The 57,671-nt window shown below is 55.3% G+C and carries 47 protein-coding genes and 1 tRNA gene (1 of these 48 running past the window's edge); 13 read left to right on the top strand and 35 right to left on the bottom strand.

What is annotated here, in order from left to right; genetic code table 11:
* Nucleotides 1–1,317, bottom strand: partial view of a radical SAM protein gene (locus tag VK738_07570; protein HTD22496.1) — the 5' portion only. The gene continues 459 nt to the left of window position 1, outside the view; only the first 1,317 of its 1,776 coding nucleotides appear in the window; the start codon lies at nt 1,315–1,317; its stop codon lies beyond the left edge, outside the window.
* 496 nt (nt 1,318–1,813) lie between these two features.
* Between VK738_07570 and VK738_07565 the strand changes: the two genes are divergently transcribed.
* Nucleotides 1,814–2,083: a hypothetical protein gene (locus VK738_07565; GenBank protein HTD22495.1), complete on the top strand. Its 270-nt coding sequence runs from the start codon at nt 1,814–1,816 to the stop codon at nt 2,081–2,083.
* Between the two features lie 45 nt (nt 2,084–2,128).
* Here VK738_07565 and VK738_07560 read toward each other — a convergent pair.
* The 16 genes from VK738_07560 to VK738_07485 all read right to left on the bottom strand — a co-directional run bounded on the left by VK738_07560 (nt 2,129) and on the right by VK738_07485 (nt 18,340).
* A tRNA-Val gene (locus VK738_07560) sits at nt 2,129–2,205 on the bottom strand.
* A 136-nt stretch (nt 2,206–2,341) separates the two neighbouring features.
* The gene (locus VK738_07555) at nt 2,342–2,683 is read right to left on the bottom strand and encodes an STAS domain-containing protein (GenBank protein ID HTD22494.1); all 342 of its coding nucleotides are present in this window, start codon (nt 2,681–2,683) and stop codon (nt 2,342–2,344) included.
* Nucleotides 2,684–3,154: 471 nt separating this feature from the next.
* The gene (locus VK738_07550) at nt 3,155–3,976 is read right to left on the bottom strand and encodes an adenylate/guanylate cyclase domain-containing protein (protein HTD22493.1); all 822 of its coding nucleotides are present in this window, start codon (nt 3,974–3,976) and stop codon (nt 3,155–3,157) included.
* Between the two features lie 108 nt (nt 3,977–4,084).
* The gene (gene glyS / locus VK738_07545; protein HTD22492.1) at nt 4,085–6,211 is read right to left on the bottom strand and encodes a glycine--tRNA ligase subunit beta; all 2,127 of its coding nucleotides are present in this window, start codon (nt 6,209–6,211) and stop codon (nt 4,085–4,087) included.
* Nucleotides 6,204–6,695: a hypothetical protein gene (locus VK738_07540; protein ID HTD22491.1), complete on the bottom strand. Its 492-nt coding sequence runs from the start codon at nt 6,693–6,695 to the stop codon at nt 6,204–6,206. The genes glyS and VK738_07540 overlap by 8 nt, the downstream gene beginning before the upstream one ends.
* On the bottom strand, nt 6,692–7,699 hold the full coding sequence (locus VK738_07535; protein ID HTD22490.1) for a glycine--tRNA ligase subunit alpha: 1,008 nt from the start codon (nt 7,697–7,699) through the stop codon (nt 6,692–6,694). Before VK738_07535 ends, VK738_07540 begins: the two co-directional genes overlap by 4 nt.
* Nucleotides 7,700–7,785: 86 nt before the next feature.
* Nucleotides 7,786–8,523 (bottom strand): DNA repair protein RecO, encoded by a 738-nt coding sequence (recO, locus tag VK738_07530; protein HTD22489.1) that lies wholly within the window; start codon nt 8,521–8,523, stop codon nt 7,786–7,788.
* A 48-nt stretch (nt 8,524–8,571) separates the two neighbouring features.
* Nucleotides 8,572–9,351, bottom strand: a complete 780-nt coding sequence (locus tag VK738_07525; protein ID HTD22488.1) for a HEAT repeat domain-containing protein — start codon at nt 9,349–9,351, stop codon at nt 8,572–8,574.
* Between the two features lie 139 nt (nt 9,352–9,490).
* Entirely contained in the window at nt 9,491–9,751 is a 261-nt protein-coding gene (locus VK738_07520; protein HTD22487.1) for a ferredoxin family protein, read from the bottom strand.
* 186 nt (nt 9,752–9,937) lie between these two features.
* Entirely contained in the window at nt 9,938–11,965 is a 2,028-nt protein-coding gene (locus VK738_07515; protein ID HTD22486.1) for an aconitase family protein, read from the bottom strand.
* Nucleotides 11,966–12,012: 47 nt separating this feature from the next.
* Nucleotides 12,013–13,332 (bottom strand): GGDEF domain-containing protein, encoded by a 1,320-nt coding sequence (locus tag VK738_07510; GenBank protein HTD22485.1) that lies wholly within the window; start codon nt 13,330–13,332, stop codon nt 12,013–12,015.
* A gap of 225 nt (nt 13,333–13,557) precedes the next feature.
* On the bottom strand, nt 13,558–14,352 hold the full coding sequence (locus VK738_07505) for an ABC transporter permease subunit (GenBank protein ID HTD22484.1): 795 nt from the start codon (nt 14,350–14,352) through the stop codon (nt 13,558–13,560).
* 5 nt (nt 14,353–14,357) lie between these two features.
* A complete protein-coding gene (locus tag VK738_07500) occupies nt 14,358–15,287 on the bottom strand; it encodes an ABC transporter ATP-binding protein (protein ID HTD22483.1) in 930 nt (309 codons plus the stop codon).
* Entirely contained in the window at nt 15,280–17,097 is a 1,818-nt protein-coding gene (locus VK738_07495; GenBank protein HTD22482.1) for a hypothetical protein, read from the bottom strand. The genes VK738_07500 and VK738_07495 overlap by 8 nt, the downstream gene beginning before the upstream one ends.
* 55 nt (nt 17,098–17,152) lie before the next feature.
* Nucleotides 17,153–17,995, bottom strand: a complete 843-nt coding sequence (locus VK738_07490) for an inositol monophosphatase family protein (protein ID HTD22481.1) — start codon at nt 17,993–17,995, stop codon at nt 17,153–17,155.
* Nucleotides 17,996–18,163: 168 nt separating this feature from the next.
* Nucleotides 18,164–18,340 (bottom strand): hypothetical protein, encoded by a 177-nt coding sequence (locus tag VK738_07485; GenBank protein HTD22480.1) that lies wholly within the window; start codon nt 18,338–18,340, stop codon nt 18,164–18,166.
* Here VK738_07485 and VK738_07480 point away from each other — a divergent pair.
* Nucleotides 18,339–18,800, top strand: coding sequence for a YbhB/YbcL family Raf kinase inhibitor-like protein (locus tag VK738_07480; protein ID HTD22479.1), 462 nt, complete (start codon nt 18,339–18,341; stop codon nt 18,798–18,800). The two genes, VK738_07485 and VK738_07480, sit on opposite strands and share 2 nt — an antisense overlap.
* A 3-nt stretch (nt 18,801–18,803) precedes the next feature.
* Here the strand turns inward: VK738_07480 and VK738_07475 are convergent, their stop codons facing one another.
* From VK738_07475 to pheA, 5 genes are all read right to left on the bottom strand, one after another.
* A complete protein-coding gene (locus tag VK738_07475) occupies nt 18,804–19,073 on the bottom strand; it encodes an RNA chaperone Hfq (GenBank protein HTD22478.1) in 270 nt (89 codons plus the stop codon).
* An 84-nt stretch (nt 19,074–19,157) separates the two neighbouring features.
* Nucleotides 19,158–20,114, bottom strand: a complete 957-nt coding sequence (locus VK738_07470) for a VWA domain-containing protein (GenBank protein ID HTD22477.1) — start codon at nt 20,112–20,114, stop codon at nt 19,158–19,160.
* A 65-nt stretch (nt 20,115–20,179) separates the two neighbouring features.
* Nucleotides 20,180–20,905, bottom strand: a complete 726-nt coding sequence (locus VK738_07465; protein ID HTD22476.1) for a molybdenum cofactor biosynthesis protein MoaE — start codon at nt 20,903–20,905, stop codon at nt 20,180–20,182.
* 89 nt (nt 20,906–20,994) lie between these two features.
* Nucleotides 20,995–23,424, bottom strand: coding sequence for an endopeptidase La (gene lon / locus VK738_07460; GenBank protein ID HTD22475.1), 2,430 nt, complete (start codon nt 23,422–23,424; stop codon nt 20,995–20,997).
* Nucleotides 23,425–23,549: 125 nt separating this feature from the next.
* Nucleotides 23,550–24,359 carry a prephenate dehydratase gene (gene pheA, locus VK738_07455; GenBank protein HTD22474.1) on the bottom strand — a complete coding sequence of 270 codons (810 nt, stop codon included), beginning with the start codon at nt 24,357–24,359 and terminating at the stop codon, nt 23,550–23,552.
* A gap of 202 nt (nt 24,360–24,561) precedes the next feature.
* Here pheA and VK738_07450 point away from each other — a divergent pair, with 202 nt between their 5' ends.
* Nucleotides 24,562–25,323: a DUF4190 domain-containing protein gene (locus tag VK738_07450; protein ID HTD22473.1), complete on the top strand. Its 762-nt coding sequence runs from the start codon at nt 24,562–24,564 to the stop codon at nt 25,321–25,323.
* A gap of 77 nt (nt 25,324–25,400) precedes the next feature.
* Here VK738_07450 and VK738_07445 read toward each other — a convergent pair whose 3' ends face one another.
* A complete protein-coding gene (locus VK738_07445) occupies nt 25,401–27,752 on the bottom strand; it encodes a hydantoinase/oxoprolinase family protein (protein ID HTD22472.1) in 2,352 nt (783 codons plus the stop codon).
* An 88-nt stretch (nt 27,753–27,840) separates the two neighbouring features.
* Between VK738_07445 and VK738_07440 the strand changes: the two genes are divergently transcribed.
* Both VK738_07440 and VK738_07435 read left to right on the top strand, forming a co-directional pair.
* Nucleotides 27,841–28,689 carry an alpha/beta fold hydrolase gene (locus VK738_07440; protein HTD22471.1) on the top strand — a complete coding sequence of 283 codons (849 nt, stop codon included), beginning with the start codon at nt 27,841–27,843 and terminating at the stop codon, nt 28,687–28,689.
* A 59-nt stretch (nt 28,690–28,748) separates the two neighbouring features.
* Entirely contained in the window at nt 28,749–29,285 is a 537-nt protein-coding gene (locus tag VK738_07435; protein HTD22470.1) for a Clp protease N-terminal domain-containing protein, read from the top strand.
* Between the two features lie 36 nt (nt 29,286–29,321).
* Here VK738_07435 and VK738_07430 read toward each other — a convergent pair whose 3' ends face one another.
* Nucleotides 29,322–29,678, bottom strand: coding sequence for a phage holin family protein (locus tag VK738_07430; protein HTD22469.1), 357 nt, complete (start codon nt 29,676–29,678; stop codon nt 29,322–29,324).
* A 157-nt stretch (nt 29,679–29,835) separates the two neighbouring features.
* On the opposite strand from VK738_07430, the gene VK738_07425 reads away from it, so the two are divergent.
* Entirely contained in the window at nt 29,836–30,981 is a 1,146-nt protein-coding gene (locus VK738_07425; protein HTD22468.1) for a saccharopine dehydrogenase C-terminal domain-containing protein, read from the top strand.
* An 8-nt stretch (nt 30,982–30,989) separates the two neighbouring features.
* Here VK738_07425 and VK738_07420 read toward each other — a convergent pair whose 3' ends face one another.
* Together VK738_07420 and VK738_07415 are read right to left on the bottom strand one after the other, a co-directional pair.
* Nucleotides 30,990–31,499, bottom strand: coding sequence for a YcxB family protein (locus tag VK738_07420; protein HTD22467.1), 510 nt, complete (start codon nt 31,497–31,499; stop codon nt 30,990–30,992).
* 34 nt (nt 31,500–31,533) lie between these two features.
* On the bottom strand, nt 31,534–33,732 hold the full coding sequence (locus VK738_07415) for a dehydrogenase E1 component subunit alpha/beta (protein ID HTD22466.1): 2,199 nt from the start codon (nt 33,730–33,732) through the stop codon (nt 31,534–31,536).
* 209 nt (nt 33,733–33,941) lie between these two features.
* On the opposite strand from VK738_07415, the gene VK738_07410 reads away from it, so the two are divergent.
* Genes VK738_07410 through VK738_07400 form a run of 3 tightly spaced genes read left to right on the top strand, consistent with a single transcriptional unit; the run spans nt 33,942 to nt 35,876 of the window.
* Nucleotides 33,942–34,697, top strand: coding sequence for an HAD-IA family hydrolase (locus tag VK738_07410; protein HTD22465.1), 756 nt, complete (start codon nt 33,942–33,944; stop codon nt 34,695–34,697).
* A gap of 2 nt (nt 34,698–34,699) precedes the next feature.
* Nucleotides 34,700–35,269 (top strand): cysteine hydrolase family protein, encoded by a 570-nt coding sequence (locus VK738_07405; protein ID HTD22464.1) that lies wholly within the window; start codon nt 34,700–34,702, stop codon nt 35,267–35,269.
* 1 nt (nt 35,270) lies between these two features.
* A complete protein-coding gene (locus VK738_07400) occupies nt 35,271–35,876 on the top strand; it encodes a hypothetical protein (protein ID HTD22463.1) in 606 nt (201 codons plus the stop codon).
* Nucleotides 35,877–36,494: 618 nt separating this feature from the next.
* Here the strand turns inward: VK738_07400 and malQ are convergent.
* The 6 genes from malQ to VK738_07370 all read right to left on the bottom strand — a co-directional run bounded on the left by malQ (nt 36,495) and on the right by VK738_07370 (nt 43,168).
* The gene (gene malQ, locus VK738_07395; protein ID HTD22462.1) at nt 36,495–38,039 is read right to left on the bottom strand and encodes a 4-alpha-glucanotransferase; all 1,545 of its coding nucleotides are present in this window, start codon (nt 38,037–38,039) and stop codon (nt 36,495–36,497) included.
* Between the two features lie 129 nt (nt 38,040–38,168).
* Nucleotides 38,169–38,351 carry a CPXCG motif-containing cysteine-rich protein gene (locus tag VK738_07390; protein ID HTD22461.1) on the bottom strand — a complete coding sequence of 61 codons (183 nt, stop codon included), beginning with the start codon at nt 38,349–38,351 and terminating at the stop codon, nt 38,169–38,171.
* A 29-nt stretch (nt 38,352–38,380) separates the two neighbouring features.
* Entirely contained in the window at nt 38,381–40,351 is a 1,971-nt protein-coding gene (locus tag VK738_07385; GenBank protein ID HTD22460.1) for a peptidyl-prolyl cis-trans isomerase, read from the bottom strand.
* A gap of 116 nt (nt 40,352–40,467) precedes the next feature.
* Nucleotides 40,468–40,830, bottom strand: coding sequence for a VOC family protein (locus VK738_07380; GenBank protein ID HTD22459.1), 363 nt, complete (start codon nt 40,828–40,830; stop codon nt 40,468–40,470).
* Nucleotides 40,831–40,945: 115 nt separating this feature from the next.
* Complete coding sequence (locus tag VK738_07375; GenBank protein HTD22458.1) at nt 40,946–41,671, bottom strand: glycosyltransferase family 2 protein; 726 nt, start codon at nt 41,669–41,671, stop codon at nt 40,946–40,948.
* A gap of 255 nt (nt 41,672–41,926) precedes the next feature.
* Nucleotides 41,927–43,168: a glycosyltransferase family 39 protein gene (locus VK738_07370; GenBank protein ID HTD22457.1), complete on the bottom strand. Its 1,242-nt coding sequence runs from the start codon at nt 43,166–43,168 to the stop codon at nt 41,927–41,929.
* Between the two features lie 153 nt (nt 43,169–43,321).
* On the opposite strand from VK738_07370, the gene VK738_07365 reads away from it, so the two are divergent.
* Nucleotides 43,322–45,565 (top strand): Ig-like domain-containing protein, encoded by a 2,244-nt coding sequence (locus tag VK738_07365; GenBank protein HTD22456.1) that lies wholly within the window; start codon nt 43,322–43,324, stop codon nt 45,563–45,565.
* A 64-nt stretch (nt 45,566–45,629) separates the two neighbouring features.
* Here VK738_07365 and VK738_07360 read toward each other — a convergent pair whose 3' ends face one another.
* The 3 genes from VK738_07360 to VK738_07350 form a co-directional block, all read right to left on the bottom strand.
* Nucleotides 45,630–46,895, bottom strand: coding sequence for an ABC transporter permease (locus VK738_07360; protein ID HTD22455.1), 1,266 nt, complete (start codon nt 46,893–46,895; stop codon nt 45,630–45,632).
* The gene (locus VK738_07355) at nt 46,885–48,120 is read right to left on the bottom strand and encodes an ABC transporter permease (protein ID HTD22454.1); all 1,236 of its coding nucleotides are present in this window, start codon (nt 48,118–48,120) and stop codon (nt 46,885–46,887) included. The genes VK738_07360 and VK738_07355 overlap by 11 nt, the downstream gene beginning before the upstream one ends.
* A 153-nt stretch (nt 48,121–48,273) precedes the next feature.
* The gene (locus tag VK738_07350) at nt 48,274–54,261 is read right to left on the bottom strand and encodes an alpha-2-macroglobulin family protein (protein ID HTD22453.1); all 5,988 of its coding nucleotides are present in this window, start codon (nt 54,259–54,261) and stop codon (nt 48,274–48,276) included.
* 484 nt (nt 54,262–54,745) lie between these two features.
* On the opposite strand from VK738_07350, the gene VK738_07345 reads away from it, so the two are divergent.
* The 3 genes from VK738_07345 to VK738_07335 form a co-directional block, all read left to right on the top strand.
* Entirely contained in the window at nt 54,746–55,837 is a 1,092-nt protein-coding gene (locus VK738_07345) for a carboxypeptidase-like regulatory domain-containing protein (GenBank protein HTD22452.1), read from the top strand.
* Nucleotides 55,838–55,969: 132 nt separating this feature from the next.
* Complete coding sequence (locus VK738_07340) at nt 55,970–56,716, top strand: hypothetical protein (protein ID HTD22451.1); 747 nt, start codon at nt 55,970–55,972, stop codon at nt 56,714–56,716.
* Nucleotides 56,713–57,671: FAD-binding protein (locus VK738_07335; protein ID HTD22450.1), on the top strand; the 959-nt coding region annotated here is incomplete at its 3' end. The genes VK738_07340 and VK738_07335, both read left to right, overlap by 4 nt.

Below are 57,671 nucleotides of genomic sequence, written 5' to 3'. Positions count from 1 at the left end.
CGAATAGAAGGTTGTCCACGAATCGCGATAGACCTTCTCCCACTGCTCCTTCGACATGGTGGCATGGACCGTGGTCACGTGCTCCAGGTCATATTTATTGAGGTCAGGATCGAGGAACGCGCCGGCTTTATGGAGCTTCTGATGGTCTTCCGATCCGGGGAGCGCCGTCAGCGAGTGCGGCTCCAGGAGATCAATCGCCAGTTCGCGCTGGATGATCTCGATATCGTGAAGAACCGATTGCGGCGTGTCCTCGGGAAACCCGACGATGTAGCCGGCAAACACGATGGCCCCAGCGCGCTTCCACGCCAGCAGCATCTTGCGGTATTCGGCGATCTTGTTCTGCTTCTTTCTGGCGCCAAGCAGGCTCGCGGGATTGATGCTTTCCAGGCCGATAAAAACGCGCCGCACTCCGGCGCGGCCGGCCTTTTCGATGAAGTGGGGCAAGCGGTGGCACATGGTATCGACCTGGATCATGAACTTGATGTTCAGCTTCTCCTGCTCGCGCATGGCGATCAGGCGGTCAAAGATCTTTTCCCATTCGGTGTTGCGCGCAAAATTGTCGTCGGTGATGAAGAAGCGGCCCACACCCTGCTCCAGGTTGCGGCGGACGATCTGTTCGATCTCATCCACCGAACGCCGCCGCGATTTCCGTCCCTGCACGTTGATGATGGTGCAGAAGGAGCACTGAAACGGACAGCCGCGGCCGGCATCGAAGCTGGTGTATTTGCCGATTGTCCCGCGAATCGTCTCGGCCGGCAGCAGCGGCAGAGGAGCGCCTTCCACAGAGGGCAGATTGTCCAGGTAGTTGTAGAGCGGCTTGAGAGTGCCTTGCCAGGCGTCGCGCAGCACCTGGTCGAGACGCCCTTCTTCAGCCTCGCCTGCATAGAGCGAGATGCCGAGATCCATGGCCTCCTGCAGTTCGGGGGTCACACCGGGCAACATGGAAAGACAGCCGGAAACATGAAAACCGCCGATGCAGACCTGGACACCGGCTGCGCGCAGGGGGCGCGCGATATCCATGGCGCGGGGAAACTGGTTGGATTGCACGCCCACCAGCATGACCAGGCCACGGTTGCCGGCAAGCTGTTGCACAATCCGTTTTTGCCGGATGCGCGTGTTGTCTTCGTCCATTGAGGTGATGGCGATTTCTACGTCGTCGCCGAGCACGCGGCGCTGCTTGCAGTCGAGCACCAACCCGTTGACCACAGCCAGCGAGTTTGAAGGAACGGCCGAACGTATCCACTGGATCACGTAGCCGTCATTGTCATAATGCGACGGTTTGACGAGTACAAGCGCGAATCGCTGCTGCCCAGCCATGCTCTCTTATCTCCCGTGCCTCTAAGAAGTTGTACGAAAGTCATGTTAGCTTACCACAGCGCGGTGGGCCCCAAAAGCGGAATCCTGAGCGCGGCGAAGGATCTAGTTTGTGAACCTTGCAACTTGGAGCTGATTGGGTGGGCAGTGCAGGACTCGGACTTGATCCGTTTTCGCGGCCCTTCGGCTTCGCTCAGAGCAATTTAAGAACTACGCTGCGAGGCGAAATCCTGAGCGCAGCGAAGAACCTCTTGGAGCTTAGAGCTTGCAACTTGGAGCCGAATTGCCGGCCAACTCCCAGAACGGGAATGTGCCTACAATGGAACTTGGACAATCTAAAAGCAAACAAATATGTTGCACAGCACTCAGTAACAATTAGACTATTAGCACAGAGACATATCCCTTCACTTTGCCTGAGTCTCCGCTGAGGGTTCGTTGGAACACCCGTCCGCTGGGCCCTCATGGGCAATCCGGCCCACAAGGCTTCATGGTGGTAGAAATGGCAATTCATCGGTCCATTAGCGCGTTCACAGACCGGGACAAAGTTGTTACCTGGCTGTGCGGAGACTGCGACCGGCCTGTAAATGAAGAAAATACCTTAGGCAAGGATTCCGGATTAATCCGCTTTCTGTGCCCAACCTACGGCCATCTTATAGCCGAGTGGAAGGACGAAAAACAGAAACAAGCCGACCTCAGTTTGTATTGGGATGTTGTCAACAGAAGTAAGAAAAAGCCGCAAGAGTTGCCAGACAAAACCTCAGACTACTGAGCGAAGCATTCCTTGAAGTTTAGAGCTTGCAACGGACCTGAATTTTGGTGGGCAGTGCAGGACTCGAACCTGCGACCTCCTGCTTGTAAGGCAGGCGCTCTAACCAACTGAGCTAACCGCCCAAATCCTCGATGGGCAAATCAAGAGCAGAAAATTTAAAGACCAGTAACAGCAGTATAAGCGCCGCGTCTGGCCTGGTCAAAGTAACCCATCTCAAAGAGGACTCACCGCGGAGGAGATAGCAACTTTGAAAATGCTCTAGGAAAATGCGTTGATCGCTTTTTGCTCTCCGTCGTAGACTTCGAAGATGGTGGAGAGCTTTGTGATCTGCAGAATATCGCCTACGCGTTGTGTGAGATTGGCGAGTTTGATGTCTCCGCCGCTGGAGCGGGCCGAGGTGTAGAGGGCAACCAGAATGCCCAACCCGCCGCTGTCAATGTAACTGACCCCGCCCAGGTTCAAGACAATTTTCTTCGACTGCCCCAAAAGAGATTTGATCTGTTCACGCAGTTGCGAGGATTCTTCACCAAAAACGATCCTGCCATTGCACATGACAACCGTTACTCCATTCTCACTGCGTGTCGTAATCTTAAGCGCCACTGGATTCTCCTCCTACAATTACCAATCTTTGGAGACTAACGCGTCTATTGTGGAATTGCAAGTAAACGGTATCACCGGAGCGAGGCGGCTTGGGCAGAAAGAGAGACGGTAAAGGAACGCATCTTTAGGTTGTCAAAAGGAGGTTATCAAAAAGTTATCAAACCGAAATCAGCTTTTTCTGGCCACAGTACATGCACCACCAGTGGTTGACAATTTCCCGGTTTAATTGCAGAATTCAGCACACTGAACAAGGGTGAACATAGAGAAGCCCTCCCCTCTCCCCCACAAGAGCTCCCTTTCTGAATTTTGACCGCGTAATTTTTATTTCGTCCGTCCACCTTCGTATCCCCAGCTTTTCCTTTGCTGCAGCCTGCACCGCGGCCAGACGCACCGTGAGCACGCTGAAGGGTGAGCAGGAAACATAATCCAATCGGGAACCTTCATCTATACTCGACGCCCCCTTCGACAGGCTCAGGGCTCGGTTCGGCGCGGTTCGGCGCCGTGGGTGGCGAGAGTGCGCACCGTCAAGGCTGCCTGTTTGCCGCGCACGACCAGCGAGCGCTGTTCCACGCCGGGAAAATCACCAGCCACTTCAGCATAGACAGCCTCGTTGACCAGCACTTCGCCGGCCGCAGCGCTGGAGGCCATGCGGGCAGCGGTGTTGACCGTATCGCCCAGTGCTGTGAAATCAACCACGCCTTCGCCTCCGACATTGCCGACATAGGCCAAGCCCGAGTTGACCGCGGCTCCGATGGGCATCCAGGGTGCAGCGTCACCGGGCATTCCATAGCCAACTGCGTGAAGCAGCGCCAGGGCAGACTCGGCGGCACGGCGCTTATATGCGGGACCGCAAACGCCGGGCAAGAACAGCGCCATCACTGCGTCCCCGATAAGCTTGTCAACGATGGCGTCGCGGCGGATGAGGACTTCGGTTGCGGTGCGATAGAAGCGGTTGAGCAGCGTTGCGAATGCATCGGGCGAAAGACGCTCGCCGAGCTGGGTGGAACCGCGCACGTCGGCGAAAAGCACGGCTACATCGACCTCAGCGCCTCCGGGAGGCAGCGCGTCACAGCAACGTGTGCAGAGATTGGGATTTTTTCGCGATGCCTTGAAGCCGAACAGCCCGGCAAACTTGCCGCCCCAACCACCAAATGGATTATGGCAGACCTTGCATCGCGGCGGGCTGGGCATGTAACGGAAGAGCAGATGCGTGAAGCGAAGCCCACGATGGCCCTGGGTCAGGAGCTTGCGCCAACGCGCCTCACTTTCCGCAGACTGTTGCGGTGAAGACATGCTTCCCCTTCACGATAGTGCGCTCAACCATACCTCGCTTGAGGGAAATGCGTCAACCGAGAAGCAGTTCTCGGTTCTCGGTTCTCAGTTCTCAGTTCTCGGAAATGCCTACACTTTTTTCTCAGTCACAATCTCGGAGAAGTCGGCAATGGTGGAAAAATCTGCCAACAGCTTTTGCAGCAAAGCCAGGCGGTTGGCGCGGAGTTTTTCATCCTCCACCATGACCATGACCTTGTCGAAGAAGATATCCAGCGCCGGACGTATCTTGGAAATTTCAGCCAGCGCCGAACGATAATCGCCCGACCTGCTGTGATTTTCAGCCACGGAAGCGATCTGCGATGCGAGGTTGAGCAGGGTGCGTTCGGCATCATCCTGCAGCAGCGCCGCATTGGGCGCTTCACCAACAACAAACTTCGATTCCCTCGCCTGCCGCAGAATATTTTTCACTCGTTTGAATGAAATGGAGATGGCCTCAAAATCCTTGCTGTCGCGCACTCCAGCCAGCGCCTCGGCCCGGGCGAGTGCGTCCACGACATCATCGTATCCGGCGGCAAGCACGGCATTCACCAGATCGTAAGCAAAGCCGCGTGCTTCGCGCAGATAAAACTCAAGCCGCTCGCGCAGGAAAGCGCTGAGTGCTTCGCCTTGCTCACCGGCGCTAAACTTTTTCTCGGCTTCAGAACCTTTGTAAGTGGCGCGCGAATCTGAGAAGACTTCACGCAGGCTGAGCTTGAGCTTATGCTCAGCAATGGTTTTTACAATGCCATTTGCCTGCCTCCGCAACGCAAACGGATCTTTCGAGCCCGTCGGTTGCAGGCCCAGGGCAAACATTCCTGCAATGGTATCGGCCTTGTCGGCAATCGAGAGCACTGCTCCCTCAAGCGTGCGCGGAGCAGGGTCTTCCATAGACTGCGGTTTGTAGTGATCGTAGATAGCATCCGCGACTGCCTGGCCGTGCCCCTGGTGTTTGGCATACAAGCCGCCCACGATTCCCTGCAACTCGGTAAACTCTTTGACTAAATCCGTGGTCAGGTCGGTCTTGCTCAGCTCCGCCGCTTCTTGAACGGCGTTTTCATTGAGTGAGAGTCCCGCGTTTTTCAAATGGGCCGCCAGCTTGCCGGCAAGCTTTTTGACCCGCTGGCTCTTTTCGTAGTAGCTGCCCAGATCTTTCTGGAAGGTCACGGATTTCAGGCTCTCGACCCGTTGCTTGAGCGGCGATTTCTGGTCGCTATTCCAGAAGAAGCGTGCATCGTTAAAGCGGGCACGCAGAACGCGCTCATTGCCGTGGCGGATCAGCCCATCCGGATCGCCCTCGGTATTCAGCACCGTAAGAAAATGCGGCGCCAACTTACCCGCGGCATCCTCCACCGCAAAATACTTTTGATGATCGCGCATCACGGTGACCAGAACTTCTTCCGGCAATGACAGGAACTCACGGTCAAAGCTGCCCAGAATGACCGAGGGCCATTCGGTGAGGTTGACCACGGTATCCAGCAGCTCTTTGTCTTCGCGCCAGCGCGCGCCTGCGATGGTTCGCGTGGCTGCGTCCAAAGCTTTGCGAATCTGCTGCTCACGCTCGCTGCGGTCGGCGATGACGTGAGCTTTCTTGAGTGCGTCGTTATAAGAGGCTGCCGAGCTTATCTTTGTTATTCCATTGCTGAACAGGCGGTGCCCGCGTGATTCGCTTCCTGCTTTTATCCCGGCAAACTCGACGGGGATAATCTCACCATCCAGCAAAGCCACAATCCAGCGAACAGGGCGCACAAAACGCTCTGGCGCGCCTTCACGCCAGTACATATTTTTGGGCCAGTAAATCGAAGCGATTGTTTTGGAAAGCGCCTCGCCGAGGACCTCTTTCGCCGAGCGGCCTTTTTTGATGACACGCGCGGAGAGATATTCTCCTTTTGGAGTTGTGACTTTTTCCAGTTTGGAAACATCAAGACCGGCCTTCCTGGCGAAGGCTTCCGCAGCAGGGGTGGGCTTGCCATCTTTGTAGGCGATCTTCACAGCCGGGCCGGTGAGGGTTTCTTCAACGTCGGGCTGCCGCTCTGCGACTGCCGAGGCAGCCACAGCCAGCCTGCGCGGCGTTGCCAGTTGCGCGATCTTGCTGGTGGAAGCAGCCAACCGTTCTTCCTGCAGCAACGAATTGACGCGTTCGCCAAGCTCGGCGCTGGCGGCATCAAGCATGCGCGCCGGAATTTCTTCACATCCAATTTCAAGCAGGAAATCAGGCATGTTGTTCCGCCTTTGCTGGAGTTGCGTCCAGTTCTTTCCACCGCAACATCACACCGTAGACGCACATTACACCAAGAAGCAGCGCGACTGCGGAGAACAGCACGAAGCGCAGCGGCACCTGATCTGGATGCTGGATCGCCCACCGGGCTTGCGGTCCTACCAGGATTCCGCGCAATAAATAGAGGACACCAATGCCAAGCACGGCCCATCTCGCCAGCGGCAAGCGGCGGAATTGCCCTGCTGCCGAAAGCACGTAGATTCCGAACAGAAAGAACATAGCGGTCAATCCTGTGGTAATGATGGTCGGCTTGGGATCGCCGGTTTCAGCCGCGAGGGCCATCTTCTCGCCAGCGCCGAAGTAGCGATAGCCGCTTCCCCCGGCAAAGATAATGACGACGTGCAGCACAGCAAAGGCGATATTCCACCAACCCACAATCGTCAGCAACCGCTGGCCGGTCCTCGTCGGAAGAAGAGGCGAGTTCATGCCGGCGTCTCCACGGGAGCCGGCGCGCTTGCCTCTGCCGCCGCCTGCTGAGCCAAGTAAGCTTTCGCCAATCCCACGGCCAAATTCCGAATTCGCGCAATCACACCCACGCGCTCAGTCACAGAAATCGCGCCCCGTGAATCCAGAATATTGAACAGGTGTGAGCACTTCAGGCACAAATCAAAAGCTCCCAATAGCGGAAAGCGCTTGATAATCCGTACCCGCGCATCTTTTTCCATGGGTTCTATAGTTGTGGGCAATGCTGTTCCAGTGTATTCGTCTTGGAATCTGTTGAGCAGTTCCATGCATTCAGATTCGTACAACTTCAGATGCTCCCAGGTCTTTTCCACATCAGCAGCTTCGAAGTTGTAAACCGAAAGCTGCAATTCCTCCGGCAGACGAACATCACCGTAGGTCACAGCTTTTCCTGTCAGCGGATCGCGCGCCCAAACGATGTCGTAGATGCTGTCGACATCCTGCAAAAATGCTGCAATGCGTTCCAGACCGTAGGTCAGCTCGACACAGATCGGGTCCAGGTCCACGCCGCCGCACTGCTGGAAGTAGGTGAACTGCGTGATCTCGAGCCCATCGAGCATCACCTGCCAGCCGATGCCCCAGGCGCCCAGCGTGGGCGCTTCCCAGTTGTCTTCTTCAAACTTGATGTCGTGCTTGCTGAGGTCAATACCGATGGCGGCCAGCGATTCGAGGTAAAGCTCCTGCACATTCTCCGGCGGCGGCTTCAGGATCACCTGCAACTGGCTGTGCTTGTAAAGGCGGTTGGGGTTCTCCCCGTAGCGCCCATCGGCGGGACGGCGCGAGGGCTGCACATAGGCCACCTTGTAGGGCTTGGGGCCAAGCACGCGAAGAAACGTCTCCGGCGCCATGGTGCCAGCCCCGACTTCGACGTCGTAGGGCTGCTGCAGCACGCATCCGCGCTCTGCCCAGAAGCTCTGCAGGCGCAGGATGAGTTCTTGGAATGTCAGGTTGCGATTAGCGCTTGGCATTTGGGGACTAGCTTTTGGCTCTTAGCTTTTAGCTCTTAGCCAGTGTAAATGAGAGGTGTGCAAAGCGGGAAGTGTAACCAGACTCATCACTCAACTTTATCCAGCATTGAAAACGTCACCAGCTTCTTTTCCACGTGGCGCTCGATGCACTGGGCCAGAAACTTGCGCAGGTCGGCGCCGCGGGAGCGCGGCCAGGCGCTGCCGGCGAAGCTTTCTACGGGCGCGCGAAAGATCTCTGCCGCCAGGGCGCGTGATTCCGAGGACATCTCCAATGAAGCCAGGCGCTTATCCTTAGCACAAGCCAGACCATCCGCCAGCGGATGAAAGTATGCCGCATTCCCGTTTAATGTCGTGCCGCACGTGATGCAAGAGCGCAAATCGGGAAGCAGGCCGATGAGCCGGACCATCCACAGATCGAAATAAGTCAGCGGCATCCACACGGCATGGGCATGAAGATTGAGCAACACAGAAACCGCCAGCCGGAAGATAGAATCGTTGGGCTCGCGGTCAGGGAGCAGCTCTTCCAGCAGCTCGGCCACGTGGGCCAGGCCAATCGCGCGGGGATAATCCACCTCCTCGGCGAGGGGTGATTCCAAAACGTCGCAACTATCGAGGCGGGCGAGGTCGTGTCCGGTGCGGTCTTCGTAGTACAAGGTCACGCGGGTCAGCGGCTCCAGCGATCCGCCAAAGCGCTTCTTCGATTTCTTTGCCGCGCGCGCCACCCCGCGCAGCTTGCCCTCCTGGCGGGTGAAGAACGAGACCAATAGGTCAGCCTCGCGCAAGGGATAGCTGCGTAATACGATGGCCTCTGACTGCTTCAACATAGACGGCTGTCCTAGCCCTGATTGTAGATGAGTTTGATGATGTTGCAGTCAGAGAGGAAACCGTTCTCGCAGAGCGGCAACATAGTCGTCTCCACTCCAATCCTTACAATCCTCTTCCATGTCCAGCATCTCGTACGCAGCTTCTATGACCCGACGCGTTACGTTCGGTTGTTGCAGTTCCACAATGAGCGAAGGCAAAACGCGCTCGTCTTTTCGTTTGCCGAGCCCTACCATTGCCTCTTCGCGCACATCTTCATTGGAATCGCTGAGCCGCCGAAAAAGAGAGTCACAAATCTCGTCACAATTCGATTCGCCTAGAACGCCTAATCCGAAAGTTGCCCAATCACGCACATCATCATCGGGGTCTTCCATGAGTAATAGCAATACTGCGATAGCTGGCGGATCGTTCGCAAACGCCCCCAATGCAAATGCGACCGAAAATCTGACCTCCTCACTCGGATGAAAATGGAACTGGTTCTCAATGACCAACGGAACAGCCGAAGGATTTCCCAAGTGTCCTAGAGCGGCAATTGCAGCCCGTAGTGGCTGCTGACGTTTTTCCCGCCGCAGCATGCGCGAAACAACCGAATAGGATTCTTCTGGAAAGCTGTTGTCCGGGTGACCAGCCTTCCTGCCCAGTTGCGCCAGCACGTCGGCTCCACGGGCACGTTGAAGCGGATCTTCTGATTTACACCACTCTGCCGCCCGATCGAAGACTTCCCGGCTGCCAATCCGGCGTAACGCGTGAACCGCATCCCATGCAGCATCGTCGTCGTAATCGCCAGAGAGTGTCCGCGCGAAAAGTCCTTTGATCTCTTCCGTTTCCATTCAATGATTTTACTAGCGGCTTTTGGTCAACACGCCAACGCGTGTATTTGTGCCGCCCAACGCAAAACGCGCAACCCAGGGCTGCGCGTCTTTAAAACAAAAAGTTTCGAACCAACACGTGAAGTAAGAAATGTTTCTTTTACCGGCCGAAATACTTGGCGTTGATCTCGGTGTAATTTTTCCACTTTTCGGGAAGATCGTCGGCCGCGAAGATCGCCGAGACCGGGCACACCGGCACACACGCCCCGCAATCAATGCACTCTACGGGGTCAATATAAAGCATCTTTTCTTCAGCGAACTTGGGCGAATCCTTCTTGGGGTGGATGCAATCCACCGGGCAAGCGTCCACGCAAGCCGCGTCCTTGGTTCCAATGCACGGTTCTGCAATCACATATGCCATAAATTCACTCTTCTCCGATGGCTGTAGGGATAACTTCGCTAAGCTTAACCCGTTATTGTAGCCGTCCGGGCCGGAATGCTGCAAATATTAATAGCAAACGGCCATTTTTGTAAGCCGAATCTGCGGCTTTTTACATTCAACCAGGAGCTTCCGGCTCCCGGCTTCCAACCTGGGAAATTCGCCGCCTTATGCTGCTTGCAGTTGCTGGGCCGGTTGATATTCCACAATATATCCGGCCACGGCACTGGCCGCCACGGTCAGAGGACTGGCCAGATACATCTGCCCCGGACCGCTGCGGCCCGGGAAGTTGCGGTTCTGCGCGCTGATGACCACCTGCTCCGGACGCGTTGAAACCCCGGGCCCGGCATTGATGCAGGCGCCACAACTGGGCTCAATGACGATGGCGCCGGCTTGGTTAAAAATTTCAAGGTAGCCCTTACGCACGCAGTATTCCCGCGTCTCTTGCGAACCGAACTGGATATAAAACTTGCAGGAGTCAGCCACGCGCCTGCCCTGCTGTAGCGCGTCGCGCAAAACCATGGCGTACATATCCATGTCTTCGTTCTTGCCGGCGGTGCAGGTGCCGCCATAGGCAATTTCCACGGGGACCGGCGTATGCAGATCGCGGATAAATTTGCCGTTTCCCGGATCGCCCGGCGTCGCCACCATGGGATAGATTTCATCCGCGTTCAGCTCAATCACGTGGGCATATTCGGCGCCAGGATCGCTGTACAGACCTTCCATCATCGCGTTTACGCGCGAGCGTTCGAGGCCTCGGCGCTCGGCAAGAAAATCCGCGACCTTCGCGTCGGGAGCTACGATGCCGGTGAACCCGCCGATCTCGGCCGCCATGTTGGTCATGGTGGCGCGCTCATCCACGCCCAGAGCCTCGATGGCCTCGCCGGAGTACTCCATGACTTTGGCCAGGGCTTTGCCGCTGCGGATGTAATCCATCGCCAGCAAAGCCAGAATGTAATCCTTGGCCGTCACATTCGGATGCCGCTTTCCGCGGATCACAACTTTCACCGACTCCGGCACTTTCACGCGAACGTCCTTCGTAATCCAGGAATTAAAAACGTCAGTGGTGCCGATGCCGAAGGCCACGCATCCTACAGCACCGACGTGGGGAGTGTGCGAGTCCGAGCCCACGTTCAATTGCCCCGGTAAAGCATAACTTTCGGCGATCACGGAGTGGCAAATGCCTTCAGAACCTTTGCGGTCTTTCAGCTCGCCGTGCAGCTTGATGCCCTGCGATTTGGCAAACTCCATCTGCTTCAATTTGAGCTGGGTTGCGAGGTCGAGCAGTCCCATTTTCTTTTTTTCTTCTGAGATGACCTCATCGAGAAACGTGAGATGGTCGCGGAAGAAGATGACTGATGCAGCATCGTTCACGGGAACATCTTTTCCTACACACTGCTCGTAGAAGATCGCCGCCATTGGAGTCACATACTCATGGCTAAAGCGCAGATCGGTGCGGGCAAATCCAGTATCGCCGGGCTTCACAGAAGGCACACCGGCTTCGCCGTTTTCGGCGATCATGTGGCGGGCAAATATCTTTTCTGCCAGCGTCATCGCTCGCTTGTTGGTCGTAATCGGCGGCAGAAAAACCTTCTTCTGCATGCGGGCCACGTTGAAGGGAAACAGGCCACCATACTCAATGACTTGGCGCGTAATCTCATCTTCGCCACGGGTAAATTCGCTCAACAGGATCTCGGTGCCGGCGCGGATTTTATCAATCAGGAAGAAATTGATCGAAGTCAGCACGCCCAGATTTTGGCAATTCTGCTTGTAGATGCGCTCAATATTTTCCGCAATCACGAGCTGTATGCCCGCGCACATCTCGGCATACGGCGACTGCTCGCGGCTGGAGCCTTTGCCCCGCCGCTTGCCGCTCACCGAGGCCACAAATCCGCCGCGCTTGATATCTCCGCGGCCGATGGGAACCTCTCCGCCACACTTCAATCCCAAATAGGGAATTTCTCCCAGCGTCTGGTCAAAGTAAAAACAGTAGTGCGCAGGCGTGATCTCGTCGGTGGAAATATCGTCGCGCAGCTTGGGATTTTTACCGGGATTTTGTGTGTCCCAGGGCAGGTCCCAGCCGGCGAGTTGCTTTTTGATCAGTTCGGGATCTTCGGTAAGAAAAAGTATGCGACCTTGCAAAGTCACCCGGTCAGGACGCTTTTCAATCCTGCGTTCAGTGAGGAGAGGTACCACAGTCAAATTCTAGCAAAGGTAGGGATTGATTCATCCGATAAAACTGCTTACAGGATGCTTACGATGCGCATCTCTTCGTTGGCAGGTTTGGCGGCAACCGTGCGGTTGCGGCCTTTGGCTTTGGCCTTGTAGAGCGCCTTATCGGCAAAGCGGATCACTTGCTCGGGTGTAGTTCTTTCCTCATCGCGCGCGGCAACGCCGATGCTTACAGTCACGCTGACTTCAACTTCCCGGGGCCCGGTTTGAGTGGTTTTACCGTCCTTCCCCTGCCTGCGCCGGTCCTTTCCACGAACGGTAAAAAGAGATTGCTCAATTATCTTTCTCATCGTGTCCAAATAGGTGAAGGCCTCTCCCAGGGATTTGTCGGGAAAAACCACGGTGAATTCCTCTCCACCGTAACGGAATGCCTTGCCGCCACCGGCAATGCGTGCCAGCTTGGAGGCAACCATGCGTAGTGCCTGGTCGCCCGCCTCGTGGCCGTAACTGTCGTTGAATTTCTTGAAGTGATCTACGTCCAGCATCCCGATGACGTAGGAGTCGCCAAGCTTGAGCAGGGTTTCATTCAGGGACCGGCGGCTGGGCAACTGGGTAAGTTCATCATGGTAGGCCATTGCATACGAGGTCTCAAGCACTGCAATGATGAGGATCAGCCCCCCGGTAGCAAAATAGAGGCCGGCAAGATGGTTCGTTCCCGTTTGCAATGCCACGAAGGCCGCCACCAGGGCCCAGAAGAGACTGCTTTCCACCGGTTGATAGCGGCGAATCAGCGAAATGATCATGCCCACACCCGCCACGATAAACGCCAGCAACGCAGGTTGAGGAATATTACTCCATTCCAGAAAGCGCTTGTCTACAAAGTTAGGATCCAGCAGGGTGGCGGCGTAGGCTTGCGCCGGCTTGCAGAGAATCGCGACGGCAACGATCTGCAACGCGACCACCGCGATTCGTTGTTTTCCCGCGCGCGAAATAATTCCGCGGTCGCGCACGAAGGCCAGCGCCAGCAGATTGATGGGCAGCAACAAGGCGATGGCCTCAATTGCTGTCTTGCTCTCCTTGGCCGACAAAAATCCCGGAGCGAACCAGGTCAGTGTGCGCTCCGCCAGCACCACCACGAGCATGGCAAAAAACAGGCGGCTGCGCTTGAAGAACGCGCTCAGCAGCAGGCCTATCCCGAAGACGAAATAAGTATAAAAACGCACGAAGGGAGTTTCAGCGCCCGCGAGGTATCCCATGTGCACCAGCACTCCCGTGATCAGCAGCAATACCCCACCCGGCATGGCAAGCCGGTACAGGACCAGCGGGAGTTTTCTGAAGGGCGCACGCCGGTCTTCGGTACGGACCCGAGAATTGACGCGCTGGCCTTTCATTGGTTCCTTGTTTCCGACAGTCTGCTTCCTGGATTTGGGCTTCAACATGTGAATATAAAAGGGGGAGGAAGGCCTCAGTAGATGACTTTAGTCGCTGGCCCTTTTTCCAGCTACTTTCGTAATCTTATCAGCCAGCCGCAATGGTTTCACAGGCATTTTCTCGCAGCATAGAGCGGTTGAAAACATCACAACCGAAGCTAGAACCTTGCCGGTACACATCTTGCTTTACACTTTTTCGCCGGCGCGGCGAAGCTGAAGCAGGGTAAGCGCGCCTACCAATACTCCGATCAATACGAAAATCCCGGCGGAAATATACCAATCAGGAAACAATTTTGATTGCGGAGCAAAAGCCAGTGTCAAAAAGAAGAAGGGGTTGGGATACAACCATACTTTGAAATGAGCAAACTCATCTTGTCCCAAACCTCTGTGGCTCGATTGCCACATGGCAGCGGCGACAGCAGTGAGTACCACCAGGGCAATCGTAACGGCATAGCTGACGGTAGTGGCATAAATGCTGCGCTGGAAGAGGGAGGAGCAATACAATCCGACGGCATTCATACTGGCAACAATGATCAGTGTCGTTATCGTAGCCATGGTCATCTCGCGAACGCCAAATCCTCCCATGGCGAGACCGAGGCTCAATACGGGAAGTGAAACAACCAGCAGCAAAACCATCAGCAGGAGCGAGGCGACAAATTTCCCCCACCAGATTTCCAGCAAGGTCAGCAGCGAAGTCAGCAAGCCTGAGAGTGTACGCTGCTCTTTTTCGATGGTAATGCTCCCCGCGCTTAACGCCGGAGCAATCAAAAGCAGCAGGCCGAGTTGCGCGTAGACCGTACCAAAGAAAATCGCGACGCCGATCTCGGCTCCCCGCAATTCGTGCTGAGAATACCTGCTTTCCTCCACAACCGTCGTGTAGTACACAAACGTAACGATTGCGCCTAAGACCAGGAGATAAATCGTCGGCAGCAGCCAAGCCCTGCGCTCACGCATTCGTTGCTGCAGCTCTTTCCAGATCATCGGATTCACGGGTGCGGACCTCCAAAAATATCCTTATATACTTCTTCCAGTCCCGGTCCACGGCTGGTAAAGCGCGTGACGGCGATGCCTGCCGTCACCAGGTGGTGCAGCAAGGCGGCGGCCTGTTCCTCGCCTCCGGAAATTTCCACCTGCAATGCCTTTCCCGAGCTTCTCATGACCTTGGCCCCGGCAAATGTTTCTGCTGCGCGAGAAGCGGAAGAAGCCTCCCCCAAAATTTCCATCTCGCACAATAAGCTGCCGCTCTCCGCGTTCGCCTCTCTTCTCACCCCGTTAGGCAAGGAAATATTTTTCCCTGCGCCGATAAACACCACGTCGGTGCAAATATCCTCAAGATCACTCAGAATGTGGGAAGAAATGAGTATGGTCACACCGCCTTGCTGCAAAGCCCGCAACTGGTCACGCAATTGGATACGCGCCAGCGGGTCGAGGCCTGTGGCCGGTTCGTCGAGCAGCAGTACGCGCGGATTATGGATAAGCGTCTTGGCCAGCAGAAGTCGCTGCTTCATGCCAAAAGAAAGCGCTTCTACCTCGTCATGACGCCGGTCCTCGAAACCGGAATGCTCCAGAGCACGGCGCACAGCGTCTTTTTTCTGCTCCCCGCGCAGATGAAACGCCCCCGCAAAGAATTCCAGGTATTGCTCCACCGACATTTGTTGGTATAAACCGGGAATATCAGGCTGATAGCCTACGATCGTGCGCACGCTACGGGAGTTGCGCCTAACGTCTTTCCCATCAATCAAGGCTGCGCCCGCATCCGGGCGTATCAGTGTGGCCAAAATCTTGAGGAGCGTGCTTTTCCCTGCCCCGTTGGGCCCCACCAGCCCAAACAGGGCACCGCGCGGCACTTGCAGGGAAAAATCGTTGAGCGCCTGGACCCGGCTGTATTTTTTCTTCACACTGCGGACTTCAATCATGCGGTCTACCCAAGGCAACGATAGTAATCACGAACCGGTTACGGTCAGGTGTGATTCCTTCGAGCTCTGGCTCCCATGTGGGTTTTTCTCGCGACAGGCCAACAAAATATTCCTTATCGTCTCTGCCGAGCGCTGATGCCACGACGTCTTCCAGGGAAGGCGCCCCAACTGTATGCTCCTCCTTAACATCTGACTCTTGTTTGCATTTGCAAAAATCGGAATAGGTCCTGGATGGGGCCGATGCGGTATTAACTTCACTGCCTGCAGCTACCGCACCCAGAAGAAAGATCTTGGAATTTTTATCAACATAAATCGCGTCGTCAAAGGAACGGCCAGTTTCGTTTCTTATGTATCCCGGCTTGTCGCTGTGGATGGTGCCCGGTAGTTGAACAAAATCCCGAAAATCCAGGTCCCGGAAATCCCATCGCAACAAAGGAAGGTCAATCCCTTGCTGCGCGCCTATGCGGATATCCCAACCAGGCTCCCAATCTTCGTGGTTTTCCATGTTGATGATGGCCTGAGGCCTCTGCCCACTCGAGGGTGGCATGAGGATGGCCGGGCCCGGCGCAATTAACGTCGTCTCCTGGACCCGGGGAGAAGAAATGCGCAGTTGCGTTTGAGAAGCTGCCAGCGGGCTCTGTTCATCCATCCACTGCAGCACAACTTCGTCAACCGAGAAATTCCGTGGACGCTTGAAATCGCTGCCCGCGTAAAGCCCGGCCGCAAACAGCAGCGCCAGTACTGGAGTTGTCACCCAGGCCCACTCTCTGCGCCGCATCCGCCGCAAAATGGCAAAGTTCACAAAACCAACGATGATCGTGTAAACCCCCAGCCAAATTAAGACCCAGAGAAGCCGGGGAAACGTAAAATGCGTGGCCCAGAGGTGTTGCGCCCAGTAGCTTAGTCCCCAGGTTAAGCCTTCATCTGGTAATTGAGACACCCTCCAATAAACTCTTTCTCCCATAGCGCGCTTCAAACTTGCTCCGGAAAACGTGTCTTCGAGTTCTTTTGAACCCAGGCTGGGCACCAGCAGCAGCTTCCCGGCCCCGACGACGATTGCACCTGCTGAACTGTCTCCCTTTCTGTACGAAGAAAGAAAATTATCGTCGGCGATCTCCTTTTCCAGCACGACAAGCGTACTGCCCTGGCGGAGGTGTTGCTCCAGAGCGCTGCGCTGCAGCTCAGACAAGCTGGTGATGGGCGCAGCCAGAATGACCGTATCCACAGAGCCATAACCCCACCATGCATCAGGGGACTCTCCCCCTTTAAGCAGTACAAATTTGAAGTTCTGGTTTTTTTTATCTCGCTCCTCTTCCGTCCCGCCAAAAAGGACCTGGGCTTGGGTCTCATTACAAATGGCGTTGTCGTTAATGGAGCTGCCGTTACAAAGAATAGCAATCAGGGTGTTGGCGCCATTATGTCCCAACTCCGCGGTATCGGAGGCGATGACCTGTTTTTCATCCTCGTACAATAAATCTGCTTGTACATATTCGTGTTCGTAGTTGTTGGCGGTATAGATAAAAAAGGGCAGCTCCAGCTCCTGCGGCCCTGGTGAATCCAGCTTGGCGGTAAAAATATCCTCCCGCGTCGGGTAGCTCGTTTTCTTCCCTACCTTGATTCTGATCAGGAGCGAGCGGCCTGATGATGCAGCCGGGGGGTCAACGTGAAGCCTGATACGCGTGGGTGTAGAGGTTGAATAGTAGCCACGCAGCCCGATTTCCTCAATGTGGATCCGCTGGGCTTGTGCGCTCGAATACCCTACGAGCGCCAAGAGGGTGCACAGAACGGACTTCCGCACTTGCTGGTTCATGGAATTGACACATCATATTGGACACCACAAACGATAGCAAGGACTTGTAAAACCGTTATTTCTTGCGCTGCTGGGCGTACTCCACCGGGCTGGGAAGTTCAGCCAGACCGCGGCCGGCGAAGATCTCCTGGAAATTTTTCAGCAGCTCTTCGTGGATCAATCCGTTGGAGGCCAGCACCTCCCGGCTCGAGATATCAAACGGCCCGCCTGAAAAATTTTCCACCACACCGCCCGCCTCGCGTACCAGCACGACCCCTGCCGACGTGTCCCACGGGTTGAGGTTGAACTCCCAGAAGCCATCGAAGCGTCCGCAGGCTACGTAGGCAAGATCGAGCGCGGCGGACCCGGCGCGGCGGACTCCGTGCGAGCGCAGGGTGAGCTGATGATAGAAATGAATGTTCGGGTTCTTGTGCCGTTTGTGGCTGGGAAACCCGGTTGCCAGGACGCTCTCCGCCAGCTTGGCGGTCTTTGAAACATGGATGGGTTTGCCGTTCAGCGTGGCGCCCTTGCTCTTTTCGGCCGCAAACAGTTCATCTCGCGTAGGATCGTAAACCACACCGGCGATCAGCTCCCCGCGATATTCCAGGCCGAGAGAAACGCAAAAAACAGGATATCCATGGGCGAAGTTCGTGGTGCCATCCAGAGGATCAACATACCAGCGATAGTCGCTGCCTGACTTGGTCGAAGTCCCCTCTTCGCCGAGAATATCGTGCTGCGGCCAAGTGTCATGAATGCGCTCAACCAGCAACTTCTCTGAGGTGCGGTCGGCAATGGTAACTAGATCGGCGTCGCCCTTGTATTCAATGGCGACATTCTGGACAAAATACTGCATCAGCAGCACGCCGCCCTCACGTGCAATTTCTGCGGCCCGCGGAACAAACTCGAAATCAGAAGACATGAATCTAATGTAAAAGAGTTTCGCTTGATCGGGAACTGAATTCGCATTACAACAATAGGGTTGTGTTTGAAGACGTATGAACAGATGGCAAGACAATTGTGTGGCACAGCCGTCCTCGGCTGTGTAGCGGTGAATCCATAACTCGACAGCAGCGATGCGCAGTCCTTATTAACCCGGAGGCACAAACATGTACGGTGCTCCTATTCCCTCAACAAACATCGCCCACATGGTGCGTGTTCTCTTTTTCATCCTGCTGCTTGCCGGCTGCCAATCTGGCGGCGAAGCAACTAATCCACAGAAATCTTCTTCCTCAATATCAGGTGAAGCATCGGGAGGTTCAAACATGTCATTTTCATTGCAAAGTCCTTCCTTCTCGAGTGGCGGAGCGATTCCCAAAAAGTTCTCATGTGAAGGTTCCGATACCTCTCCTGCTTTGCAATGGGCTGAACCGCCGGCCAACACGCAAAGTTTTGTCTTGATTGCCGACGATCCCGACGCGCCCGCCGGCACATGGACCCACTGGGTGGCCTACGATCTGCCCGCAAGCCTGCGCCAGCTCCCGGAAGGAGTGTCTAAACAGGCGGGCCTCGCTCAAAGCGGGGCGCAAGGCATCAATGATTTTGGAAAGACCGGCTACGGCGGTCCTTGTCCGCCGCCAGGAAAGCCCCATCGCTATTTTTTCAAGCTCTATGCGCTTGATGCGAAGTTGAACCTTAAGTCCGGAGCCGGCAAGCAACAGGTAGAGAGCGCCATGCAGGTCCACGTCTTGGGCAAAGCTGAATTGATGGGAACGTACCAGAGATAAAACTTACGCTTGCTCGCTTTTTTCTGCTTCAACGATGTAGGCAATCTGCTCTTTATAAATAAAAAGATTGGGAGCATCGGTGCGCGTAAGCCGCACCATTTTCTCGTCGTAATACTCGATCCAGCCGTTGACGGTTTCTCCGCTGAGCAGTCTGACAGTCACGGCCGCCTGGTTTTCGCCAAGCGAACGCAAAAATGCCGCTTCCTGTCCGGTCTCAGCCGGGGGAACAGATCTGGGCTTCTTGATGGTGAAGGGATTAGGCCTGCGATTCACAGCCACAATTCTATATTGAGAGCAGCGAGTCAGCCAGTAGCGAGCCAACTAACGGCTAAGAGCCAAGAGCTAACAGTTCCCTTCTCAATGCGACTTCGAGGTGTAGTATCCGCTGCGGTTGCGCACAATAAGCTGCGCGTTCGTAGTGCCCGGAGATAACGATGACACACGCACTTCGATAGTTCGAAAATCCGAGTCTGCAAGTCTCTGGCTGGGATAGTAACCCAGCAGATACTGATTGCGCAGCTCGTCGGAAATCTGACGAAAAGCCTGATCGAGCCGGGTAATGGAATCGGCGTAGTAGTATTTGCCGCCGGTATCACGGGACATCTGAATGAGCGCGTGCTCTCCTCCGGTGTTGCGTCCTGCGCTGGCCTCAATAGGAACAATAATAATGGAGTACAGCAACGCTTCCGCCTGCTGGGCCTCGCGCAGCGCATCGTGGTAATCCACCTGGCTGGCGGTATCGCCGCCATCGGTAATCACCACCATGACCTTGCGTCCTTGTCTTTTTTCCAGGGCCAGGGAACCCAGATAGACTGCGTCATACAGCGACGTGGAGCTGCCCACTCGAACGTGGTTGATGGCGCGGTCAATCCGCTGCACATCAAAGGTAAAAGGGACCATCTCCTGGACATCTTGCGAAAAGCAATACAGCGCAAGCGTGTCTTTTCTTTCTCCATGCACGATGCTGTGCACAAATCGGCGGGCGGACTCCAGCTCAAAAGGAAGGTCCATGCGCGTGCTCAGGCTGGTATCAATGGCCAGGACCACTGAGAGCGGCAGCGCCGGCTCCTGGCTGAAAATCGCAATTTTCTGTGGGATGCCATCCTCGAAGACCTGGAAATTTTCCTGCTTCAAGTTCGCCACCGGAGCGCCATTGGAGTCGGTCACTGTGGTAAAAACGTCCACCAGTTTTACATCAATCTTAATATCCGGAGTAACGGATTGCTCCGCGTTGCCGCCAGGGTTGGCTGGAGCATGGGGATTGGCTGGAGCGTTGGTCTGCGCGTTCGTCTGGCACCAAACGGCGCCCGCCAAAACTATTTCCCCTAAAAGAAGAGCAATAAATCTGGATCGCATAGCCAATATGTAAAGTAGTCTGCTCACTTAGATGCGCCTGGCGGCGTAGCGTTACTTTGTGCGGTGGAAATTTCCGGTGGAAAGGGGTCTCCATCCGCCCAGACCGCTCCATCTTCGAAGTATTCCTTCTTCCAGATTGGGACCGTCTTCTTCAGAGTGTCAATCAGCCAGCGGCAGGCCTCAAAAGCGGCTGCACGGTGCGCCGAAGCGACCACGATGAGAACGCTGGTCTCGCCAATCTGAAGCCGGCCAAGTCGGTGGACCAAAGCAATATCCCGGACGGCAAACTTCTGCAGTGCCTGCTCGCGCAGCTCGCTCATTTGCTTCAACGCCATTTCCTCGTAAGCTTCGTAATCCAGGTAGAGCGTACGCCGCCCACGCGTGTTGTCGCGCACAATCCCTTCGAAGACCGCGCAGGCTCCGTCAGAAGCGTGTTTCAGTGCATTGGCAATAAGCTGAACATCAATCTTTTGACGCACAATCTCAACCCGCGCTACCTCTGTGCGTACGGGACCACTTCCGCCGCTCACCGGAGGCAGCAGCGCGACTTCATCCTGGTCGCGTAACACGGTCGAAGCTGGAGCATATTCACGATTCACCGAGACGGCAACGGAAGGAAGCAATGGACGCAACTGGGGAAATGCGGCGGTGTAATGCCCAATAAGATCTGAGATGCACGCACCCTCTTTTAAATCCACTTCCTCTTCCCGGCGTGAAACCACGTCGGTAAGAAGGCCGAAAAAAAGCACGCGAACCCTCATGGATACAGCATACCTTGTTTTTGTCGAGCGGAAATGGGATTGGTAGAGACGTAGCATGCTACGTCTCTACGCAAGGATTACGACGCGCGCACCAGCACTTCTTCCCGTGCTTTATCGTCTTTCTTTTCTTCCGCCGGGTTGGAAGGCAGCGCGATAGCCAGGACTTCTTCAATCGTCTTGGCGAAGTGGACATTTACGCCTTCAAGTTGCTCCGGCGTCAGGTCTTCGCGCAGGTTGGTCTCATTTTCAGCCGGCAGGATCACATCATGCACGCCAGCGCGCCGGGCAGCAAGCACCTTTTCTTTGATCCCGCCGACGGGCAGCACATTACCGCTCAGGGTGATTTCGCCGGTCATGGCGGTATACGGCCGCAGGCGTCGTCCGGTCAGCAATGAAACCAGCGCGGTCGCCATAGTGACGCCGGCCGACGGGCCATCTTTAGGAATCGCTCCTGCCGGCACATGAATGTGTATATCGTGATCGGCGAAGATGTTTTCCTGAATTCCCAATTGGGTTGCATTCGATCGCACCCAGGTCAGCGCGGCCTGCATGGATTCCTGCATGACATGCCCAATCTGGCCGGTCATGGTGAAGCCGCCCTTGCCCTTCATCATGGTGGCTTCGATAAACAGGACGTCACCGCCCGCCGGAGTCCAGGCCAGCCCCACGGTCACGCCAGGGCGCTGAGTGCGCTGGGCAATCTCGGTATCAATGCGTACTTTGATGCCACCCAGAAACTCCTGGACTACTTGCGGCGTCACGGCCAGCTTTTCGGCCTTGCCTTCGGCAATGCGGCGCGCCTGCTTGCGGCACATGGTCCCGATTTCACGCTCCAGGTTGCGCACGCCCGCTTCACGCGTATAGTGGCGGATCAGGTAACGTATCGTCTCTTTTGAAAATTCAATCTGTTCCGCTGTGATGCCGTTGGCCTCGATCTGGCGTGGAATCAAATAGCGGAAGGCAATGTGCTCTTTTTCGTCTTCGGTGTAGCCCTGTAAATCTATGATCTCCATGCGGTCACGCAACGGTTCCGGAATGGGATCAAGCATATTAGCGGTGCAGATGAACAGCACGCGCGAAAGATCGAAGGGCACATCCAGGTAATTATCGCGGAATGTGCTGTTCTGCTCGGGGTCTAAAACCTCGAGCAGCGCCGAGGCCGGATCGCCGCGGAAGTCGCGCCCGAGCTTATCCACTTCATCGAGCATAAAGACCGGATCGTTGGTCTCTGCCCGGCGCAGGCCTTGCATGATCTGTCCCGGTAATGCTCCGATGTAGGTGCGGCGATGCCCGCGCAACTCCGCCTCATCGTGCAATCCACCCAGTGACATACGCTGGAACTTGCGGCCCAACGCACGTGCAATGGATTTTCCTAAAGAGGTCTTGCCCACTCCCGGCGGGCCTACGAAGCAAAGAATCGGTCCTTTCATGCTGGGTTTCAACCGGCGCACGGAAAGATAGTCAAGGATGCGGTCTTTGACCTTCTGCAGGTCATAGTGGTCTTCGTCGAGAATTTCTTTGGCTTTGAGTATGTCTACTTCCTGGCCACTCGACTTGCTCCACGGCAGCACCGCCAGCCATTCGATATAGTTGCGCGTCACCGAATAATCCGCAGCCATCGGAGAGATGCGCGACAGGCGATTCAGCTCCTTCATCGCCTCTTTCTTGACCTCTTCCGGCATGCCGGAAGCTTCGATCTTCTGGCGCAGATCTTCTACGTCGCGCTGGGTTTCATCCTGCTCACCCAGCTCTTTCTGGATCGCCTTCATCTGCTCGCGCAGATAGAACTCGCGCTGCGACTGCTGCACCCGGTCCTGTACTTCAGATTGAATCTTGTTACGCAACTGCTGCACTTCAAGTTCTTTGGCCAGGTGCTGGTGAATTTTATCCAGCCGGATGCGAACGTCCTGAATTTCGAGCAGGTCCTGTTTTTCCTTGGTGGAAAGCAGCGGCAGAGAGGATGCAATAAAATCCACCAGGCGGCCGGGCTCTTCAATGTTCATCGCCACGGTTTGCAATTCATCGGAGAGCGTAGGCGAAGCGGCCACGATCTGCTGAAACAAAGTCAGCACATTGCGCTGCAATGCCTCAATCTCTGCTGTCGGGGGAGAAGTGGGTTCGGGAATCACTTCCGCCTCGGCCCGCATGAATGGAGTGAGCTGCACAAATTCGCGCAGGCGAACCCGGTCTAATCCTTCTGTGAATACAAATAAGCTCTGGTTGGGCATCTTGACCACTTTATGCACAGTGGCCAGGGTGCCGACGCTGTATAAATCGGTGGGCTGAGGGACATCGACTCGCGCTTCACGCTGGGCGACAACCACGATGGTCTTGTCCTCTCCCAGCGAACTGATGAGTTGCACCGAACTCTCGCGGCCCACGGTGAGCGGAAGCACTGCATGCGGGAATAGAACGGTATCGCGCACGGGCAACACCGGATACGATTGTTCTGTTTGCGGCAACTTGACTTCAGCGCTGCCTTCAATTTTGCGTGTTTGGTCCGCCATTGGCTTTCCTTTCGAGATATGGATGAGGTCAGCCACCCAAAAGATGCAAACGCAGGGTCAACCCATCTCCAAAGAGGAAGTGATTGTACTTGAGTTAAAGCACGCGGAGCAACGCTTAACCGTTACTATTTGGCTGCTGGATAAATGCCCAGGACCTTCACAAACTCCGAAATCTCAGCCAGATGGCCCAACGCCTTTTCCGCCCGCAGCTCCTGCCCGCATAACAGATCGGCATAAAAGACGTATTCCCAGGGGCGTCCCGGCACCGGACGCGATTCGATCTTGCTCAAGCTGATCTCGCGCAGTGCAAACACGCTTAGCGCTTTAAACAGCGCCCCGGATATGTTCTTGACCGCAAAGGCAATCGAGGTCTTGTTGGCGCGTGGCGCAACCCGGCGTCCCTTGCGAATCAGGAAAAAACGCGTGAAGTTTTGTTTATTGTCTTCCAGGCCCGACTGCAGAATTTTCCCACCGTATTGCTGCGCCGCCCTGTGCGCAGCAATGGCGGCCGTATCGCGCAAGTTGTTCTCCAGGACGTGCTTCACACTTCCGGCCGTATCGTAGAAGGGCTCGGGACGAATGTGCCGGTGTTGCTGAAAAAATTTACGGCACTGATCAAGGGCCACCGGATGAGAGAGCACCCGCTTGATCTGGCCGAGCGAGACCCCCGGCGCGGCAATCAGGTTGTGCTCTATGCGCAGGCGCATCTCCGCTTCGATCCAGAAATCGTGTTCGAGCATCAGGTCTAAATGCTCCACCACAGAACCCGCCAGAGAATTTTCAATGGGAATCGCTGCCGCTTGTGCCTTGCCCTTCTTCAAAGCGGCAAACACATCGCGTGAGACCGTGCAGGGTAGCACCTGCATCTTGGGCGCGAGCTGCCGTGCAGCCGTATGGCTGAAGGAACCGAGTTCACCCTGTATGGCGACTTTCATCTGTCACTCTCAATCTGGATATGCCTGCTGGCTTACAGATTATGGAATTTTGCCCGGTTATGCAAAACTGGTGGACTTTCAAGGCTCCTGTTGGATTGCTTTTTCGCGGGACATCCTATAACTTTGGCAGACTTCATTTATTTCAGCGAGGCCAGCGATGTTCTGCCCAAATTGTAGCGCCAATGTCCCCGAGGGATATACCATGTGCCCGCAATGCGGGCGCCGGATCAATGCGCCCCAAGCTCCTTCATCTACAGGAATCCCGGGTGCTCCGCTGCCGGGAGCCCGAACCGACGGCAAGGCGATCGCGAGCATGGTTCTGGGCATTCTGTCTCTTCTGCTCTGCCTCAATATCCTCACGGGTATTCCTGCAATCATTCTCGGGCACATATCACGTTCGAATATCCGTAAGAGCATGGGGCGGCTGAAGGGCGACGGTATAGCGCTGACAGGCCTGATTCTGGGTTATCTCAACATTCTGTTCATTCCCTTCATTCTGATTATCGCCGCCATCGCCATTCACAGCCTGATCCGCGCACGCACTTCTGCCAATGAGGCCAGCGCAGTGAGCATGGTAAGAACGTTGATCTCAGCCGAAGCTCAGTACCAGACAGTCTATGCCAACACAGGGTACGCCCCGGATATTGCAACATTGGGTCCAGGTCCAGGCGGGACCTGCGGCAGCGAAGCCGACAGCACGGCCGAGCATGCCTGCTTGATTACGGGACTAATCTGCACGGGCGACCAATGGTGCACCAAAACTGGCTACCGCTTTGTGATTCAGGCAGACGAACAACGGCCTCATCAGCAATACGTCATCAGCGCGCTACCGATGGTGCCTGACAGGACGGGCAGAAGAGGTTTTTGTTCCACGGTTGACGGTGTAATTCGATTCGAAGCCATCGCCAACCGAAATACACCATATACAGCGGAGGAGTGTGCAGCGCTCACGCCGATTGAATAATCGCTGATGACTGAAAGTCTTTGGCTAAGTCTAAGCGCCAAATGCTTTAACGTTCTTCTCTGTGCCCCTGTAGTGGGTTAACTTCGCCTCTGTGGTGAGTTAACTTCAATCACCAGCGCCCCTACCGAATCCACATGAAACTTCATGCCTGAAGGTACATAAGTTGTGGCGCTGTATTCGGTTACGATCGCAGGCCCGCGATAGACACGGTTTTTCTTCAGAGATGCCCGCTGCAGCACACCTTTCTTCTCTGCGGCCTTACCCGCTTCCCGTTCCTGGATTTTGAAATCGCTGAACTGTGCAGGTTGCACGCCCCGCAGGCGCAGCGTAACGATTTCAACTTCTCTTTCTGGATGAGCATAACCATAGCGTCGCTGATGCTCACCGTGGAAGGCCTTAACTAACGGAGCGATGTTTAAATCATGCACCGGCACGTTTAACTCATACCCCTGGCCTCTGTAGCGAAGGTCGGCGCTGCGCTTGAGCTGAATTGCTTTTTTCCATCCCTCAGTCTGAAAATCCCGCTTGGCCGTCGCTTCCAGTTGATCGAACTCGGCGCGCAACTGCCTCTTCAGTTCAGATGAGCTCTCGGGCCGCACAACATTCCACAACACGGTGCGGGAGTAGTCTTTTACCACGTCGCTGGCCAGAATCCCAAAAGCGGAAAGCGCACCCGGAAGGGGCGGCACCAGCACGCGCGGAATACCCAGAGAAGCCGCGAGTTCGCACGCGTGCAACCCTCCTGCGCCGCCGAATGCAACCAGGATAAATTCGCGGGTATCATAGCCGCGCTCAATCGAGACCAGCCGGATCGCCTTCTCCATGTTTGCATTCACGACTCGAATCACGCCCTGAGCAAAAGCTTGCAGCGTGAGCCGTTGATGCTGCTGACCGAGCCATGCGGCTGTAATTTTCCGCGTGCGCTCGAGGTCGAGTGAGAAATCTCCGCCAAGAAACTGCTCGGGACGCAATCTTCCCAAAAGAAGATTGGCGTCGGTGACCGTAGGCAACTCGCCGCGTCCGTAGCAGATCGGCCCAGGATCGGCCCCAGCCGACTCCGGCCCCACCCGCAGCGCTCCGGCAGAATCAAAGCGCGCCAGCGAACCTCCGCCTGCGCCTACGGTATGAATATCCAGCATGGGAACCCGCACCGGAAGTCCGGCAACCGTGCCTTCCGTTGCCGGTCGCGCCTCGCCGTCTACTAGAGAAACATCGGTCGAAGTGCCGCCCATATCAAACGCGATAATCCGCTCAAAGCCGCTGCGCCGCGCCATGGAGGCCGCTCCCATCACGCCTCCGGCTGGTCCGGAGAGCACCGTACGCACCGGCTCCCGCGCCGCCGACTCCAGCGCCGTGATGCCTCCGCTCGACTGCATCACAAAAATTTTCGTTTTGCTGGCCCCAGCTTCGCTCGCACTTTTGTCACTCGCCAGTCTTTGTCTTATAAGTTGCAGATAGCGCTGCATGACCGGTTGCAAATAAGCGTTCATCACCACCGTGCTGGCGCGTTCATACTCGCGGAATTCGGGCAGAATTTTATGGGAAAGTGACAGCGGCAGGCCCAGGGGTTCAAGTGCCGTGGCGATGGCCTGCTCATTGGCTGGATTGGCAAATGAAAACAACAGCGAGATGGCTATGGCTTCAACTTTGCTCTTCCCGATGTTGCGTGCAAGCTCCTTCAGCGCGCCGGCATCAGGGGCTTGCTGGATTTTCGCCGTGCAATCTGTCCGCTCCGCCACGCCAAAACGCAAGTCCGATGGGACCAGGGGCTGAATCGCATCAAAAAAGAAATCATAAAGCTTAGGACGCGCCTGGCGGCCGATTTCAATGATGTCGGTAAATCCCTTGGTCGTAACCAGGGCCACCCGCGCGCCCTTGCGCTCGAGCAAAGCATTGGTCCCCACGGTGGTGCCATGCAGCAGAACAAAATCTCGCTCACCGGCAATCTTCCACACCGCCTGTGCAATGGCCAGTGAAGGATCTGCCGGCGTGGAGAATACTTTGCGTAAGCGCAGACGGCCCTGCTCCAGCCAGACGCAATCGGTAAAGGTCCCGCCGGTATCTATGGCAATTCGCAGCGATTGCGATGGTGGCCGTCGAGTCACAGATGGTTCCTTGAGCAGAATGCAGGATTCTAAATCAAAGCCACCTTGCTCCGTTGACATCTTCAAATTTCCTCCAATTTCCACCCTGGTTTTCCACTTCAAAAAGCAGGCCAGCGCGAAAAACATTCCCCATAGTTTTATGCTACAGTTTCCCCATCGCATCATGTCATCAGCATCTGAACCGGTTCCGCTGTACTGTCCCACGTGTGCGTGCGAAGTCACCGATCCGCTGATCTGCGGCGACTGTTCCGCTGTAATCTGCCGGGTCTGCGGCACACCGCTGGAAGCGCCTGCCGACCTGGGCATGGGATAACGACAACTCATGCGCCCTTTATCTGAAACTCAGTCTGCGGCGCCCGCCCCTGTTTCCGCAAAACCTCCGCGAATATCTCTCAAGCGAATTTTTCGTGGATTGGCAATCGGTCTTTCGCTTCTCTACATAGGCCTTTGCGGCGTCTTGTGGTTTGATCAGGCACACTTCATATTCTTCCCCAGCGGCGCTACCTACCTCACTCCCGCACCGTTCCGGGTCCCCTTTCAGGATGCCTGGGTCCCAGTTCCCTTCTCGACGCAGGAAAATTTGGCTTCTTCGGGAAATTCGTCACCCGGAAAGCTGCACGGCTGGTGGCTGCCCAATTCTTCTTCCAACCGTGTGCTGCTCTACCTGCATGGTAATGGTGGCAATATCGCCAGCAACCTTGAACATGCGGTGCGTCTGCGCAACTTTGGGGCATCGGTCCTTATTATTGATTACCGCGGTTACGGCCGCAGCACCGGTCCCTTCCCTTCCGAAGCCAGGGTCTACGAGGATGCCGAAGCCGCATGGCAATACCTTGTGAACCAGCAAAAAATCAAGCCCGAGCAGATCATCATCTACGGCCATTCCCTCGGAGGCGCAATTGCCATTGATCTGGCCTCGCACCATCCCGAAGCTGGCGGCCTGATCGCGGAGAGCACGTTCACCTCGATTGAAGACATGTCTCGGCGCCAGCATGTGTATGCCTTCTTTCCCATCCATTTACTCCTGACACAGAAATTCGATTCACTCTCGAAAGTGCCTTCTATTAAAATTCCCATCCTGTTCATTCATGGCACCAGCGATGAGCTCGCCCCTTTCCACATGAGCGAACAGCTCTACCAGGTGGCAACAGGTCCGAAACAACTGGTGTTGATCGAGGGCGCAGGTCACGAGGATTGCGCCATCGTCGGCGGGGACAAATATAAGAATGCGGTCGAGGCTTTTCTCAAGTTGAGAAAATGATCGGTCTGCTTCATGGAGGATTTTTCAGGCTGTTATAAGGTTACAAGAGACTCAAGTTTATGTACCCCATTTTGATAGTCGTCGTGATGGTAGCCTCGCTCTGGATATTTACGCATTTGACACGCAAAAAGATTCCGCCTTTAAAAACTCCGGTTTTTCCGAGATATACCCCGAGCGCCCGTCGCGTGATTTTCTTCGCCCGTTGGCATGCTCAGCAACTCGGAGCATCGGCGATATGCCCAGAGCATCTGTTACTGGGTCTAATCTTTGACCAAAATACTCCCGTGCGCTCATTTCTCTCGCTCGATTGGGATTCTTGGTTCGAAGGTGAAATAAAACGAGATGCAGAGGTTCGCCCAGCCTTGCCCAAAGACACCGATCTTCCTCTCGATAATGCCAGTAAACGAATACTCGCTTATACAACGATGGAAGCCGATGCTCTGTCGAACAAACATATTGGGACAGAGCATTTGCTTCTTGGCATTCTCCGGGAGAAATCGGCCGCTGCCGAACTGCTCGCGAAAAAAGGAATATCCCTGGAAAAAGTCAGGACAGTTTTCAAAGAGTGGACTCCTGACGAATTTTCATTGCAGTGACAGCCCCCATCCGAAAAAACAACCTTAGTCGCGCAATCAATCACTGTCCTTTTTTTCCTTGCGCGTAAGCAGGCGGAAGATAAAATGCAATACGCTCAAGATCACGCTTCCCCACAACGCCGCCCACCAGTCTTGCACCACGAAACCCGGTGTAAAGAAGCTGGCAAACTTCAGCATGCACGCGTTAATCACGATCAGGAACAGGCCAAACGTGATGATAGTAATCGGGAAGGTTATGATTTTGAGAAATAATCCTAGGGTTGCGTTCACCAGCCCGATGATGGCAGCGGCGAGCAGCGCATAAAGAAAACCTTTTACGTAAAATCCCGGGACAAAATGCGCCACGACCAGCAAACTGACGGCGCTGAATAACCAATGCAAAAGCCATCGCATAGTTTCATCTCCTCAATAGAGCATACCGGATACAATTCTGCCATGCTTACCATTCTGCTGCTTAAATCCGCGTGATCCGTGAAATCCGCGGTAAGCATTTCTCCGTGCCTCCGTGCCGCCGTGGTGAAAATCCCGTTCTTCCGATAATCTGGAGACCATGAAACTTCTTGTCATCGGTGCAGGCATGATGGGTTCGGCGGCGGCCTATGATATGGCGCGTTCGCCACTGGTTGAGACGGTCACACTGGCTGATTGCGATCTCAAACGCGCGCAACGCCAAGCCACGCGGCTGAACAAACTGGCCGATGGTAAAAAGATTCGCCCCGCCAAGATTGATGCCGCCAGCCACTCTGCTGCTGCGAAACTCATGCGTGGCCACAATGCTGTGCTTTCGGCAGTTCCCTATTTTTATAATCTTGGACTCTGCAAAGCCGCCATCGAAGCTAAGTGCCACTTCGCAGACCTTGGCGGCAACAATGTTGTTGTCCGCCAGGAATACGCGCTCGGGCGTCAGGCGCACAAGCGGGGTGTGGCCATTGCTCCTGACTGCGGACTTTCACCCGGCATGGCTTCTATCCTGGGCGGAGAGCTGATGCGCCAGATCGGAGGCCAAGCCGATGCGCTCAAAATCTATGTCGGTGGATTGCCCAAAGATCCTCAACCGCCTTTTCATTACCAACTGCTTTTCTCGGTCGAAGGATTGATCAACGAATACGTGGAGCCCGCCCTGGTGCTTCGTGGTGGCAAGATCGCAAAAATCGAGCCACTGACCGAGCCGGAAGATTTTCATATTGCAGGCTTTGACAAACTCACCGCCTTCCACACTTCCGGGGGAACATCAACCTTGCCCGAAACCTTTGCCGGAAGCGTGGGTGAGTGCTTTGAGAAAACTCTACGCACCCCCTCACACTACGCCATGGTTCGCTCGCTCTATGATCTGGGATTTTTCTCGAACAGCAAGATGAAAATCGGCAAGAACGAGCTCGCTCCCCGTGAACTGACGGCCAAACTCTTTGTAGAGAAATTTACCAGCGACGCGCCTGACATCTGCATCATGCGCGTGGAAGCACACCGCAACGGGAGCGTGGCTTCCTACAGCCTGGTGGATTATTACGATCCCGCCGCCCAAATGACCGCCATGATGCGCACCACCGCCTGGCCGGCCTCGATCGTAGTAATGATGATGGCATCAGGCGAAATCACCAAACGTGGCGGCATCAAGCAGGAAACCGACGTGCCCGCGCAGAAGTTCTTGCAGGAAATGGCAAAACGAGGAATCAGAATTGAACACCAGATTGGCTAGCGCACACGCTATGCCGGTGTCTGACTCAGCTTCGACCGCAACAATTCTCTCATCTGATTGACTTCAGCTTCGCCGGCAAAAGCCCGTTTGGGAATCCAAAGCACGCGTGAGCCTTCCTGAATGTGGAACAGGTTGGCGCTCTCGAAGTATCCGGTAAAACTCTCCCACCGCCGCACACTCGAAGCGATATCGCAGGTGGTCTTAATGCATTCAGGCTCAATTTCAGCCGTGAACTTGTATTGCATAACAGGATAGGCCTTCCAGATCCCTTTGCTCATCCTCTTCGCCCGAAGCCAGGCCGCAAGCGTAACCGCCATCATTCCAAGGAAAATTCCAAGGAGCAGAAACAGTGCAGGATTGAGCGGATCCAGCCAAAGAAAAACGGCAAAACAGAGAAAAAGCAGCGCTGTTATGAAAAGAAACCTGACCCGCGCTTTCTTCCACGCACGCGAACGCACCGCGTGAAGGGCCTCATCAACGTCGCCCGAGTCGTAGCGATACTCGATTTTGATGGCCATCCCGGCTGAACGCTGAGTGCTGACTGCTGATCGCTCAATACTTCGCCAGCTCTTCCATCGCCTTGTAGAGATCCTCCGCCTGGGGCAGGATTTCATCTTCCAGCGCCGGTTGATAGGCAACGAAGCTATCGTGGGCGGCCACACGCCGGACGGGCGCATCCAGGTCGTCGAAGAGCTCATCGGCAATGCGTGCGGCAATCTCCGCGCCGTAGCCGAAGCTGAGCATATCTTCGTGAGCCACGATCACTTTGCTGGTCTTGCGCACCGTTCTGACAATCGCCTCCCAGTCATACGGGGAGAGCGTGCGCAAATCAACGATCTCGACGCTCACACCCTGCTCGCGTTCCAGGCGCTGTGCCGCTTGCAGCGCGCGCGGCACAACCGCGCCGTAGGTAATAAGGCTGAGGTCGCGGCCTTCTTTCCAGATGCGCGCTCGTCCGAAGGGGACCATGAAATCCGGCCCGGGATACGGTGCGCGTCCGAAGGGTTCGCGGTAGAGCCGCTTGTGTTCCAGGAACAGCACCGGATCGTCACAGCGAATGGCCGTGCGCAGAAGCCCGTTCGCATCAAGCGCATTCGAGGGAAAGCAGACCCGCAATCCTGGGATATGGGTGAAGATGCTCTCACCGCTCTGCGAATGATAGATCGCGCCCCCGGTCAAATAACCGCCAATGGCCACGCGTAACACAATGGGGCAGGAAAAATTATTGTTCGAGCGCCAGCGGATTACGGGAAGCTCATTGCGAAGCTGGTGCATCGCAGGCCAGATGTAATCAAAGAACTGTATCTCGGCCACGGGCTTAAGTCCGCGCGTAGCCATGCCGATGGCGCGGCCAACGATGTTGGCCTCAGCCAGAGGCGAGTTGAAGACCCGCTCGGAGCCAAACTCGCGCTGCAGGCCGGCAGTAAGCTTGAAGACGCCTCCCTTGCCCTTCACCTGTTTTTGCTTCAGATATTCTTCGCGGCTGCAATCGGCAACATCTTCTCCAAAAACCACGACCCGCGGATCGCGCCGCAACTCATCGCGCAGGCAAAGGTTAATGAGATCGGCCATGGTTTTTTCCGGACCCTCGCGCACGGGTTCGGTGGCAAAAGAAGAAGAAGCCGGATCAATATATGGCGAATAGATAAAATTCTTCCATGAGCCGCTGGCCGGCAGTGTTGCCGCCAGGGCGCGGTCGGTGGCCTCTTGAATCTCCTCGTCGACTTGTTTTTCCAGCTTGTTGATGCTGTTTTCATCCAGAATATTTTCCCGGATCAGGAACATCTGCATGCGCGTAATGGGGTCGCGCTGCGCATCTTTCTGCCGCTCTGCTTCGGGCCGGTATAACCTCTCATCATCGGAGAGCGAATGCGAATATGGACGAATCACCTTCCCATGCACCAGCGCCGGGCCTTTTCCCGAACGGCAATGCTCGACTGCCTTCGTGAGGACCGAATAACTCACCACTGGGTCGGTGCCATCACACTGCGCCAGATGAAAGTTGGGAAATCCCGCGATGAGATGCGAGATGCTGCCTCCCGGAGTTTGCACCTCGACCGGGACCGAGATGGCATACTCGTTGTCTTCGACCAGAAAGAGCACGGGCAATTTCTGGTTGGAAGCAGTGTTTAATGCCTCCCAGAATTCACCTTGACTGGTTGCGCCCTCTCCGCAGGAGACATAGGTCACCTCGTCTCCGTAGAATTTCACGTCTTTGAAAGCGCGGTAATCGCCATCATGTTTTTTGGCGGATTCCGGATGCCGGGAAAAATAACGTCCTGCCTCGGCGCATCCTACTGCCTGCAAAAGCTGTGTACCCGTGGGTGAAGACTGGCTCACGATGTTGAGCTTCACTGCCCCCCAATGCGATGGCATCTGCCGTCCACCCGATGGACCTTCGCCCGCTCCTACGGCATCCAGCAGCAATTCGTAAGGCGTCATGCCCAGCGTGAGCACCAGGGCGCGGTCGCGGTAATAAGGATAGAACCAGTCATAGCCGCTTTTCATCGCCATGCCCGCGGCCACCAGCAGCGCCTCGTGCCCGGCGCCCGAGATTTGAAAGTAAATTTTCTGTTGGCGCTTGAGCATGATCTCCCGGTCGTCTATGCGGCGGGAGAGAAACATCAAGCGATAGATCTCGACGATCTGTTTGCGGGTAAGTCCGTGATAGGTTTTTTCTGCTTTGCTGGAGGGGGCCTCCGCAATTTGGGTCGCCGCTGAGGATTTCGGCTCTGCCTTCGTAGTGGCCATCATCATCCTTTAAGGAAAACTTGGTGCCGGACTGTCTTCTGAAAGTCTTAAAGTTACCCTTTATTGTAAATCGGCCCGGCAAGGGCGGAAAGAATTTTGGGCCGATAAAAATTTTTTAATTCAGAGTTGAAAAATTGATTGTACTCTGGTTCGTTTATCCGGGGTGTTGCCATCCGCACTTCGGCTTCCCCATGGTACAAATAAGGATAGTGATCAAATTCAACCGCCCCATCCCGCGGGAAAAGCTCAAGCTTCTGATCTTCGATCTTGACGGCACTCTGGTGGATTCGCGCCTCGACCTGGCCAATTCCATCAATGCCATGCTGCGGAACTTTGACCGGCCTGAGCTGCCGCTCGAGACCATCGCCGGCTATGTCGGGGATGGCGCTCCTACGCTTGTGCGCCGGGCTTTGGGCGATCCCAGCGATCAGGCGTTCCTGAGCAGCGCCCTGGAATATTTCCTGCTCTACTACCGCGAGCACAAGCTGGATCATACCCTGGTCTATGACGGAATTCTGCCCGCCTTGCAGCAAATTTCCGCATACAAGAACGGCACGCCCCGCCGGCTCGCCGTACTCAGCAACAAGCCGGTGAATCCTTCACGGCAGATCGTGAAAGCGCTTGGTCTGGGTGATTTTTTCTTTCAAGTGTATGGCGGCAATAGTTTCTCCACAAAAAAACCCGACCCGCTGGGCGTAAACACCTTGCGAAACGAAAGCGGCTGCGCGCCCGAAGAGACCATCCTCATTGGCGACTCTGATATTGACGTGCTTACGGCCCGCAACGCCGGCATCTGGAGCTGCGGCGTGACTTATGGATTTGCGCCTCATTCATTTCTGCCAACTCCGCCAGATGTTCTGCTCGACTCTCCGGTTGAGCTGATTGAACTCTTGCACGGGGCTTCCGGTCCAAACGGCCCTTCCAATCCAACTTCAACCCCAGGCCCAACGGCGGCATCAACATAGCCATGCAAACTTCCCGAACAGCGCTGATTCTCGTGGATGTACAAAAGGGTTTCGATGATCCAGTTTGGGGCAAGCGCAACAATCCTGATGCTGAAAAACAGATTGCGCGATTGCTGGCTGCCTTCCGCGAACGCGGAGCGTCGGTTTTCCACTTCCAGCATCTTTCCACGAACCCTAACTCTCCCCTGCATCCTGATCGCAACGGTTGCGCCTTGAAAGCGGAGATCCAGCCTCTTCCCGGCGAGCCAGTATTGACGAAAAGGGTAAACAGTTGTTTTATGGGAACACCGCTGGAAGAAGAGCTGCGCAAGCTGGAGATTGAATCACTGGTGGTTTGCGGCCTGACCACCGATCACTGCGTCTCCTCCACCGTGCGTATGGGCGCGAACCTCGGCTTCAGAGTGTACGTCGCCTCGGATGCAACCGCGACTTTTGACCGCATCGGACCCGACGGACGCCGTCACTCAGCCGAATTGGTGCATGACATCGCTCTTGCCAGCCTGAATGAGGAGTTTGCCATTGTGAGCACGTCGGACCTGCTGATTCAAAAACTATTTACGGAGCCTGCCTAGATTGCCTGACTTCGGTTTTACTGCGGGTGAACTCCGCACCTTGCGCGCGCTGCGTACTCCCGCTGGAATCCAAAAATTCATTGATGGCATGGAATACCATCTCGCCGGCACTGCCTGGTCGCCGCGGCTGGTGCTGCGTGAGAGGACCTGCCACTGCCTGGAAGGCGCAATTTTCGCCGCCGCCGCTTTGCGTGTGATTGGATTTCCCCCGCTGGTCATAGATTTTGAGGCGGTGAACGATACCGACCACGTGGTAGCCGTCTTCAAGATTAACGGTCACTGGGGTGCGCTGGCCCAGTCGAATTATTCCGGATGCCGCTACCGCGAGCCCGTCTATCGCAGCCTGCGCGAGCTGGCGATGAGTTACTTCGAGGATTATTTCAACCTGCGGTGTCAGCGCACCATGCGGACGTATTCCAAGCCGGTCAATCTGGCGCGTTTCGACGCACGCAATTGGATGACCACGGAAAAACCAATTTGGTTCATTCCCGAATACCTAGTGGATATTCCCCACATCCGTCTGCTCAAGCCCGGTATGGCCAGACGCCTCGCCCGCGTGGACGCCCGCTCCAAAGGCGCAGCCCTCTACGGGCATCGCTGGAAATAGCCTGGGGGATACCTTGCTTGCTTGGACCGTGAAAATAGTTCTCAGTTCTTAGAAAGCTTCACCTACAGAAGCGAAGCTGATTTGTGCAGATCGGTCCAGGGGCCCCCTTGTTTGCTTGGGTCTTAATGACAGCTGCCAGCGGCCTGTTGCCAGTTGCCATTTTCAATTGGCGCAGTCAATTTTGGCTGGGGACCTCTGGGCGGGTGACCGGGGGCCCCCCGTGCTTGCTTGGGTCTTAATGACAGTTGCCAGCGGCCTGTGCCAGTTGCCATTTTCAATTGGCGCAGTCAATTTTGGCTGGGGACCTCTGGGCCGGTGACCGGGGGCCCCCCTGTTTGCTTGGGTCTTAATGACAGTTGCCAGCGGCCTGTGCCGGTCGGGATGACAACTGAAGCCACTAAATCTGTTCGTGCATCTTCGAATTGTGGTGCCGGATACACCTTGAGACTTTAGGATAATCCAGACTTTCTCAGAAGTTAAGCCTTTGATACCACAATGGGACCACGAACAAGAGTTGGGAAGAAGCTCTTAGCTCTTAGCTCTTAGCCAAAGACAAAAGCCTTACCGCAGAGGACGCTGAGTTACGCAGAGGCTTAACCTGGGATTTCGGGCCACGCCCTACGCCGCAAAATCTTCTTCCTGCCCTTGCTGCCCAGCCCCTGCAAGATGTGCATCACGGTCGGTAATTGCTATCAGCGCAGCCAGGCGTTCGGCGGCCTCCTGGCTCAACGCACCCGGCTGGTATCGCCACATCCAATTGCCGTCGGCATGGCTGGGGATATTCATGCGCGCCTCGCTGCCCAGCCCAAGCACGTCCTGCAGCGGCGCAATGCATAGATCCGCAACCGAGGACGCAGCCGCATGGATAAAGGCCCAATGCACTTCTTCCTCTACTTTCGGTCCGAAGTACGCACGCACCGCTCTCCGCTCGGTGTCTGTAACGCCGGAACGCCACCAGCCCAGCGTGGTGTCGCTGTCATGCGTACTGGTGTAAACCACGGTGTTGCTGTGGAAGCGATGCGGAAGATAATAATGTGCTCCCGGATTGCCAAAGCCGAACTGCAGCACGCGCATCCCCGGCATCTGGAAGCGCTCACGCAAGGCATGCACCTCGGGTGTGATGTAACCTAAATCTTCAGCGATCAGCGGCAAGTCTCCCAGGGCATGGCGCAGAGCATGAAAGAGATCGTCACCCGGCCCAGGCTGCCAGAGTCCACTCACGGCGGTGGGGTCGGCTGCGGGAATCTCCCAATATTTTTCGAAGCCGCGAAAGTGGTCAATGCGAACAATGTCACACTGCATTAAGGCCCAGCGCACGCGCTGGATCCACCAATCGAAGCCGCGTGCCCGCATCACATCCCAGCGATACAGCGGATTCCCCCAGCGCTGTCCTGTCTGGCTGTAGACATCCGGCGGCACGCCTGCCACGACCGTAGGCTGCAGATCCGAATCCAAGTAGAAAAGGTCAGGATGGCGCCAAACGTCGGCGCTGTCATAACTGACAAAGATGGCAATGTCACCCAAAATGCGGACGCCATACCGCGCACAAGCCTGCCGCAGCGCGCGCCACTGCTCGAAGAAGGCAAATTGTATGGCGGCAGAAATCTCCAGTTCCGGCCCGAGTTCTGCTCTCGCCTTCTGCAATGCTTCAGCCTCGCGGCGCGCGAGGCCGCGCTCCCATGAGTTCCATGGCGCCCCCTTGTATTTTTGCCGCAGGACTTCAAATAATGCAAAGTCATCGAGCCACCAGCGGTTCTCTTCCTGAAATCGCCGGAACTTCTGCCGGGCAGAATCGTTGCCTTGCTGAAGAAAATTCTTCGCTGCGGACTGCAGCAGGGGAAGTTTGACGGCGCCGGCCTGCTGGTAGTCAATGGCAGAAACCGCCTCGGGCAAGGACTTGAGGTGCTTGGCGTCAATCCATCCGCGCTCCGCCAGCCGCTCCAGACTCACCAGCAGTGGATTGCCGGCAAAAGCTGAGATCGAGCTGTAAGGAGAGTTGCCCGCGCCGGTTGGCCCCAGAGGAAGCACCTGCCATAAGCCCTGCCGCGCCTGCCCAAGGAAGCGCACAAAATCATGGGCTGCTGGACCGAAGTCACCAATGCCGCCGCGTGCGGGCAGTGAAGTTGGATGGAGCAGGATTCCGCTCGAACGCTGAAATGGCATAAGTTTAAATTTTGCATCAGGGCACGACTTCAGTCGTGCCGTTTAGGCCCCAAAAAATCGGGCTTTAGCCCCTGCGGTTTAGCGTTCGAGGCGAAAGATATTTTTGAAACAATCCCTAGGTATAAAGTTCTACGATTCCAGTTCTGCCGTGATCCGCAACTCACCTGAGCTGCGATCAACTTCAACGGAAAGCAGATTAGGCTTGCAACACACCTGGCAATCTTCCACGTACTGCTGGTGGCCCGCCGCAGATTCATCTACAACGATTTCGTTCCACTCGCCACAGCCTGCGCACTGGAAACCAGCTTCCATTCCTATAGCGCTCTACACTAAAGCAGCGCTCAGTAATTGAGAGGGCCTTGACTGGTCTGCTGCGGGGCTGCGGCGCGCTTGGTATAAAGGTCCAATTCCTTTTGGTTGACCTTGACCTTGCCTTCCTTTTCCATGGTCTGCCTCAAGCCGTCAATGTAGAGTACCAGCATCTCCTGGCGTTTCTCGTTCACCAGCGATTCGCGGACCTGGTCGCTTCCTTTTTCGATTTCGGCCTGGGTCGGCTCCTTGCGCTCGATCACCGTCAGCACAGCTCCATTGCTGCCCGCGCGAATCGGAGAGCTGATTTCGCCCGGCTTCAGGCTGAAGGCAACCGCGGCTTGCCCGCCCATGCTGCCCAAACCTTTGACCGGGTCTTGCGGTCCTACGAAGTCGCTGGTGGTCTCTACCTTGGCGCCAAGCTCCTTGGCTGCGCGCGCCAGGTCCTTCAGCACATGGGCGCGGTCGCCGAGCTCCTGGGTTTTCTTGTACAGACCCATCGCCGTTTGCTCATTCTTGTAGTCGCTCGCAACCTGGCTGCGAACATCGTCATACGTTGGAGCTGCCGGAGGCTGCACCGCCGTAATCTCGAACACCACGTAGCCGCTGTCGGTTGCCACTTCGCTGGGAGGCGATTTCTCTTTGGCGCTAAAAGCTGCGTCCATGAAATCGGAGGACTTCCCTATGCCTGTCAATGAATCGCTGTGGGAAAACCACTCCTGGTTCACGATATTAAGATGGTTCTTGGCTGCTGCGGATTCCAGCCCATGCATCTGGGCCTCTTTCGTCACCGCGGCGGCAAGTGAATCAGCCTCTTGATGCGCTTTAAGACCGGCTACCTGCGGCTCAATCTGGCTCCTCACCTCTTCCAACGGCTGGAGGCGGGCTTCGTGTTTGTCGTCAACCCGGATGATGTGGTAACCATACTCGGTCTTCACAAGTCCGCTGATCTGGCCTACAGGTAAAGAGAACGCAGCCTGGTCGAATTCCTTCACCATCTGACCATGCCCAAACCATCCCAGAGAACCTCCTTGTTGGGCGCTTCCCGGGAACCCGTTTTGACCGGTATCCTCGGAATATTTTTTCGCCAGTTCTTCAAACTTTGCCCCGGCTTTGAGCTGTTTCAGAATATCTTCGGCCTTGGCGCGCGCTGCTTCATCCACCTTGGCGTCGGATCCCTTGGCCACCCTGATGAGGATATGGCTGGCCTTTACCTGCTCCGGCTGGCGGAACTCTTCTATATGCTGCTTGTAATAGCTCTGCAACTCATCAGGAGAAACTTTGACCTGGTTCTGAAGCTTGCTGATATCAATAGCGATGTAACGCGCCTTCCGCTTCTCCGGCAAGGCAGTGGCATACGATGCCTTGCGCTGCTCGTAAAAAGCCTTGAGTTCGGTCTCGGTCGGATTGATCGTCTTGGCGATTTCATCCGAATTGATAATGGCGTATTGCAGCTTCACCCTGGTGTTTTGTTTCACAAACTCGCGCTGCACCTCTTCCAGTGGGACCTGGGCCCCGGCCGTCACCAACTTCTGCAGCTTGCCCAGCAGCAACTGGGTCTTAACGTTTTTCTCGAATTCAGGCACGGTGGTGTTGGCCCGATCTCGCAGAATGTTGGTGTACTCCTCTTCTCCGACGAATTGTCCCTTGGGGAAAAAGATCTGCCCGTATTGCCCCTTGTGCAAGGCGTCCCGCAATTCATCGTCCGTGACCCTGAGTCCGATGCGGTCGGCTTCCATCAATAGGACTTTTTCGCCAACCACCTCGTTAAAAGCCTGGTTGAATTCCGGCCCCAAAAGGTCCCGGTTGGGCGAGAGCTTCTGAATGTCACTGACGTTGACCTCCTGGCCGCCCACCGTGGCCAGGACGCCCGGGTGGCTGGTTGAGAAATCACCTCCTGAGGAGGGCACCAGGTACCACACCATGGCCACACAGATCACTAACAGCATTGCGCTTAAGACGATCTTTTTCGCCTTACCGGGGGTTTGCAGGAAACGAATCATTGGATTGATACTCCGAATAAAAAAATCTGAGCAGAATTATTAATTATATCAATGGTACAAAGAAGATGCTGTTATTCGCACTTCGGGTAGTGTCCTAATTTGAATGCGACGTTTGTTTAGTCATGGTGGAAATAGAAGAGATTCCCGTCCAGGTCCTTTACGGTGAACTGCCGCAACCCCCAAGGCTTTTTTTCCAGAGGATCCACGATGTTCGCACCTAACGACTTCAGTTCCTGGTACGACGCATCGATATCTTCAGCGAACACCCAGTGAACGGCAGGTTCGAACGGCGGCTTCCTCTTCCGAAAGAATATCGCCACACCACCGCGTGACACGGCCCCAATCTCTTTGCCTGGATAAAGCCATCCAATCTCAAAGCCGAGTGCATCTCTGTAATGCTGCTGTGCGCGTTCGACATCAGCGACCGGCAACTCCGGCACGGGCTGGCCAATCGAGTTCATTTTCTCTTTTGCGCCCACAGAGCTCTCCTTTGCTCTCCTTTATGCAACAAGACCGCCCACGCGTCAAATTAGGACACTACCGCACTTCCTCTGTGTCTCTGTCTCTGTGTCTCTTGTGGTGAAAAACCGGTTCTTAGCCGAAAATCCCAATTCTGATCAGAAAATACAAGGCTGCGACCCCGTCCTTCCAGGTAATCTTTTTCCCCTCTTCGTAAGTACGCCCGTGATAGGAAATAGGCACTTCATAGATCCGGCACTTCAGGCGGGCGACCTTAATGGTGATTTCGGGCTCAAAGCCAAAGCGGTTGGCCGTCAGCTTTACTTTCTTGATGAACTCGGTGCGAAAGACCTTGTACCCCACCTCCATGTCGCTGAGATTGAGGTTGGCAATCATGTTGCATAGCGTGGTTAAAAAAAGGTTCGCCTGGTAATGCCAGAAATAAAGCACGCGGTGCGTACCGCCATGAAAGCGGTTGCCAAAAACCACGTCTGCCCTGCCTGAAAGAATCGGCTCTAATAGCGCGGGAAAATCAGCGGGATCATATTCCAGGTCCGCATCCTGTACCAGCACGATGTCTCCGGTTATGTGTTCCAGGCCGGTGCGAATCGCTGCTCCTTTGCCCTGGTTGCGGTCGTGCATGAGGACCTTGAGGGTGGCCCCGACTGGCGGCTTCAGCTCCTGCAGAATCTCTCGCGTGCCGTCCTTGGAGCAATCATCCACGATGATGAGCTCGCGCGTCAGCTTGATAGGAACGGCCATCACGCTCTCGATAACGCGCTGAATGGTTTCCTTCTCGTTATAAGCAGGAATAATGATGGAAAGTGTTTTACATTGTGACTGCGCAGGCAATGGATTCATGAATTAGGTCTTTAGCCCTTAACGCACGGCTAAAAGCCGTGCTCTTCCACGATAGTGCAAACATCGTTGTGGCACTGACAAAATCTCGCGCCCTGACAAATGCGGAGTTTCGGCACAAAAGGGATTCCTCCACTTCGTGTCGGAATGACAAGAAACCTGATTTTTCCGCAAGCTCTAAAGCCGTGCTTGACACAAAGCCTTTTTTGAAACAAATCGTAAATCGTACTTCGTAAATCGTAAATTTCAGGCGATTACTTATTGCCTTCCCGCTTTATGCATTTCCACTGCCGTAAACAGATAAACGCTTACCAGCAGCATCTCCGGTTCAATCGGATGGCGATAGCGGGGATGTGTGAACGTAAAATAGTAAATCATCGGGATGGAAAGGAACATCCAGAAAAACAACATCGCTCCCCGCAGGTTGCGGCGCAAGGCCACCCCCAGGCCAAAAATTGCCAGGATTGAATTCAAAGAAAAAAACAGGTCGCGGCCGAGGTCAACCAGAATGGAATCGGTGGCGCGCGGGGTCCCAAACCAGAAGAAGAAGGCGCGTTTGAGACTAATGACGGCAAAGAGCCCGCGGTTTTGTGAAATCCACTGCAACGCCTCCTGCTTGCGCACCTGCACGTAGGCAAGTTCGCCCAGGCTCCGGTACCTTTTCAACTCCACCTGGTCTTTGCTGGGATGCAGCCACGACATCCATTGGCCATCCGCACCCGGACCATTCCCCAGACGCAGCTCCGCGCCGGCATTGTCGCGAATGAACACAAACTTCCCAAACACCAGATCATTGCGCACCAGCCAGGGCGTGATCAAGCCAACAAATAACAATCCCGATAAGACTGCGTAGTGCAGTTTCATCGTTCCTGCGCGGTGCTGGCGATAGAGGACCCAAATCCCACAGAACGGCAGAAAGCTCAGCAGCGAAGGATTGCTCAGCGCAATCAGCGCCCATGAGAAAGCGAACCACAGCCAGGAAGAAATGCGGTTGTTACGCTCCAACCTGACGGCAATCAGGAAGACAACACTGAGCAAAAATGTTGCAAAGCTGGTCTCCCAGGCAAAGCGGATCGGCCAGTAGATAGCATAGGGTGAAAATGCCCATATCCATGCTGTCCATAGCCCCACGGTCGAGCTGAATAGCTCTTCCCCTAATAGATATAAGACTGCACAGGTCAGCGCCGAGAACAAACTGTTCACCGCCAGCGCAACCCAGGCAGCGGTATTGGAGTAGACCCCAAAGAGCTTGAACAATCCCGCCAGAAAATATGGATAGAGCGGCGCAATCCATGCCGTCGGGCCGGTATGTCCCTGCATGGGAGAGCTGAATCCCTCACCCTGGGCGATGGAGCGGGCAATGCGTCCGGTCTCCCAGCCAAAACCAAAGTTCTCATCGCGCGGAGAAAAACGGTAGGTATGCCCCAAGGTCAAAACTAGAAGACGAAGCAAGAATGCCACCACAACAATACTCAGCAACACTCTTCGCCGCGAGCTCATCTCCACTCGGCTTTCCTCCGCGTTTCTCCGCGTTCTCTGCGGTTGAATCCCAACATTAAGTTTTGTAAAGCGACGCAACATCACAAGCGACCTAGGGTTTTGATATCATGGTTGCAACCCCCAAAATTCATTTAAGGAACCCAAGGCCCTTCTATGCGCGCCCTCAGTCGTGGAATAGTTCTGTTTTTAACAACCTTGTCTTTTGCAGCATCGGGTCCATTTCGTGTCCAGATTTCACCGGCCAACGGTACGGTCGTTTCAAGTACAACTCAACAGCTTACAGCAACAGGAGATTTTCTTTCGATTACGGGCGCAGGCGGCAAAGATCTCACTAACGCCGCCACCTGGAGGTCCAGCAATCCTGGCGTTGCTACTGTGAGCGCAGGTCTTGTGACTCCTGTCGCACCGGGAACTGTAACCATCAGCGCCGATTCAGGCCCGTTTCATGGATCAACCACGATTACTGTGGTTCCCAATCTACCAGTCAGCTCCATCGCCATCACGCCGGTCAATCCTTCGGTTCCCACCGGATTGAATCAGCAGTTTACGGCAACGGCCACCTACTCCGATAACAGCACGCAAGATGTTACCGCGGCCACGACCTGGGGTTCGACCAGCTCCTCCACTGCCACGATTGACGCCTCCGGCCTCGCCAGGCCCCAGGCGCCAGGCACAACTACGATCTCGGCCAGCTTCAGCGGCCACAATGATTCCACTGTTCTGACCGTAACCGTGCCCGTATTGACCAGCATCCAGGTCACGCCTGCCAGCACGACGATTCCTTACACCAGCTCGCAGCAATTTACTGCTGTAGGAATGTTTAACAACGGGTTTAGTCAGGACATCACCGCAACCGCAGCCTGGAGTTCGAACAACTCGGCAGCAGTGAGCGTAAATTCTTCCGGTGTAGCAACGGGCTTGCAAGTCGGAGGCTCAGCAACCATCACAGCCACGCAGAACGCAATCATGGGCACGGGCACTGTGACTGTGGTGACTTTCTCCAACGCAAATCTTAATGGCCGATACGCATTCTCGTTTCATGGCACCGACCTTAACTCGGGGAATTTACTTGTAGCCGCTGGAAGTTTTCAGGCCGATGGTCAGGGCAATTTGATCAATGGTCTGGAAGATTTAGTGACCAGTTCATTTCCGCCAACCATCTCCTCTGGCCAGACGTTTAGCGGCACTTATTCGGTTGGTCCTGATGGCAGGGGTTCAGCCTCCATCACCGGTACATTCGGTACGACGACCTTCAACTTTTCGCTCACCGTAAATGGCGACAGCGCAATCACGCAATTCGATCAATTAGCGGTGGCCAGCGGCATTCTTAAGAAACAGGATCCTACCTCTTTCCACACCAGCTCACTCAACGGTCCATTTGCGTTTTCCGTGAGCGGATTCGATGAGGATTCCACAGGCGCGGTCTTCCCTCTTGCCTTGATCGGCCAATTCAACGCCGATGGCGCCGGCAACGTAACCAGTGGCAACGAAGACTTCAATGATGCCGGGACCATTGGATCGGGTACCCTTAGCGGTTCTTACTCGGTCTCGAGCAACGGCCGAGGATTAATGACATTGAATGACTCCCTTGGCAATACCCTCAACTTTGCTCTTTATATGGTCTCCAGCAACCAGGCGCTCTTTGTATCGCTGGATCCGGCTCCCGATATGGTCGGCTCAGCCACGCAGCAAAGCGGAAACTTGGGAAATGCCGCACTCCAGGGCAACTACGTCTTGTCGCAAAGCGGCATATTCTCCACTGATTCATTCAACATGGACTTCCAGCCGTTCGCTGCCGGCGGAATCATGAATGCTGATGGGGCCGGGAACATTTCCAATGGCGTCCTGGACGCCAACATTGGTGGAACGATTGCTGATGGTTTGGCATTCAGCGGCACCTACTCTGCCGACTCCTCCTCGGGCCGCGGCCAGACCACGTTCACCGCCGGGACTACACCCCTGGACTACGTTTTCTACCAAATCTCGCCGACCACGGCTTATTTCCTGTACGTGGATAGTGACGGCGTGATTACCGGCACAGCCGAGCAACAAACCCCGGCCAGCTTCTCTAATGCCAGCCTCCAGGGCAACTTTGATCTGCTGTTAAGTGACGGTACATTTGGCACTACGGCTATCTCCGGCCAGCTTTTCTCTGATGGCTCCGGAAATCTAAGCGGCACAGAAGATCAAAACCTGCTCGGAGGCCTGACTCCCAACGACCCGTTCTCCGGCGCCTATTCAATCGATAGCACCGGACGCGGTACAGCCGCGATCACCGACCAAACCAACAACACCACATCGAATTTCCACTTCTATGTGCTCTCCGGCTCAGAGATCCGGTTCGTGGAAATGGATCCCAACAGCGTGCTGGGCGGACTTGGGGAACAGCAGTTCTGAGTGAAACCTACCCCAGCGTTCCTGCGTCCTTTGTGGTTAACCAATCCCAGAGGACTGAGGACTGTTATTCGTAGCGCAGCGCTTCTACCGGATCGAGCCGTGCAGCTTTGACTGCGGGGTAAATCCCGAAAAACAGCCCCACGCTCATGGAAACCAGCACGCCGGTCACCACCGCCCACATAGGCACCGAGGAAGGCACCTTCGGCAGGAATAGGTTGAGGAGCAGGCTGATGGTTAAGCTGATGATCACACCGATCATGCCGCCCGCTCCGGTCAATGTAATGGCCTCCGCCAGGAACTGGCCAACAATGTCGCGGCGCCGCGCCCCGATGGCCTTGCGCACGCCAATTTCGCGGGTGCGCTCGGTGACCGACATCAGCATGATGTTCATCACGCCCACGCCGCCGATCATCAGGCCGATGGAGCTGATCACGAAGGTGACCAGGGCCACCATGCCGGTAATCTGGTGGAACTGGGTTGCAATCTCATCGGCGCTGGAGATGCCAAAATTATCGGGCTTGTCATACGGCACCTTGCGGGTGCGGCGCAGCACCTCGCGAATTTCGTCTTCCGCCGCCGCCTTCATGCCCGGATACGGCAAAGCCGCGATGAAATTGTCATTATCAACCGGATGGTGTTTCTCGTAGGTGTGATAAGGCACCACCGCCCCTTGATCGGCCGATTGATTTTTAAAGAACTGCCCTTTACGTTTCTCTTCCACCCCAATGACCTCATATGGAACCGCATCCACAAGAATGGTTTTTCCGAGCGGGTCCGTATTCGGGAAGAAAGTATCAGCCAGGTCGGCGCCAATAATCACCACGTCGGCGCGATGTTCATCCTCCGCCTGGGAAAAGAAGCGGCCCTTCGCGATGCTGATGTTGTATACGTCTTCATACGAAGACAAGCTGCCGTTGTGGTTCACGCCATTGACCTCGTGTCCCTGGTAACGGGCAGTGTGAATACCACCGCGGCGGGGAAAGATGCCAATGGTTAAGGTCTTGACGGCCGGCGCTTGCTCCATGATGGCCATGCCGTCGTCGTAGGTCAACGGCTTGCGTGAGCGCTCTTCCGCACTGAGCCGGCCAATGTGAATGCCAGGCGTGAATTTGTAAATAAAAAGAGTGTCGGGGCCGAAATTCTGCAGCCAGGCCCGCATGTCCTGATCGAGCCCTACCATGATGGCAGAAACGGAAAGCAAAGTGGTGACGCCCATCACCACCCCGATTACGGTCAGCAAAGACCGTAATTTGTTTTCGCGCAGGGTTTTGAGCGCCATGCGGGTGTTTTCACCCAATTCAAAGCGCAGAAAATGTGCTCTAGATCTCATGGCGCAACGCCTCAATGGGATTCAACCTTGCGGCCTTGTTTGCCGGATAGATCCCGAAAAACAATCCAACACCGGCTGAAATGAGCAACGAAACCAGCACCGCCCAAATGGGCACCGACATGGGAATCGAAGCCAGACGCCCCAGTAGGGTGAGCAAATAGGCGATCAGAATTCCCAGGGCCCCGCCGATGGCGCTCATGACGGATGCTTCTACAAGAAACTGCAAAAGGATATCTGAACGGCGGGCCCCCAGCGACTTGCGGATGCCCACTTCGCGGGTGCGCTCGGTCACGCTGGCCAGCATGACATTCATGATCACGACTCCACCTACAAGTACGAATACGAAAACAATTCCTACCATGCCGTTGGCAATTGCCCCGGTGATGTTGTTCCAAAGCTCCATGACGGAATCCGAAGCGAGGATGCCGAAGTTATCCAGGTCGTTGGGCGCCAGGTGGCGGCGGGCGCGCATGATGGTGCGCGCCTCTTCCTCTGTACGATTCATCCATTCGGCGGCAGGCGCCTGCACGTTGATGGTGAGGTTGCGCTGGTTTCCGTAGCCTTTGAAAAATGTCTGGATAGGGATGTACGCAAAGCTGTCCTGGGATTGCCCGAAGGCGTTGCCCACGGGCTTGGCAATTCCCACCACCTGGTACGGATTGCCATCAATCATGATCTCCTTGCCCATGGGATCCACATTGGGAAAGAGCCGGTTGGCGACTTCGGAGCCGATCATGGTAATCGGAGTGCGGTGGTCGTTATCCAGGTCGGAGACATAGCGGCCCGTGGCCGGCTCTTCCACATCCATCTGACTGATGTTGGCGGTCACGCCGCGGATCTCCACGTCTTCCAGGCTCTCGGTGTTGTAACGCACTTTGCCGAGCGTATTGACTTGCACGCCGACCGCCTTGGCCTGCTTCATGTTGTCGCGCAAGAACTCGTAGTCATCCCAGGTTATCTTGCGATTGCGCCGCTGGGCTTTCACGAATTCCTCTAAAGAGGTAATGATAGGAAAGCGGTTGACCAGAAAGACGTTGACCCCCATGTTGGCCACATGGTCGGCAATATACTGGTTCATGCCCTCGATGAGTGAGATGACCACGATCAAGGTTGTCACCGAAAGAATGACGCCCAGCAGCATCAGAAACGACCGCAGCTTGTGGGCGCGCATGGTCTCCAGCGCAACCATCGCCGGCTCTTTGAGGTTGATGCGGGTTCGTCTCATCGAGGACTCCTGCCCGTGCTGGGATACGAATTTCCTGCTCTAAAGGTCTGCGGTATCTCTAGAAGTATATCGAGTTTTGTGCGGAACGAGGGGCGTCCCCTAAAACATATATGACGCGGCAGGCGGATTGATATTAACGCGTGATTATTTTCCTCAGTGGATAACAAACTTTGTTGGCTCTACCACAGCACGCGCCTCCGGATTGTAGTAATCATACAGAAGTGAAGGCGCGGTCTGCGCTACCTCTCCCATGCGCGGGCGGAATGCGAACTCGAAGTGGGTTGCGCCTCCGCCATAATGCGGCCACACATAGGCGACGAGACGGTCAGGAAGAACATCGTAGTGGTTGAGGCTCCATCCGGCGTTCTCGATGGCTTTATCGAGGGACTCGCGATCTACATCTGCTGCCGGAGGCAAGCCTATTTCCGCCAGCATCATGCCATAGCCACGGAAGCCGATGCGTTCCACGTCTACCTGGCAATGAATCTCTTCGCCGATCCTGGCTTCGGTTTTGTCGTAGTGCACCGACAGGTGCAGGATGTCGGAATCACCGTGCTTTTCATCCATGCCTTTGCCGGCGGTTGATGCGGACCAGGGAACATAGTAGGTAGAAACCAGTTGCGCCGAAGAGCGCGCCGCATCGGACGTGCCTGTGAGTTCTACCTGGTCCTCTCCCGGAGAAAAGAATTCCGAGAGATCAACGATGATAGGACTCACAATTTCTTTTCCAGAAGGAATGGTGATGGTTTTCGCTGTCTTTCCATTGACCTTTATTTCTGCCGGATTCTCTCCCTTGTTTATTGCTCCGGATATATCGGTCAGGTCAATGAGAGTTTTAAGTACATTTACCGTTGCCTGGCCGGAGTACCACACACCATAGCGGTCTTTTTCCTGCAGAAGAAAACGCAGCCCGTCGAACAATAAAGGATTCGCGTGATTCTCATCCTGCGCAAGTGCGCGCAGAACCAAAGCCGTTGTCTCCACCTGGCCCGCCGTGCCCCATCCATAGAATGGCGTATTGCGTTGCAGCTCCCAATAAGCTTCTCCATCGCGTTTATGCACCAGTGATTGCAGACGCGTACGCGCCTGCGCCGCGGCGGTTTGTTCTCCCAGGGCAGACGCAACCAAAGCGTAGTTGGCGATGAAATAGGGCTCATCGGTGTCTTGCACATGCTTGTCAAGATAATCAAACGCTGAGTGCAGGTGTCCCAACAAGTTCGTCGGCGAAGGTGTCTGTTTTTTCTCTTCGTCGCTGAGGGTCTGCGCCAGTATGCGGGTTACATAAGACGTAGTTGAACGTTCATACCAGGTTTTGTAGTCATCATTTGCAAACGTATAGGTGGAGATCCACGCGCCATTCTTTCCCTGTTGCTGCAGCAGCCAAAGTTGTGCGGCAGAGATAACGCCCTCATCCACCGCGATAAATTCTTTGGCATCGTTGAGAAACTGGATGGCATAAGCAGTAAGAGCAAAATCCGGCTCTTCTTTGGTCCAGTAGGCAAACCCGTCGCCCGAGCGGTAAGAAAGCAACCGATTGTAGCCGGTTTGCAGAAAATGCCTGGCCAGCGCAGCATTCGGCCCTTCGATGCCTTGCGCCTTATAGGCACGCAACACCAGGAGGTTGGGATAGGTTGAAGAGATGGTCTGCTCGCCGCACCCGTATGGCCGTTCCAGACTTCCTTCGATCGCCTCCATCACATGCGCCATGAGATTGGGATAAATCTTCAGTTCTGCGTGTACCGATCCGGGAATAACGGAATCAGGCAATGCCGCACTGAACTGCGCATGATTAGAGAAGATCTGGCTTTGAGTAATGACCTTCTCTTCGCCGTCAGGATGCACGCTGACCTTGCGTTCAATGGCATCGCTGGCATCACTGCCGATAGCAGTAACACGTTGCTTGCCATCGTGTATGGCGGTGATAGCGCGGAAGGGAAAGATTGCATTTGTAGAATCGCCCGCGGGAACATCAGCGTGCTGGCTTGCCGCACCCAGCAATGTAAACCACGGTTCGGTTTTCATCTCTACATTTACCCGTTGTGGTTTATTCAGGTAATTGCGCAACACCACGGGCAGCGAAATTTCATCGTTCTGGGTCAGCACCGGCGGCGGGTCGTGATCGGCGAAGAAGGGCTGGAAGGCGGTGAATTCTTTTTCTGCGCTGCCCATCTGGCCGTTGGCATCCGAGGCCAACACCGACAGCTTCCATGAGGTGATGTTGTCGGCCAGCTTGAACTTCAGGTGCGAATGTCCACTCTTATCGGTAATAAGCTCGGGCTGCCACAGCAGCGTCTCCGGAAAGTATTCGCGTAATCGTGGAGTTGAAATTGGCGACGCCATTACACCAGGATTGATCGCAGCCAGTTCAGCAGCTTTGCGGCCTGGAAGCGGGGCCTTTTTGACATCGGCCATCGCTGCGGAGATCATTGTGTTCGTTTGAAGCGCCGCGGCCGTCACTTCCACAGTTTCAGCCGTAGTTCCAACATCCAATGTCATGTCTATATGCGTAACGCTTTTGGCGAGCACAACAACACCGTTAACTTGTTGCAGCTTGAATCCCGGACTATTACATCGCAAGACATAAGTTCCTGGAGGCAGTGAGGTCAGCGAGTATTGTCCTTGCGCATCCGTGGTAGCTCTAAATTCGACCCCGGTTGTGTCGGAGACAGCAGTCACGACTGCATTGGCAACGATCGCACCGGAAGGGTCTGTCGCCATCCCGGCAATGGCTCCGGTTTCGTCCGTGAATACGACTTTATCCTTGCCCTGTACTGGCTGCGGAACAACATCGTTTGCCGATTGCTCGGAAACAGTGGTGGAAAACTGCACCAGCTCAAAATCGTCAGCGTCTCCTTTTACTTTGTCCGAACCGCTGCTGCGCAAGCGCACGGTCATGAGGTGCGTAGTGACCGGCTTGCTTTGTTCCTGCCGGGAACCGGAAGCCACTTTGACGAGGATGCGATCGGTGTAAATCGCGTTCTGCTCAAACACCGGGTAGTAGGGCATGCCCCAGGGATCGCGCATTTTGTTGCTGTTCATATCCAGTCCCGCTGCCGAAAGGGCTTTCGCCAGGTCGTCTTCCTTTTCCGGGAAAATGGAGGTGTCGCGATAATAATTCGCAATGGCGGTCCTTATTTGGGCCTCGAGATCGCCGAGATAATCTACTCTGGAAGTCCACAATCTAAAGTCGTCGTAGTCGTAATATGCCTTGGACCGATAGACCTTGTCTGGCCCTCCGCTTATGATACCGATGGTGCACAAACGCCTCTCAATACCAAATTCCAGACGATACGGCTGTCCCCATCGGTCTCTTACCTTCCCCCAGTCAATACCCTGGTTTCGCAGTTCGCTTTTCAAGGTTGCTTCATCAACAATGCATTTGCCGGCATGCTGTTGGTACTGCTCTGCCGTTCGATCGATGGCCTCGCCATAGGAGCGGAAATAGGGCCAGGAGATCGGTTCCACTTCAAAATCATCGGCTGTACCGAAGGTCTTATCCGGCCCGGCACTGACGAAAACCATCTTGTCGAACTCACGTTCCGAGTAAAAACGCGCCCGATAGGCTGTTCCCCACGGGTCACGAATTTCCTCGCGTTTTAATCCGGCATCTGCCAAAAGGCGCCTGAGAGTTTCTTCGTCCCTGGGATATGTGCGATCCTTCTCAACGCGTTGGTTCAAGGCAGTGGCTATCGAGAGAATCCTGGAATGGATCTCTGCTTGGAAAACAGATGCGGGGTTTTCCATTTCACCGCTGGTATCCGTATTCGGACGGCCCTCCCACGATGATTCATTGCGAAGCAAGACCTCGGCCAGCAGATCAAGATCGGCGGGCACCGGCTCACTTACATCCACCTTGTCCAGGTCACTGCGGCGAAACCCGGCGATATCTTCCCGGTCAAACCAATAGCCGTAACCAGACCAGAAATTCCCTCCAGAGCTGAAATCTTGCTCAGTCCGGGCACGGGCATCAACAGCTTTATCGGTAATGGCCAGCGCCAGGGCGCCCTCAACGTTCTCGCCGTTCGGACCCTGCACATGAAGATCGGCCTGGGCGTCTTCTCCTGGACGAAACACGGCCTTTCCCAACCGTACACTCAAGTTCAATTCGTGCTTCTTGGGATAAAGCACTGTGCGCGAGCCGAAGGGAAGCCCCCAATAACCATAAGAGCTGTTTGACATGTCGTACGCGGTGATTTGCACATCATCCTGAAATTGCGAAGAGTAGGGGATGGTGAGCCAGGCCCGGCCGTTTCGCAAATGAACAACTTCTGTCTCAATCAGCTTGGAATGGCTCAGGACCTCAACTACCAAGGCCGTTGTTTTCAAGCTAGACTCAATCTGAATGCTGACCGGTTCTCCCTCGCGATACAGGGCTTTATCGGCCGAGATGCGGATGACATCTTCATCCTGGGAGCTGGTCCGTTCCTGGTGGCGTCCAAACACGCCGTGGCTATCGCGCGCTTCCAGCATCAACCCCAAGTCGGATGAATCTTCCTCCAGTTGCGGTAACTTCAGACCAACAACGCGGGCCAACCCATAACGATTGGTGGTGATTTTGGTCAACGGCGAGTACTGCTCCTGCTGTTCCGCGACCGTATTCTTTTGGAAATACCGCTGAATCGCAATTTCGCACTGACAGGGCTTGCCATCCGCATATTGAGCTGAAAGGTAGAAATTCAACGGCAGGTCTTCATGCTGGCCGCCACTTGGAATGTAGTAAACGTGAATGGCGTATGGTGTGATACGCAAGTCGAAGCGCCGCTGCTCTGTTCGCTGGGTTGTGGCATCCGTGACATAGGCGGCAAAATGCAGATCGTTAAAGCGCGCGTAATCATCGCCCGACAGGTCGTCTTCTTCCTTTTTCAGATTGATGTGTGCCGTAAAGTGGCCGCTCGAATCCAATTCGCCCTTATATTCATCGCCTTCTTCGGTCTCCCATTTTTGTTCTGTGTAGCTCCATCGGTGGTTATCCTCTCGCACGACGCGTACGTGTCCATGCTTGACCGCTTTTCCAAATAAATAGTCGCCTCGCACCTCGACTTCGGCATTCTGGCCCGGCAAATAGTACGACTTGTCAGGCTTTACGTTCACCACGAAATTAGGCAACTCATAGCGGCTGATAGTTACAAAAACCTCTGCGCGCCAGTGGTGAGCGTCGTCACCATCTGCCGGAACTACCTGGATCCTGTAGTCTCCCCGCTGCTGGTTCTCGGGAATTTGCCAGTCCGCATGCACAATCCCAAAGCGGGAACTTTGCAGCGTCTCCCGGAAAATTACCGTGTCGTCTGGATCGGGATTGGTGATCGTCACGATCACATTGGCATTCGCCTTGACTCGCTTGGAGTCGGCCACCAAGAGTGCACGCATGTGCAAAACCTGGCCGGGCTGATAAATTGGCTTGTCGGTGGTGATAAGAGCGTTGCCCAGATAGAGCAGATCAACATCAGGAGAGATTTCACGCTGAAAGCCGCCTCGTGTGGCGATGACACTGAGTTCAGGCCCGTTTGCAGGCTGATTATCGGGGATACTGAATGTCAGAACTGCATTACCGCTTTTGTCGGTGACGGCCTTGCTGTGAAGAACGGTCTCTTTATCGTCGTGAAAATCTAATTTCCCCTCCACCTGGACGCCGGCGACAGGCTGCTGCGTCACCGGATGCTGCGTGTGAACGCGAACCCGATAGACCGAATCACCAAGGACATATTGCGGCCTCCAGGTTTTCAGCTCAAACAGCTGCGGTGTGATTTGCGCGATGGCTACAACGCCGGAGACGGGAGCAAGCTTTGCATCCTGAAACTCGAAGGTATACCGCAGGCGCTCCCAGGGGGCATCCCGGGTCTGCATGTCGGCAGTATCGGTCCAGAAGGAAAATGGAACTGTGATTCGATTGGCCCCGGGAGAAATCGCTTCTTGTTCCTCTGTCTTCCCCCTGACTTTTCCGTCGGAACCAAGGATCTCAATGCCTAAGTGGGCTTGGACGGTTTCAGAAGAGAGGTTCCGGACAGGAAATATGAGCTGACTTCCGGCGTCGTGCAGCTCGATGCGTGTTGCCTTCTCATTGACCTCAATGGTTTGCGCCGGAATTGTCCGGCAGAAAAATACGATCGCCACAACCGCAAGCAAAACTCTGAACCGCAACATAGGTGTCCTCCGGTTTCAGGTGGAACTCTTGCTTCTAAGCTGAGGAACGAGTGGAGTGCTTTTTCTTGCAAGCTTTTTTTCGAGCCGTCTGTGGCCGATAGCTGCCCTTTCACGCTTTTTGTTTGCGAAGGGGGGCGTCTTAGCAGCGGAAAGTCCGCCAGCATGCCTGGACGCAGAATTTCTTCAGAGAATGCCTTTCGGCGGCAATGGGCAAATCAGACATCCTCGGGGTCCTTCGCGCAAAATACGCGGCTTAGGATGACAGAGTGAAAAAACGTGATGCGCGTAATCTACGGCGAGTTTTCTGCTTTTATTTCCCTCTGCGTTCCCCGGCGGCCTCTGCGGTTCGCTTTTACTATAAAATAACGACAAGTGTGAGGGTTCTGTGAAAAAGGATCGTTGCAAGCGAAATGCCCCGGGTTCAGTTCGTGGTTTTGGAAGCTTAATTTGGCTCAGCCTGACTATCCTGTCTTGCCTTCCGGTTTTGGCTCAGACTCAGCCGCAGACTCAGCCGCAGTCCCAGTCGCAGCAGTCCCCTGCCGTACAAGCACCGGGAACAAATGTGCCCGCCGGCGAGCAGGCGCCTGATCAGCAATTAGCGGGACGCATCAGCGGAACCGTGGTTGACGGAACTGGGGCCGTTGTCGTCGGAGCCCGGGTGACACTTTTACGCCCGGGTCAATCGCCAAACGATCAATCCCTGAACCAGGAAGTGCTGTCGGGCAGCGATGGGCAATACTCCTTTGCCAACGTCGTTCCCGGCGACTTTCAGATTCGAATCGCGGCGACGGGCTTCGTGACGCAAACATCCTCTGGAATCTTGCATTCCGGGGAGGTCTACATTGCTCCGCGGAACCCGTTGGTTCCCGCCGTCCACGTTGAAGTACAGGTTGGAGGCTCGCCCGCCGAAATAGCAGAAGAGCAGATCAAGGTCCAGGAAAAGCAGCGCGTGCTCGGCTTCGTTCCCAACTTCTATGTCAGCTATATCCCCGATGCAGTTCCTCTCAACCCCAAGCAAAAATTCGAGCTGGCCTGGAAGACGACCATTGATCCAGTCAACTTCGCCCTGACTGGGGCGGTTGCCGGAGTTGAGCAGGCCGATGGCCGTCTCCGGGGATATGGGCAAGGCGCACAAGGTTATGGAAAGCGCTTCGGCGCATCCTATGCTGACAGTGTTACAGCCACGTTCATCGGGGCTGCCATACTGCCATCGCTCCTGAAACAGGATCCGCGTTATTTCTACAGGGGAACTGGCAGTACGCGATCACGAATCTGGTATGCCATCTCGCGTTCCGTGATCTGCAAGGGCGACAACCAACAGTGGCAACCTAATTACTCGGGGATTCTCGGGAACCTCGCCTCGGGCGGTATCTCAAATCTCTACTATCCAAAGACAGATCGCGGAGTAGCATTGACCTTCGAAAACGCGCTGATCAGGACCGGCTCAACTGCCGTCGCTAATCTGATTCAGGAATTTATCATCCGGAAACTGACACCGCATGCTCCAGATGCCGATCCAACAACCCTCGGAGACAGCTCCAAATTCTCAGCTCCAAGCTCCAGGGAAAAGCAATAGACGCGAGCAAATTCATCGGGACTCCCGGCGCGCACCGAGAGCGTCAAACAAGAACCCTGAAAGAAAACGCCCGAGGCACTAGCCAAAAACCTATTTTCTGACTACTCTATAGGGCTTTGCGGAGGTGAAGGATTGGCGGATTCTCCGGCGCTGGTTCGTCTGGGCAGCACACAGCGGCGCGATGCATGGTGGTTGGAGCTCGTGCCCGTAATCGTCTTGATGGGAGGCTTCAGCGTCTATGCGACGTTGCGGGCCTGGGAGAGCGGTTTTTATGAGTGGGGCCCTTATCTCTCGCCCTTTTACTCTCCCCTGATTGATCCCCACCATCACTGGTGGCCCCTCTCTCCCGCATTTCTGATTCTAGGAGGCCCGCTGAGCTTCCGCGCAACCTGTTACTACTATCGTAAGGCTCTGTACCGGGCCTTCCTTTGGGATCCGCCGGCCTGCGCAGTAGGCGAAGGGCGCCGCAGCTACAGCGGAGAGACTCGCTTCCCCTTTATCCTGCAAAACCTTCACCGTTACGCTCTCTATCTTGCCTTCATCTTTCTTTGCTTCCTCTGGTATGACGCCATTCGGGCGTTTTGGTTTGAGGGCAGCTTCTACGTCGGCTTGGGTTCAGTCATCATGCTGGTCAACGTTGTTCTGCTCTCCTCGTACACCTTGTCCTGCCACTCATTGCGCCATCTGATCGGCGGCAAGCTTGATTGCTTCTCCTGCGTTGCCGGCGGGGGAGCACGCCACTCTGCCTGGACGCTAAGCAGCTTCCTCAACGAGCGGCACATGCTGTTTGCCTGGGCGAGCCTCATCTCTGTCGGGCTGACGGACTTCTACATTCGGCTGGTTGCGACCGGCGCCATTCGGGACCTGAAAATACTGTGAACGAACAACGATTCAACGGAAAATATGAACTGCGCGAGCATGATGTCCTGATCATCGGGGCTGGGGGCGCAGGATTGCGCGCCGCTATTGAAGCCCTGGCCCAGGGCGCGAGCGTGGGCGTGATCTGCAAATCGCTTCTCGGCAAAGCACACACCGTGATGGCTGAGGGCGGCGTGGCCGCGGCCATGGCCAACGTAGACCCGGCTGATAACTGGCGCACCCATTTCCGCGACACCATGAGCGGCGGCAAACTGCTGAACAACTGGCGCATGGCGCAACTGCACGCCCAGGAAGCTCCGGACCGCGTGCGCGAGCTAGAGCAGTGGGGAGCGCTTTTCGATCGCACCGAAGACGGCCGCATCCTGCAGCGGGCCTTCGGTGGGCATACTTTTAAGCGCCTTTGCCATGTTGGCGATCGCACTGGCCTCGAGATGATCCGCACCTTGCAGGACCGTGGCGTCTCGCTCGGCTTTGATGTCTACATGGAGTGCACAGTCACGCGCTTGCTCAAAGATGGCAACCGCGTCGCCGGCGCATTCGCTTACTGGCGCGAGCAAGGACGCTTCATCGTATTCAAGGCCAAATCCATCGTGATAGCCACGGGTGGCATCGGCAAGGCGTGGCGGGTCACATCCAATTCATGGGAGTACACCGGCGACGGCATGGCTCTGGCCTACGATGCCGGAGCCGAACTGATGGATATGGAGTTCGTCCAGTTTCATCCCACCGGCATGGTATGGCCTCCGGGCGTGCAAGGCATTCTGGTGACCGAAGCCGTGCGCGGCGAGGGCGGCATCCTGCGCAACAAGCTGGGTGAGCGCTTCATGGAAAAATACGATCCGCAGCGCATGGAGCTTTCCACCCGCGACGTAGTGGCAAGATCCATTTATACAGAGGTGCGCGAAGGGCGGGGAAGCGAGCACGGCGGCGCCTATCTCGATATCTCGCACAAGCC

This window comes from Terriglobales bacterium (assembly GCA_035487355.1).
Taxonomy (GTDB): domain Bacteria; phylum Acidobacteriota; class Terriglobia; order Terriglobales; family Acidobacteriaceae; genus QIAW01.
Note: the sequence above shows the minus strand (reverse complement) of the source record. Positions and strands in the feature narration are given on the sequence as shown.

Bases quoted from the DNA above. Each gene is read 5' to 3' on its own strand.
- VK738_07565 (HTD22495.1), top strand. From the start codon at position 1,814: ATGGCAATTCATCGGTCCATTAGCGCGTTCACAGACCGGGACAAAGTT.
- VK738_07550 (HTD22493.1), bottom strand. From the start codon at position 3,976: ATGTCTTCACCGCAACAGTCTGCGGAAAGTGAGGCGCGTTGGCGCAAG.
- glyS (HTD22492.1), bottom strand. From the start codon at position 6,211: ATGCCTGATTTCCTGCTTGAAATTGGATGTGAAGAAATTCCGGCGCGC.
- VK738_07540 (HTD22491.1), bottom strand. From the start codon at position 6,695: ATGAACTCGCCTCTTCTTCCGACGAGGACCGGCCAGCGGTTGCTGACG.
- VK738_07535 (HTD22490.1), bottom strand. From the start codon at position 7,699: ATGCCAAGCGCTAATCGCAACCTGACATTCCAAGAACTCATCCTGCGC.
- recO (HTD22489.1), bottom strand. From the start codon at position 8,523: ATGTTGAAGCAGTCAGAGGCCATCGTATTACGCAGCTATCCCTTGCGC.
- VK738_07525 (HTD22488.1), bottom strand. From the start codon at position 9,351: ATGGAAACGGAAGAGATCAAAGGACTTTTCGCGCGGACACTCTCTGGC.
- VK738_07520 (HTD22487.1), bottom strand. From the start codon at position 9,751: ATGGCATATGTGATTGCAGAACCGTGCATTGGAACCAAGGACGCGGCT.
- VK738_07510 (HTD22485.1), bottom strand. From the start codon at position 13,332: ATGAAAGGCCAGCGCGTCAATTCTCGGGTCCGTACCGAAGACCGGCGT.
- VK738_07505 (HTD22484.1), bottom strand. From the start codon at position 14,352: ATGATCTGGAAAGAGCTGCAGCAACGAATGCGTGAGCGCAGGGCTTGG.
- VK738_07500 (HTD22483.1), bottom strand. From the start codon at position 15,287: ATGATTGAAGTCCGCAGTGTGAAGAAAAAATACAGCCGGGTCCAGGCG.
- VK738_07495 (HTD22482.1), bottom strand. From the start codon at position 17,097: ATGAACCAGCAAGTGCGGAAGTCCGTTCTGTGCACCCTCTTGGCGCTC.
- VK738_07490 (HTD22481.1), bottom strand. From the start codon at position 17,995: ATGTCTTCTGATTTCGAGTTTGTTCCGCGGGCCGCAGAAATTGCACGT.
- VK738_07480 (HTD22479.1), top strand. From the start codon at position 18,339: ATGTCATTTTCATTGCAAAGTCCTTCCTTCTCGAGTGGCGGAGCGATT.
- VK738_07485 (HTD22480.1), bottom strand. From the start codon at position 18,340: ATGTTTGAACCTCCCGATGCTTCACCTGATATTGAGGAAGAAGATTTC.
- lon (HTD22475.1), bottom strand. From the start codon at position 23,424: ATGGCGGACCAAACACGCAAAATTGAAGGCAGCGCTGAAGTCAAGTTG.
- pheA (HTD22474.1), bottom strand. From the start codon at position 24,359: ATGAAAGTCGCCATACAGGGTGAACTCGGTTCCTTCAGCCATACGGCT.
- VK738_07450 (HTD22473.1), top strand. From the start codon at position 24,562: ATGTGCCCGCAATGCGGGCGCCGGATCAATGCGCCCCAAGCTCCTTCA.
- VK738_07445 (HTD22472.1), bottom strand. From the start codon at position 27,752: ATGAGTTGTCGTTATCCCATGCCCAGGTCGGCAGGCGCTTCCAGCGGT.
- VK738_07435 (HTD22470.1), top strand. From the start codon at position 28,749: ATGTACCCCATTTTGATAGTCGTCGTGATGGTAGCCTCGCTCTGGATA.
- VK738_07430 (HTD22469.1), bottom strand. From the start codon at position 29,678: ATGCGATGGCTTTTGCATTGGTTATTCAGCGCCGTCAGTTTGCTGGTC.
- VK738_07425 (HTD22468.1), top strand. From the start codon at position 29,836: ATGAAACTTCTTGTCATCGGTGCAGGCATGATGGGTTCGGCGGCGGCC.
- VK738_07420 (HTD22467.1), bottom strand. From the start codon at position 31,499: ATGGCCATCAAAATCGAGTATCGCTACGACTCGGGCGACGTTGATGAG.
- VK738_07415 (HTD22466.1), bottom strand. From the start codon at position 33,732: ATGGCCACTACGAAGGCAGAGCCGAAATCCTCAGCGGCGACCCAAATT.
- VK738_07405 (HTD22464.1), top strand. From the start codon at position 34,700: ATGCAAACTTCCCGAACAGCGCTGATTCTCGTGGATGTACAAAAGGGT.
- malQ (HTD22462.1), bottom strand. From the start codon at position 38,039: ATGCCATTTCAGCGTTCGAGCGGAATCCTGCTCCATCCAACTTCACTG.
- VK738_07390 (HTD22461.1), bottom strand. From the start codon at position 38,351: ATGGAAGCTGGTTTCCAGTGCGCAGGCTGTGGCGAGTGGAACGAAATC.
- VK738_07385 (HTD22460.1), bottom strand. From the start codon at position 40,351: ATGATTCGTTTCCTGCAAACCCCCGGTAAGGCGAAAAAGATCGTCTTA.
- VK738_07375 (HTD22458.1), bottom strand. From the start codon at position 41,671: ATGAATCCATTGCCTGCGCAGTCACAATGTAAAACACTTTCCATCATT.
- VK738_07370 (HTD22457.1), bottom strand. From the start codon at position 43,168: ATGAGCTCGCGGCGAAGAGTGTTGCTGAGTATTGTTGTGGTGGCATTC.
- VK738_07365 (HTD22456.1), top strand. From the start codon at position 43,322: ATGCGCGCCCTCAGTCGTGGAATAGTTCTGTTTTTAACAACCTTGTCT.
- VK738_07360 (HTD22455.1), bottom strand. From the start codon at position 46,895: ATGAGATCTAGAGCACATTTTCTGCGCTTTGAATTGGGTGAAAACACC.
- VK738_07355 (HTD22454.1), bottom strand. From the start codon at position 48,120: ATGAGACGAACCCGCATCAACCTCAAAGAGCCGGCGATGGTTGCGCTG.
- VK738_07350 (HTD22453.1), bottom strand. From the start codon at position 54,261: ATGTTGCGGTTCAGAGTTTTGCTTGCGGTTGTGGCGATCGTATTTTTC.